This is a genomic window from Telluria sp. ZB4P34 (genome assembly GCF_059686055.1).
This window is the reverse complement of the sequence record NZ_JCASIF010000002.1, coordinates 455314-509171: the sequence shown is the minus strand read 5'-3', so window position 1 is coordinate 509171 and position 53858 is coordinate 455314. Positions and strand designations below refer to the sequence as shown.

Sequence of the window (53858 nt, the reverse complement as noted above, 5' to 3'; positions counted from 1 at the left end):
AGCAGGTAGCCGACCGTGCCGGTCATGCCGAGCATGATGCCGAAGAAGAAGTTACCCATCAGGCCGCCCAGGTTGTCCTCGACGTAGTCGGCGAAGCGCCCCAGGCGCCGTTCGCCCAGCAGCCGGCGCAAGCCCCTCAGCTGGCGCACGCGCTGGCCCATGCGGGTGTACAGCGCCTTGTTGTCGTAGTAGCCCGAGACCAGCCCCGCGAGGAACAGCCAGACGCCGGCCACGGCCGCATAGAACAGGGCGGGGCTGTGGACCGGGTCGATGTCGGCGAGCAGGTGGTGGGCCTTGGCCGGATCGACGATGTGGTGGCCGCTGATGGTCTTGTAGCCCACCGCGACGGCCCAGGCCACCGGAAAGGCCAGCACCACGTTGCCGAGGACGGCGACGATCTGGGTACGGAATACCTTGTTGACCAGCACCGCCAGGCTGTCCGCGTCCAGGCTGCGTCCGTTGTCGGCCCGCTGCAGCGAGGCGGCGATGTGCTGGGCGGTCATGGCGGGCTGCTTGGTGGCGACCGTGAAGTGCAACACGTAGATGAGGATGAAGCCCAGCGAATAGTTCATGCTGAACAGGAAGGCCTCGACCAGCGGCGCCGTCCTCAGGTAGCCGAGCATGATCTTGAACATCGCCATGAAGCCGACGACGAAGCCGGCGCCAGCAGCGGCCGTGAACATGTGGCGCAGCTCGCGCCGGGTTTCCGCGATGTAGTGTTCTCCGGTGCGGCTGGCATTCTCGGTGACGTTGCGCGCCAGCAGGTCGACGTTATTGCGCAGCAGGCCGCGGATCCGGTACTTGTTGTTGTGGGCCTCGATCAGTTCCTCGGCCAGCGCCACGGCGGCCAGGCGCCGGTCGCTGTCCAGGGGCCGGTCCGGGGCGGCGGTGCGGCTGGCGACGGCTTCCAGGTCCACCGACGGCGCGCTCGGCAGTTCTCCGCTGAGGTCGACCAGGTAGAGCAGCTTGTGCAGGCGGTCGATGCTCTGCTGGAGGGCCACCAGCAGGTAGGTCAGGGCCACGCTGGTGCCGGTGGAGAGGGCGCCGCGGCGGATCTTGAGCACCACTTCCTCGCACTGGTCGAGCATCACCAGCAGGTGGCGCGCCGGCTCCGGTTCCTCGATCCTGCCGTCCAGGTAGCGGGCGTACTCGTCGAGGTAGCGGTTGACCTCGATGTTCTGCATCAGGAAGGGCGAATCGAAGTCCTCGATCTCGCTGTAGCTGTGCACCAGGCGCGGCTCCAGGCCCAGCGCACAGATGCGGCAGGACAGGGTGCGGATCGCGGCCAGCAGTCCCGTCAGGGTATGGTAGCGGGCCCGGTCGGGCCTTGCCGGTCGGCCGTCGCGGTCCAATGGAGGGGGCGCGTTGGCGATGACGTCGAACAGCTCCATCCACTCGGTGGTCGGCACCGCGCGGATCCAGGCGTGGTCTTCCTCATCGTACAGGACCTGGTCGAGCGCGTCGGACAGGTACAGGTCGTTCAGCGCCGGCGGCAGGAAGCGGTAGCTCAGGCGCCGTTTGAGCTCGGTGACGAAGCCGTCGTTCGAGAGGATGCCGATGTCGCTGTACAGGCTGGTATGGCGGCGGCTCTCGAGCAGGGTCGTGAGGTAGCGCCGCAGCGCCCGGGCCTGGGCCGGATTACCCTTGAGCAGCTGGGTCAGGGTGCGCACGCTGTGCACCGGGTCGTCGGCCTGCTGCCATGCCCAGCGATGACGCGGGCGCAGGCAATCGACCAGCTCGACCAGCAGGTCGATCCGGTCGCTGTCCGGATTGATCCGTTCGAGAATGGCGAGCATGGAATGTGTTGGCCTCCTAAAAGCGTAGTGTACGCGAGGCATCGTCAATGGCATGGTTCGCCACCGAACAATGAGGCGGCCGAAACCGGTACACTGGCGAGCTGGTTCAACCACGATGAGGGATGCATGTACCTGACTTATTTCAACGGACAGTGGGCTGAAGGGAACGTGCCACTGTATGGGGCGATGGACCACAGCCTGTGGCTGGGCTCCTCGGTGTTCGACGGCGCGCGCGCCATGCGCGGCAAGCTGCCGGACCTGCGTCCGCACCTGGAACGCGTGATCGCCTCGAGCGAGAAGCTGGGCCTGCGCTGCCCGCTGGGCGTGGACGAGATGGAAGCGCTGGTGCGCGAAGGCGTGGCCAGGTTCCCGGCGGACGCCGAGCTGTATATCCGCCCGCTGGTGTTCGGCACCGAGGGTTTCCTGATCCCGGTCGCCGAGGCCAGCCAGTTCGCGCTCACCCTGTTCGACGCGCCGCTGCCGCCGTTCGTGGGCTTTTCGGCTTGCCTGTCGACGCTGCGCCGGCCGCAGCCGAGCATGGCGCCGACCGACGCCAAGGCGTCGGCCCTGTACGCCAACTCGACCCGCGCCATGCGTGAGGCCAAGGCGCGCGGCTTCGACCAGGCCATCGTGCTCGACGCCGACGGCAACGTGGCCGAGTTCGCATCGTCCAACCTGTTCATCGTGGCCGCCGACGGCGCGGTGGTGACCCCTAGACTGAATGGCACTTTCCTGGCCGGGATCACCCGGGCGCGCGTGATCGCGCTGCTCGCGTCCGAAGGCGTGCACGTGGAGGAACGCAGCGTGGCGCCGGAAGAACTGCTGGCGGCGCGCGAGATCTTCAGTACCGGCAACTACGGCAAGGTGACGCCGTGCACGCGCTATGAAGACCGCACGCTCGAGGCCGGCCCGGTGGCGCGCCGTGCTCGCGAGCTGTACCTGGCCTTCACCGACGCCGCGTAATCCGTAGGGGTGGTCCAGTCCAGTGGACTGGGCCACGCTCTGCCGACCGCGCGTTCAACTCCGGCCTATTCCGCCACAGCGCATCCGATGGTTGAGCGCGCGTTCGGCGTAGCAGAACACCCTACGACCCCTGCTGGGATCACCGTCCTGGCATCGCCCAAGAAAAAGGCCGGCAAAGCCGGCCCCGGACGAGCAGGATGGGCGTCCCGTATCAGCCTTGTCCACGTTCCGCGACGTAGATCTCGACGCGGCGGTTGCGTGCGCGGCTCGAGGCGTCGCTGTTCGAGGCGATCGGCTCGCGCGAGCCGCGGCCTTCGATCGTGACGCGGCCCGGGTTCACGCCGCGGTTCGCGAGGTAATCGCGGGTCCGTGCGGCGCGGTCCACCGACAGCGGCTGGTTGATCGCATCGGTGCCGGTGTTGTCAGTGTGGCCGATGATCACCACGCTGGTGCCCGGATTTTCCTGCAGCGTGCTGGCGAAGCGGTCCAGCACCGGCTGGAAATTCGACTTGATGTCGGAACGGCCGGTGTCGAACGAGACGTCGCTCGGGATGTCGAGCTTCAGGCGGTTGTCGGCGGTCTGGCTGACCTGCACGCCGGTGCCCTGGGTCGCCTGCTCCATCGCCTGCTTCTGCGCTTCCATGCGCTTCGACCAGATGTTGCCGATCACGGCGCCGGCAGCGGCGCCGATCGCCGCGCCGCCGGCCGTGCGCTTGCCGCCGCCGCCGCTGGTGCTGGCGCCGAGGATGCCGCCCAGGGCCGCGCCGATGCCGGCGCCCTGCGCGGTGCCGCGCTGGGTCTGGCTCATGTCGGCGCAGCCGGTTGCGGTAAAGGCCACGAGGGAAGCAGCAATCACGGATTTGGTCAGTTTGGTGTACATGGTGGGATCTCCTTTTTTAAAAACAAAAATCCGCTTCGCGGTCATGCCCGCGCAGCAATACTGCAGGCATGGCCGACAAGCGGATTGGTCTTACAGCAACATTGTAACAACTATATGCCCCGTCCGCTGATCAGGCGCACCAGGATCATGATCACGGCAACGACCAGCAGGATATGGATGAAGCCACCGATGGTGTACGAAGTCACCAGTCCCAGCAGCCACAGGACGATCAGGATGACGGCAATTGTATATAGCATGATGAAGCTCCTTCACTGGAATCACGCGCTTCGGCGTCTTGATTCCAGTGTGCCGCCCTCCACTGCTGGCCTCTGTACGATGGCGTACTTACCGGCAAAAAATCAGGCGTGGCTCTTGTAGTTACGCATCCCCGGGATCCAGCCCATGAAGCCGAGCAGGCCGGTCACGCCGATCAGACAGGTGACGAGTCCGCCCGCGACGAGGAACAACACGTCCTGCGGCTGCAGGCCGCTTGCCGTCGTTGCGCCCGGCGGGTGCGCCGACAGCAGTCCGAAAGCTGCCACGATCACTCCCCAGATGATAATGCCGATCCATGCCATGCTGTTCATGATGCCTTCCCCTTCGAAGTGGTTGTCGACCGCACCGCACGCAGTGCTAGCGTGGGGCCATTGTCGGGTTAGCTCATCCATTGGTCCGTGCGCTGCCGCACATTGCATTTAAGAAAATTATCCGGACGAAATAAAAGCCGGGTTCCTTGCGGAAACCCGGCTTGTATTTCTTCAAGAAACGATCAAGCGACCGAGCGCAGGCGGCCCTTCACGATGCGCACGCGATCGCCGCTGCGCCAGGCCGGCGGGCTGTTCTGACGGAAAGTGCGCAGGGTGCCGTCGTCGAGGCGCACCCGGATTTCGTAGCTGGTGGTGGCCTTCATGTTGCCTTCGACCTGGTTGCCGACCACGGCGCCGCCGATGGCGCCGGCCGCGGTGGCGATGGTGCGGCCGGTACCGCCGCCGATCTGGTTGCCGAGCAGGCCGCCGATCACGGCGCCGCCCGCCGCGCCCAGTCCGCTTCCTTCCGCGCGGTGCTTGATGGTGCGCACCGATTCGACATTGCCGCAGTTCGAGCACCAGTTACGGCCGGTATCGGCAGCCGCGACCTGGACCGGTTTCCTGGCCGGACGGCTGACCGGTTCCTCGACCTCGCGCACGGCGGCGCTTGCGGCGGCTGCAGGCGCCGGCACGTAGTTGGACGCGGGCGCATGGGCCGGGGCCGGCGCGGCGGGCAGGGGCTGGACCGGCTGCACGGGATACGCGGCAAGCGGCGCAGCCCCGTCCGGCGCCTGGACGTAGCCCGGCGCCAACTGCTGGCCGGGCGCGACGCCGACGACGCCCGCGGCCGGCTGGGCTGGGCCCGGCGGCAGGGTCGAGGCCAGCGCCAGGCGCTCCGCTTCGCTCAGCTGGCGCTCCTTGTTCCCGCCGACCGAGTTCGGGATCCAGCCCAGGATCGCCGCCGTGCCCACGAGGCAGAACAACAGGACCGCCAGTGCGGCCAGGATCATCAAGGGATGCAGGCGTCCGCGTGCATTGGATGCGGGTGAGGTGTTCATGGTGCTTCCTTTCGGGATGTCTTGTCGAGCTCGGCCGGGTTCCATGTGGAGCGCGGCGAGCAGCCTGTTCATTGACGGATTGTCCTCAGGAACTACAAGCGCTTCCGTGCGTCACCGTACATACCCGCCCGGAGGGGCGCGGTTACGCTGGCCTAAATTGTTTGCAAATGTATCCGACAGACGGTTGCGCCATGCAGTCCCCCAGTGAGAATCCCATGAACTTTGCCGCACTGCCGCCGCTTGCCGAACACAATAGCAACCTGCTGCTGGCCGCCTTGCCGCCGCAGGAGCTGGCGCACATCCTGCCGCTGCTCGACCCCGTCACCGTCCAGGTCGGCGAGGTGCTGTGCGAGGCCGGCGACCCGCTGCGCACCATCTACTTTCCGCACGACTGCCTGATTTCCCTGATGGGCGTGGCCGAAGGCCGCATGACCCTCGAGGTCGGGCTGGTGGGGCGCGAGGGCATGATCGGCGCCACGGTAGCGCTGGGACACGACACGGCCCAGGTTCGCGCCATCGTGCAACGCGCCGGCAGCGCCAGCCGCATGGACGGCGAACGCTTCCGCACCGAGGTGGCGCGCAACCCTTCGCTGCAGCGCGTGCTGTACCGCTACACCGACACGCTGCTGGCGCAGGCGATCCAGATCGCCGTGTGCAGCCGCTTCCACGTACTGGAAGCGCGCCTGGCCCGCTCGCTGCTGGTCACGCGCGACCGCCTGCAGTCGGACAAATTCCACCTCACCCACGAATTCCTGGCCCATGCGCTCGGCGTGCGCCGGGTCGGCGTCACCAAGGCCGCCAGCGCCCTGCAGCAGCAGGGGCTGATCATCTACAGCCGCGGAAACATCGAGATCCTCGACCCGGAAGGGCTGGCGGCGGCTTCCTGCACCTGCTACGAGATCGTCAGGGAGGCAGGGACCCAGCCTGTCCGCGAAGTCATGTAGCAAGATCATGTAGCAAGATCAGGTAGCGAGAAGCACGCGCCGTCGTTCCTGCATGCGGTCGCCCATGGGCGGGCGACGAGCCCGGCAGTTCAGGGTCCACACGTCATGGCGACGGCGCCCACAAAAAAGCCTGGCGTCGCCAGGCTTCCTTGTGTCGCTGCAAAAAAACTGCTTAGTTGGTCTTGCCGACCTGGTTGCCGACGACGCCGCCGACGGCTGCGCCGCCGACGGTGCCGACTGGGCTGCCACCCGTCAGGGCGCCACCGATCACGGCGCCGGCGCCGGCGCCGATGGCGGTTGCCTTGTCCTGCTGCGACATGCCGGCGCAGCCGGTCAGGCCGAGGGCAGCGGTAGCCAGGCTTGCGGTCACGACCAGTTGTTTGATGGTTTTCATGTTGATCTCCTTTATGGTGGGTTATTTCAGGCGCAGGTCATTCCTGACCGATTTGACGCCCTTGACGGTCCTGGCAACGGATGCCGCGGCCGCCACACTGTCTGCCGAGCCGACAAATCCGCTCAGCTGCACAATTCCTCTTTCGGTCTCGACGTCGATCTCGGACACGTCCAGCACCGGATCGCGCACGAGGGCCGCCTTGACGCCGGCGGTGATGGTGGCGTCGTCGACGACCTGCGCCACCGGTCCTCCACCACCCGACATCGCACATCCTGCGACCTGGCCCAGGGCCAGCAGCGCCACCAGGGCAGTAGTGATGCAGAATTGCTTCCCGAGTTGCTTCCTAAGCTGCTTCCTCAGTTGCATCATCCTGCGGCGCTGTTCGTCGAGTCCATGTGCACAGAATAGGGTTCCCGCTTGAACTGATCTGTTCGACAACTCACAGTGCCGCGAAGATTTCTTTTTCAAGGCCTTGCGCGCTTGCCCGGCGGCGGGGCCGCCGGCTTCTCGCGTGTGTCGGCCAGCAGCGCGGCGCAATTGCTGTCCTTGCCGGGACCGGTATTGATCAAGGGGATCAGCGCCGCGAGCGGCGAGACTGCCGCCAGCGCGATGGCGCTGCCGGCCTTCATGGCCAGCACACCCTTGTCCACCGAGACGTCCGGCTTGCTGAACGGCCCGCGCACATAGAAGGGCGAACGCAGCGAGAACAGGCGCAGCCCCTTGGTCTTCGGGTCGATGCGCAGGTCGACCTGTTCGTTGGCCAGGTTGACGGTGCCGGCGATGTTGATGAGGGCTTCGCGTGTGTCGACCACGAAATAGCGGGTCTGCGCAATGCCGTTGGTGACGGCGAAGTCGCTGGCCAGGCAGTTGAGCTGCACCTGCTTGTCGCCGAACAGCTTGGTGATCACGACGTTGGCCACGTTCAGGCCCATCATTTCCAGCAGCATCTTGCTGACCTGGCCCTGGCTGATCAGGGTCTTCAGTTCGCCGTTCGAGCCTGCCAGCAGGCTGGCCACGGAATTGCCCTGGGCAGTCAGGTTGGCGTCGGCGCCGATGCTGCCGACCGTGGCCTGCAGCTGCTCGATCTTCGGGAACAGCTTCTTGATCTCGATGTTGCGCGCGGTCGTCTTGACCTGGGCCTTGATTGCCTTCGCTCCCTGGCGCCCGCGCCCGTCGAGGCGGATGTTGGAACGCACCGTGCCGCCCGCCATCGCGAACTCGAGCGGTTCCAGCGTGAGCACCGCGTTGTTCATCTTGAGGTGGGTCGACAGCTTGCTGATCGGGAAGGCCGTGTCGCGCACGATGCGGTCGGCGGAGTAGCGCACGTCGGCGTCCAGCCTGTTCCAGCGTTCGGTCTTGAATTCCTCGACCGGCAGCACCTTGCCGCTCGGCTGCACCACGCCGGCGTTGCGCTTCTTCTTGGCCTCCGCCGAGTCGGCGCCAATCAGCGGCGCCAGGTCGGCGAACACCAGTTGGCGCGAGCGGACGCTGCCCGACAGCTTGGGCCGCGGCTCGCCGCTGACGAATTCCAGCCGCCCGCCGATGTCGGACGAGCCTACCTTGCCCTTGAAGCCGTCGTACACCCAGCGGCTCTTGTCCTCGCCGAGGGTGCCGGTGAGGCGCCCCGAGGTCGAGTATGGGCCCGTGGTCGGCAGCAGGATGCCGGTGAAGTTGAAGAGTTCGCCCATGCTGTTGCCGGCCAGCTCGAGCTTCAGGTCGAGCGCCGCCACCTTGGAGGGCCGGGTCACCGTGCCCTCGACCGCGATGCGCGATCCGCCCGAGCGCAGGTCGGCCTGCACGGGATAGGGCGTGCTGTGCTGCTTGAGCGACAGCACCGCGCCCAGCTTGCCGCCGCCCTCGACCGGCGAGCCGTTGTAGCTGCCGTCGAGCGTGAAGCCGACCCCGTATTTCGGGTCTTTGCCGAGCGTGCGCACGCGGGCCGTGACATCGGCCTTCGTGACCGCATCCTTGATGTGGACCACGCCGTCGGTCAGCACGACCCGCTCGAGGTCGAGGTTCCAGCGCGACTTTTCCTGGTTGCGCTTGAACGTCCAGTTGTTGCGCTTGTCGTCCAGGCGCAGCAGGTCCACGCGCGGGCTGTCGAAGCGCAGCAGCGGGATGCCGATGGTGCGCTGAAGCAGGCCGAACGGGTTCAGCGAGAACGAAAACTGGCGCACGCTCGCCATGTCGCGCGCCGGCAGGCTGGCGGGGTTGCCGACGTGGACGTCGTTGGCGATCAGGTGTGGCCAGGGAATGTGGTCGCGCCAGCTGCGTTCTGCCGGCGCCATGTTCCTGGCCGGGCGCTCCCACTCGACGTCGAGGTCGCCGCGGATGGCGAAGGGACGGTCGATGGCGTCGCTCACCTTGGCGTTGATCCAGGGGCGGGCGCGGTTCCAGTCGAAGGTGAGGATGAGCACGATCGCGATCACCGGCAGCGCGACCAGGATGCCCAGGATGCTCAGAATGATTGTCTTGCGGCGCGACGGATGGCGGCCCTGCGCCGCCGGCGTGGTGGTCTCGGCCATGGCGGACTTTCGTAGATAGCGTTGGGATGCGGTGTGGTCCAGCTTAGCGCAAAGCCTTCCCCCGCCTTTGTGCGCTGCCTAACGCTCTGCCGTTGAGCGGATCGTTGTTGGACGGGCAATGTGCGGCAGCGAACCGAAGGCCAGCCGTAACAGGTTTATAACGTTACTAAGGACATTTCCTCATCAACAGGAGAACGAGCGATGGAACAACAAGACCCGATGAGCCGTCTGCTGAAACCGCTTGGCATGGCCGCCCTTGCCGGCGTCATGGTGCTGACCGGCTGCACCAGCCCGCAGAAAGCCCCAGCCACCGCCGATGTCGCGGTGTCGCGTAATGCCGTCGAGAACGCCGTGTCGGCAGGCGCCGCCGAACTGGCGCCGGTGGAGATCACGGCCGCCCGCGACAAGATGGTTCGCGCCAACCAGGCGCTTGCCGCCCGGGACTACAAGCTGGCGCGCGAACTGGCGATCCAGGCCCAGGCCGACGCCAAGCTGGCACAGAGCAAGGCCAACTCGGCCAAGTCGACTGCCGCTGCCGCCGCCCTCGATGCCGACCTGCGCGTGCTGCGCGAGGAAGTCGAGCGCGCCAACAGCGCACCCCCGGCGGCCACCCCGGCCACGACGCAGTAACAGGCAGCCTGCAACAAGAAGAAGTTCCCTTCATTGACCGCCGCAGCTTGCGGCGCCCAGGAAAAAAGGACAAGACATGAAAACCCGTTCCACGATGTCGCTGCTGGCTGCCGCCGTGCTGGCCACGGCCTGCGCCACTGCCCCGATGAGCACGCCGACGCTGGACCAGGCGCGCGCCGATTTCGTCAGCGCCAACAACAACCCGCAAGTGTCGCAGTACGCGCCGCTCGAATTCAAGCAGGCCAGCGAGGCGCTCAACCAGGCCAATGCCGCAGCCGCGCGCCGCGAAGCCCTGTCCGACGTCGACCGCCTGGCCTACGTGGCCAAGCAGCGCATTGCTACGGCCGTCGAAGTGGCAAAGGGGAAGGCGGCGGAAGCCGACATTGCGAATGCGGGACGCGAGCGCGACCAGGTGCGGCTTGAAGCACGCACTGCCGAGGCCGAGCGCGCCAGGCGCGAGGCCGAGGCCGCCCAGGCCCAGGCTGCCCAGTCGCAGGCCCAGGCCCAGGCCGCCCAGCAGCAGGCCCAGGCCGCCCAGCAGCAGGCGGCTGCGGCCCAGCAACAGAATGCCGCGCTGGTCCAGCGCGCCGCCGTGCTGGAAGCGCTGCTGGTCGAGTTGCAAGCTGTCAAGACCGAACGCGGCTATGTGGTGACGATCGGCGACGTGCTGTTCGCTACCAACCAGGCCACCCTGACACCGAACGGCATGTCGACCTTGCGCAAACTCGCGGACGTGATGGCGCAGAACCCGAACCGTACCGTGCTGGTCGAAGGGTTTACGGATAGTACCGGCAGCTCGTCGTACAACCAGGAATTGTCGCAGCGCCGCGCCGAAGCCGTCGCCTCGGCGCTGGGCGGCATGGGCGTGCCGCGCGACCGCATTGCCATGAAAGCCTATGGCGAGGCATTCCCGGTCGCCGCGAACGATACGCCCTCGAACCGCCAGCTCAACCGCCGCGTCGAGATCGTGCTATCCAACGAGAACGCGCAGATTCCGCCGCGGACGGCGGGGCGCTGAGCCGGCACAGGCAGGACCGACACACGAGGGCCCGACATGGAAGACACGAAACACCTGGCGCATGGCTTCGACGTCGCGGCGATCCGCCGCGCGGCGGCCAACCTCGACGACGGCGCCGTCACCGAGGGCTACCAGGCCGACCGCGAAGCGGTCATCGCCATGCTCAACGATGCGCTTGCCACCGAGCTGCTGTGCGTGCTGCGCTACAAGCGCCACTACTACACGGTGAGCGGGCCGAACACCGGCCACGTCAAGGCCGAGTTCCTCGAGCATGCCCAGCAGGAACAGGACCATGCCGACCGCATCGCCGAGCGCATCGTGCAGCTCAACGGATCGCCGAACTTCAACCCGGCCACGCTGACGGCGCGCAGCCATGCCGAATACGACGATTCCGACGACGTTCAGGCGATGATCCGTGCCGACCTGATCGCCGAGCGCGTCGCCATCGAGTCCTACCGCCAGATGATCCTCGCGATCGGCGACAAGGACCCGACCACGCGCGCGCTGCTCGTCGACATCATGGCCGTCGAAGAGGAGCACGCCGACGACATGCGCGACCTGCTGGCCTGAATCTGGGTACCAGAACCAGTCAGCATCCACAACCACAACACAACCGGAGTAGACCATGCTAGACACCACCCGCAGCAACTTCACATCCCAGGCCCACGGCTACGAGTTCGACAGCAAGGCATCCGACGCGTCGTCGGACGTCAGGGCGCTGGTGCGCGATGCCCAGTCGATGCTGACCGCCGCCGCCGCGCTCACCGGCGACAAGGCCGAGGAGCTGCGCAGCCGCGGCATGGAGATGCTCGACCGTGCACTCGGCCGCGCCAGCCACTACCAGGGCCAGGCCATGGAACGGGGCAGGGAACTGGCCCACGAGGCCGATGTCTACGTCAAGGACAATCCCTACCGTACCCTGGCGCTCGCCGCCGGCGTGGGCGTGCTGCTCGGCGTGCTCCTGAGCCGTCAGCAGCAATGAGCGGCGCCGGGGACTGCCATGAATAAAGACGATACTGTCGTGCATAACCCCGGCCTCATGGGCGGGATTTCCAGCCTCATGAAGAGCCTGTTCGGGCTGGTCGTGTCGCGTGTCGAACTGGCCGCGCTCGAGCTATCCGAAGTGCGCAACCACCTGATCGAGCTGGTGGCCCTGTTCGGCGCCGCCATCCTGGCCATCTGGTTCGCCATCGCCTATGGGACCGCGACGATCGTCGCCCTGGCCTGGGACGAAATGGGCTGGAAGATCCTGCTGATCATGTTCGTCGTCTTCCTGGTGATCACGGGCGTCCTGGTCGCGAAGGGCCTGGCGCTGCTGAAGCAGGGCAAGCTCTCCTTCCCGGCAACCATGAAGGAACTGAAGAACGACCGCGACATGCTGCTCTAAGCGGCGACACGAAGGAGGGGAAACATGCACAATCATGACGGCACGACCGGCTTGGCCGGTCACAAGCACAGCACCGATCCGGTGATCCGCAAACAGGAACTGCTGCGTGAAGGCGAATTCTTCCGCAGCGGCGTGGCGCACGCCAGGGCGCAGATCCGCCATGGGGCGCGCCCCGAGGTGATGCTGCACGGCGTGATCGACCAGGCCACCTGGGCACTGCGCGCACGCGCCGATGCCTTGCTGAAACCGACTGGCACCAGTGTCTCGGTGCTGATGCCTTACGGCCTGGCGCTGTTCAATTTCATCCGCCAGCGCAAGCTGGGTAAGCCGGTTGGCGCCGCCGCCATCCTGCTGGGTGTTGCGGGCTGGTATATGAACAAGCGCCGCGTGCAGCAGCAAGGGCTGGGCTGACACGGCAAGCAAGTAGAACCGAAAACCGAATATGGTGGGGCTTGAGCGGCGTTGCAATCATTGATTGCACGCCGTTTTTTTTGGCCTTGGAACCTATCCCACGGAGGTGGAGGAAGTTGATGACGACATGCGCGTAGGGATGCATGACAAGCGCAGGTAACGCAGCACCCGCTTGTCAGGCGCGTCGGCAACGACTCATTCCCTACTGGGATAGGTTCTTGGTGCCGAGTACCGACGCTTCCTGGCTTGCTGTGCCATCGTACCGTGCAGCTTGCAGCGTGCAGCGTGCGCTTGGCCGCACGACCGCCGCACGACCGCCGCATGACAGCCGCATGTACCGCCGATGGAAGGGCGTTTTACCGGGCATCCGGATCAAACAGGCGCAGGGCGGCATGCGATCGCAGTTTCGCGATCAAGACAGGGCGAGCGGCGAGGTAGGGAGGGCCGGGATCGCTGTCGTGCCGCCGGGGCACGCAGGGGGGCACATGGACCATACCGCGCGCGCCGCGCGTGGCTCCAGTGCAGTGCGGCCTATGTGTTCCTGCTCGCGCCGCGATGGACCCGCGACGGCGTGTCCAGGGCGAGCTTGACGCAGGAGGCGCTCAAGGTGTTTGTCCTTGCCCGTTCACTTGCGCCCTGGCCTGCGCCAGATCGCGCTGGTAGGTCGCGCGCGCCTCCGCCAGGCAGGCATTGCGCTCGGCTGCCGGGACCTTCTTGCAGGCGTTCTTCGCTTCCTGCAGTGCCGCGCCGATCTCCTTTTGCAGGGTGCGCAGCCGGGCCTGGCGGGTGCCGTCTTCGCGGTACCAGCGTGCCGGGTCGCCCTGGGCGATTTCGCGCGCCTGCTGTTTGGCAGCAAGGGGATCGACGACTCCGTCGCCGTTCGTCTGGGCATGGGCAAACAGGGGCGTGCAAAGGAGGCAGGCCCCGCTCAATATGGTGGACAGCTGTCGCATGATGAACTCCAGCGAATGGATGGCAGTGCCGCGGCCAGGCTGCCGCAGCGGAGGTCGGCGCAGGTGGCGTCGCCGCGCATGGCGGCCGGCCCGCAAGGCGCAGCTTGCGCATGCCGCGCCGGCGTGCCGCCGAGCTGGCATGGCTGCGCCCAGGCGGTCCCGCGCCCCGCGGGACTGGAAGCCGCACGCGCGGCTCCCGCCCGTCCCGGCATGGATCAATAGCGGTAGACGCGGCCGTCCACGATGCGCACGCGGTTGCCCACGCGCAGGTCGTAGACGCTGTCCTGGCTCACGGCGCGATATTCGCCGTTATCCATTCGCACATTGATCTGGTACATCTCCTCGCCGCCGGCATTGCGGTTGCGTTCGACGTTGTTGCCGATCGCCGCACCCGCCACGCCACCGGCGACGGTGGCCGCGGTACGGCCGCTGCCGCTGCCGACCTGGTTGCCGGCCAGGGCTCCGACCACGCCGCCGAGGATGGCGCCGGCGCCGCTGGTGCGGTTGCCGCCTTGTACCACCTGGATCGACTCGATCGTGCCGTAGCCCATCGACACATTGTTGTTGTAGCCGCTGTTGTAGCCGTTGTTGTACGGCTGCGAGCTGGTGCTCGCGCAGCCAGTGAGGAGGGCGGTGGACGCCAGCACAGCAACAGCAAGGGTACGGGTTGCTTTCATGTTGTTCTCCTGACAAAAGTATGGGTCCAGCTTAGTCACTGCCGCGTAGAGGGTCTGTGCGTTGCCTAACCGTCCTTGCCCAGTGTATTGATCGGTGTTTTGCGCCAGATGAAGCGCAACTGTCGTGCAAACGATGCTGTGTTCGGCACCGAACAGAAAGCGCGGCAGGGGACGTGTAAAACGTCATTAGCGTGTTGACAAATGGAGAACAAAAAATGAAAACATCCCATGCTTTCCTGCTCATCGGCGCCGCGCTCGCCTGGGCAGGTTCGGCACGTGCCCAGGCCGTGCCGGACCCCAAGACCGTCTTCGAACAAGCGAAGGCTGCGGCCGAGGCAAATTACAAGGCTGCGCGGGTGCGCTGCGACCAGATCGCCGGCAACCCGCACGACCTGTGCATGGCGGAAGCGCGCACGGCGCGGGTGCGCATCGAGCAGGAAGCCGAGGCCGCCTACAAGAACACGCTGTCGGCCTACACCGACGCGCGCATGCGCATCGCGTCGGCCAACTACGACCGCGACAAGGTGCGCTGCGCTGCGGTGACGGGCAACGACCGCGATGTCTGTCTGGTGCAGGCCAAGGCCACCCTGGTCGCGGCACAGGCCGACGCCAAGGCCGACCGCAAGAGCATCGAAGCGCGCCAGGACGCGCGCGAGGACAAGCTCGCCGCCGAATACCGCGTCGCGCTCGAGAAGTGCGACGCCTATGCCGGCGCCGTCAAGGACCAGTGCGTCAACACTGCCAAGACGGCGTTCGGAAAATGATTGCGGGCCGGCGTGCCGGTACCGCCCACACCGCCCGCATTGGGCTTGCCCTAGTAGTTTGACCATCCGCAGTTTTTAACAAGGAGCTATCATGAAAATCGCACAACGCCTCGTCACCGCCGCCTTCACCGCCGCCGTCGCCCTTACTGCAGTGGGTTGCTCGTCGAACCCGACCGCGAAGACCGCTGGCGAGTACGTCGACGACGCCGTCATCACCTCCAAGGTGAAGGCTGCCTTCGCCGCCGACCCGACCGTCAAGGCGACCGAAGTCAACGTCGAAACCTACAAGGGCGACGTGCAACTGTCGGGCTTCGTGGCCGAAGCCGGCGACGCCCAGCGCGCCGTGGAAATCGCACGCGGTGTGAAAGGTGTAAGCTCGGTGAAGAACGACATCCGCGTCAAGTAATCCCTCGCGCCGGGGCAGCCCGGCTCCCTTGTCAAGGCACGACCCATGCAGCTCGCACCACCCGAACCGGCACAACCTGCTGCTCAAGCTGCAAGCGCGCCCGACAATACTGCCCCGGCGGCGCCGGCCCAGAAGGGTTCCGGCGACGAGCCCGGCCCTGCAGGCGACGAGCTCACGATGCACGTGGGCGGCCTGCGGCTGCCGACCAACGTCAACGCACGCGGCCTCTCGCTCGGCATCCTCGCCACGATCGCCAGCCTGTTCGCGCTGCAGTGGGCGCAGAAGTTTTTCGTGCCGCTCCTACTCGGCATCTTCATCGCCTATACCCTGAACCCGGTCGTACGCTGGCTCGAACGCTGGCGCATCAGGCGCGTGGTCGGGGCCACCCTCGTCACCGTGCTGATCCTGGGCGCCATGGGCGGCACCCTGTACCGGTTGCAGGGGGAATTTTTCAACATCATCGACGCGCTGCCGACGCTCACCACCAAGGTCACCCGTATCCTGACCAGCAGCAGCGGGGAACGCTCGACCATCCAGCAGGTGCAGGCCGCGGCCGCCGAGATCGAGCGGGCCGCTTCCAACGCCACCGGTGGCGACCAGCGCCGCGCGATCCAGAAGCGCACCCAGAGCGTGCCGCCCGTGCCCGCCGCCGGCGGCAGCAGCATCCGCGTGATGGACTGGGTGCTGGCCGGCTCGGTGAGCCTGGCGACCTTCCTGTCGCAGGCCACCATGGTGGTATTCCTGGTCTTTTTCCTGCTGCTGGCGGGCGACACCTTCAAGCGCAAGCTGGTCAAGCTCACCGGCCCTTCTCTGACGCGCAAGAAGGTGACCGTGCACATCCTGGACGACATGAACAATGCGATCCAGAACTATATGTTCATGCTGCTGGTGACCAACGTGCTGCTGGCGCTGCTGACCTGGGCGGCGCTGCGGGCGATCGGCCTCGAGAACGCCGGTGCCTGGGCCGCCTTTGCCGGCGTGGCCCATATCATCCCGTATTTCGGACCGCTCCTGATCACGATCGCGACCGGGGCCGTGGCCTTCTTCCAGTTCGAGTCGCTGCGCATGGTGATCCTCGTGGCCGGCGCCTCACTCGGCATCGCGACCCTGGTCGGCATGGTCGTGACCACCTGGATGACCGGCAAGATCGCCAAGATGAACCCGGCGGCCGTGTTCGTCAGCCTGCTGTTCTGGGGCTGGCTGTGGGGCATGTGGGGACTGCTGCTCGGCGTGCCGGTGGTGGTGGTCCTGAAGGTGGTGGCCGAGCGGGTCGAAGGGATGGAAGTACTGGCCGAGCTGCTGGGCGAGTAAGGCGGGCCGTATCCCTCCCTGCGCTCGGGAAGTGCAGGCGAAGTGCAGGTGAGGTGCAGGTGTTCAGGCAGCGCAGCGGTGGATGAAGCTTCCGACCGCCACGCGCCTGAACGCTCCGCCGATCAACCGGCGCTGCCGTTTTTCCAGGTGACGCTCGGCTCCAGCGCCGCGTCCTTTTTCTTGTCTCCCGTCTCGTGCGCCGGCTTGTGCTTCAGGCTGCCCAGCTTCAAGGCATACTGGCGGGCGAACTCGGCGCCGAGGAAGAAGATCTGGGCCGAGTAGTACACCCACAGCAGCAGGGCAATGAGCGAACCGGCCGCGCCGAAGCTGTCGGTGGTGCCGCTGTTGCCGATGTACAGGCCGATGCCGAATTTACCGAGGGTGAACATTGCCGCAGTGCCGAGCGCGCCGATGGTGACGTCGTGCCAGGACAAGTGCACGCGCGGCAGCAGCTTGTAGATCACGCCGAACAGGGTGGCGATCACGAGGAAGCTCACCGCCCAGGCGACCCAGCCCATGATCACGGCCGCTTCCTTCCACATGCCGCCGATGTACTCTTCGACAACGGCCAGTGCGGCGCTGACGACCAGCGAGACCATCAGTAGGAAGCCCAGCACCAGGATCAGACCGAAGGAGAGCAGGCGGGTGCGCACGAGGTTCCAGAAGCCGGCGTTCTGCGGTGGCGGTACACCCCAGATCTCGTCGAGGCTGTCCTTCAGTTCGGCAAAGACCGTGGTGGCCCCGACCAGCAGCAGGAAGGTCGCAACGAGCGTCGCCCAGAAGCCGCTCTCCTTGTTCTGGGCTCCCGCCAGGATCGCCTGGATCGTTTCGGCGCCCTGTGGGCCCACCAGGCCGCGCAGCTGGTTCATCAGCTGGCCCTGGGCCGCTTCGGCGCCGTAGAAGAAGCCGGCGACGGCGATCACCAGCACCAGCACCGGCGCCAGCGAGAACAGGGTGTAGAAGGCCAGTGCGGCGCCCTTGCTGGAAGCGCGATGCTCGAGCCATTCCAATACGGCGCAACGCAGCACGCGCACCAGCTCGCGTGAATACGGTAGCCACTTTTTGACATCCATGCCGGAACCTCCAATTGGAAAGGGGGCCATGGCCCCCTTCGGTTACAAGATGGCGTTCATGCCGCGCCGCCCGGCCGCAGGGACGACAGGAGGCCGGGCACGGGCTGCTTATGCTTACTGAACGCGCTTCTCGATGGTGATCTGCTCGATTTCGACGCGGCGGTTCGGTTCGAGGCAGTCGATGAGGGTCTTGCGGTTGCGCTCGTTGCACTGGACCAGCGGGTTGGCCTCGCCCTTGCCGTAGGCCTTCAGGCGGTTGCCGTCGACGCCCTTGCTGACCAGGTAGTCGCGCACGGCGTTGGCGCGGCGCTCCGACAGCTTCAGGTTGTACTGTTCCGAGCCCAGGCGGTCGGTGTAGCCGGTGATGTCGACGTCGGTGATGCTCGGGTCGGCCTGCAGGGCTGCGGCGATTTCGTCCAGCTTCGGCGACGGCATGATGATGTCGGCCTTGTCGAACTCGAACAGCTTGGTGGCTTCCAGGGTGACCTTCTCGAAGCGGGCCGGTGCCGGCGGCGGAGCGACCGGCGCCGGTGCCGGAGCTGGAGCTTCCATGACAGGAACCGGGGCCGGTGCCGGCGCCGGCGGCGCCGGCGGTGGGTTGAACGCGTAGTTCAGGCCGATAGTCAGGTACTTGTTGTTGGCGCGGCGGAAGCCGAATTGCTCGTGGTCGCGCAGGAAGCCGCGCACGGCGCGCAGGTCGGCCTGCAGCGACCACTGCGGGGTCAGTGAAGCCTGGAAGCCGATGCCGCCGGTGAGGAAAGGCGAATTCTTGCCGACGTTACGCAGCGGGTTCTGTACCTTGTCGCGTTCGAGGCCCAGGCCGAGCAGCACGAACGGGCGGAAGCGGTCGCGCGAGAACATCAGCAGGGCGTCGGCGCCCAGCAGGGTCTGGCGGTAGCGCGCAGGACCGTCTTCGAAACGGACCTGGCTGCCACCAAACTGGATGTCCCACATGGGCGCCACGGCCTTGCCGAACTTCAGGCCGCCGCCCCAGTCACGGTCGTCGACGCCAAAGCGCGAATCCGGCTTGGCGACGATGACGTTCGGCTGAATGTACCACGATGGATTGATTTCCTGGGCCATGGTGGCGCCGGCCGAGCACATGATGGCCGCGGCCAGGGCGAGCTTCTTCGTATTATTCACAGGTAACTCCCATAAGGTGAAGGGTTGGTGACATCGCATGCCTTGACACAGATGTTGGATAAAGACTAACAGTGCAAGTTCCGCAATCTCGGTGCGCTAGCGCACCAGAGGGACGAAGCTGTGCAATTTTACAACAGTGGTAAAAAAGCCACGAAACGCGACGGCGCGCACTAATTTGGTGCGCTTTTTCCGCGAATAAACATGCAACATGGGTAAGGCCTTTCGGAATGCATTGTTAAAGATGCTTGTAGGAATGTTCTTGAATGTGGGATGGCGCACAGACCAGAGGAGGGTGACACAGGCAATCTTGAGCCCAGTTAAGCGGAACCGGAGGTGTTGTCAGGGTGTCAAACGGCACACAGCGACCCGGACCACACAGTCTCACTCTATAAACGGAGCTCACCACATGCATGCAACGACCCATCACAACGCGGTGCAAGGCGACATCGGCGCAGTGCACACTTCCAGCAATTCTGCGCTGATCGAACGCGTCCCGCCGCAACCAACCGAGCGCGCGCCAATCTCGCTGGCGCCGATCGAACGAGTCCGTTCGACCTCGGCCACGCAGCGCCGGATCGAAAACATGCAGAAACTGATCAACGAACTGTCGACCCACGAGATGCTGGCCGACGAAATCGCCTGGTTCCTGAAGTTCTCGCCGTCGGGCGCTCGCAAGTACATCCGCGACCTGCGCGAAGCCGGCGTCATCGAACTGGCCCGCTATATCGAAGGCACCGCCACCTACCTGGGCAAGGCCGTGTACCAGATCTGCCCTGACCAGGAGCGTGTCAAGGCCTTCCTGGCCGCGATCTGCCAGCCGAAGCGCGAAGGCGCCGCCCCACGCAAGGAGCGTCCGGGCCTGCGCGAGCAGAACATGGCCGGCAGCGGCCGCCACTTCCACATCCTGGCCGACGACACCCACTACGCCATCCGCGTGAACCGCAGCCCGGTCGCCCGCGATCCGCTGGTGGCAGCGCTGTTCGGCCCGGCACCGAGCCAGACCGCCAAGGATCGCGCCTGAAGGCGCGCCCCGGCACGGCCGCGGTAGAGACCCGCGGCGGCGCCGGCCCAGACGATCGCTGTCGTCATTCAACCGCGCCCCGTGCGCGGTTTTGTTTTTAAGCCGCTGCGGTTTTCCTGCTTAACAATTTTTTAGCCCGGCGCGTTGAAATCCCGTCAAGTGTCCTTACTTCCCTCCCAACGCGGCCGACGCTGCCGCCTCCAGGAAAGGAAGACCGATGTCAACCAAGGCTCCCCCAGTCATTTCATTGCCGAGCGCCGAGTCCCTGCAGGGCAGGCCGGTCCCGCGCGTGTGCTTCAAGTGCCGCCCCGACGACAATTGGCGCGACCTCACGACGGACGAGCTGTTCAAGGGCAAGACCGTGGTCGTGTTCGCGCTGCCCGGCGCCTTCACCCCCACCTGTTCCTCCACCCACCTGCCGCGCTATAACGAGCTGGCGCCCGTGCTGCGCGAGAACGGCGTCGACGACATCGTCTGCATCGCGGTGAACGACGCCTTCGTCATGAACCAGTGGAAGACGGGGCAGGATGCGGCCAACATCACGCTGGTTCCCGACGGGAATGGCGACTTCACCGAGGGCATGGGCATGCTGGTCGACAAGCGCGACCTCGGCTTCGGCAAGCGCTCGTGGCGCTACTCGATGCTGGTCAAGGACGGCGTGATCGACAAAATCTTCATCGAACCGCAGCGCGAAGGCGACCCGTTCGAGGTTTCCGACGCCGATACGATGCTGAGCTATATCAACCCGAATGCAAAGATTCCCGAGCCGGTCGTCATGTTCTCGCGGCCCGGCTGCCCCCATTGTGCGCGCGCCAAGGCCGCACTGGGCGAGAATGGCATCGTGTTCACCGATATTTCGGAAGACCAGAAGATCACGACCAGCGTGCTGCGCGGCCTGACCGGCCGCCTGACCTGGCCGCAGGTCTTCGTGGGCGGCGCCCTGGTCGGCGGCGCCGACGAGGTGCTGGCCTGGATCGCCTCGCGACAGGAAGCCTGACATGGAAGGACTCATCGCCGGCCTGCTCGCTGCCGGATTGCTGGCGGCATGGCTGCTGCCGAAGCTGCGCCTGCGCCGGGCCCTGGCCCGTCCGCTGGCGCCGCCGCTGCTCGCCATCCTCGAACGCAACGTCGCCCAGTATGCCGGCATGAGCACGCAGGAACGCCAGCGCCTGCAGCGCCTGGTCCAGCAGTTCCTGCACGAGAAAAGCTTCGTCGGCTGTGCCGGGCTCGAGGTGACCGACGAGATGCGCATCACCATCGCTGGCCAGGCCTGCCTGCTGGTGCTGGGACGCGCGGGCGAGGCCGTTCCGGCCAGGCTGTATCCCTCGCTGCATGCGGTGCTGGTCTACCCGGGCGCCTTCCTGGCGCCGCGCAAGGAGGTCGACGAGGCCGGCGTCGTCACCGAACAGCGCCAGGACCTGCTGGGCGAATCCTGGGGCGACGGCCGGGTGATCCTGTCATGGGACCATGTGCGCCGCGCCGGGATGGACGAATCCCCGGATCATAACGTCGTCCTGCACGAGTTCGCCCACCAGCTCGACAGCGAGTCGGGCAGCACCAACGGCGCACCCTACCTGGGCAGCACCGAACGCTACCGCAGCTGGTCCGAGGTCCTGTCGCGCAACTTTACCGCGCTGAGACGCGACGCGATGTGGGGGCACCGGGGTGTGCTCGACCCCTACGGGGCCAGCAATCCGGCCGAGTTCTTTGCCGTCGCCACCGAAAGCTTTTTCGAGCAGCCCTGGGACCTGGCGGCGCGCCACCCGGACCTGTTCGACGAGTTCCAGAAGTACTTCAGGACCGATCCGCGCAACTGGGCCCCCGAACCGAAGCCCTTCCTGGAAGAACCCGCCGGCGGGCAGGTGGTCTACGGTCAGTGGCGCTGAGCCCGGCGTACTGGCCTGCGTGCGCCCCCGTACAGAGCAGGACGCGCGTCGCGGGCATAGTTGAGCACACCACGATCCAGGAGAATATGTCATGTCCATCATTATCGCAGGGCGTTTCCAGCTTCAGGATGACGTCGACCGCGCACGCGCCGCGCTGTCCGACGCAGGCTTCGACGTCGGCCGGATCAGCGGGTTTTACCTGAGCCAGCCGGGCCAGCACGACCAGACGCCGATCGGCGGCGACCATTTGCAATCCCCCGGCGCCAAGGAGACACCGGAAGGCGTGGTCAAGGGCGTGGCCACGGGCGGCGCGGTCGGCGCGGCCATCGGTGCGGCGACTTCCCCCGTTACTGGACCGCTGGGTCCGATCGTTGGCGGCCTGGTGGGCGGCCACGTCGGCTCGCTGTTCAGCTTTTCCAAGATGAAGGAACGCGGCGAGTCGGAGGAGGGCAGCACCGAGAACCGCGTGCCGCCGCGCGCAGCGGGCATGCTGGTGGCGGTGGCGTTCGATGACGCCGGCCAGGCCGACCGTGCGGTCGACGTGCTGCGCCGGCTCGGAGCCCACCACATCGAACGCGCCGAAGGCAATATCGTCGACGGCGACTGGGCCGACTTCGACCCTTCCAGCCGCCCCGAACTGGTCGCCTGACGGGCCGTACCCGGGCCGGCTTTGGCCTTCAGCCTGCTTTCGCGGGCGGCTTCGGCTTGAGCGCGTCGAGCGCCTTGCCGTGCTTTTCGATTTTCTCGATGGCGGCCAGGACCGGCAGCGGCTGGCCCGTTGCCGCGGCGCCCGCCAGGCTCAACAGCCCGCCGACGAGGCCCGTGACTTCGCCGATGCGGCCGATCTTGCGGATCTTCTCGGCCGCATCTGCTGTGAGTTTCACCAGGTTTGCCTGCGGCTTGCCCAGGCCCTTGACGATGAAGGTGGCGGCGTCGGCATACAGGCCGTTGGCGCGCTGGCGCAGCAGCACTTCGTCGTCGAACAGGGCGCGTGCGCTGGCCTGCACCTCTTCGGGCACCGGCCTGCCTCCGTAGCCGCGGATTTCCTTCATCACACGCTCGTGCAGCTGGTCGGCGCAGGCCGACAGCTGGTCTGCCAGCTCGACGATCTTGTCTGCGCTGGACAGGCCGGCGGCGGCCGGCGCTGCCGTGGCGGGCGCGGGGACGACGGCGGCGGCGCCGTCCGCCGCATCGGCGGATGGACCGGCGTCCGGGGCAGGGCTGCTGCGGGTGGGGGTGATAGCCATGTGCTCTCCTGTCAGTCGCCGGACAGGCCGTCGCGGATGGTGCGCAGGTCGCGTCCGTAGTTGGCCAGCAGGCGCCGGATTTCAGCATCCGACAGCTTGCCGAGGTTCTCGCGCATCTTCTGGTGCCCCAGGGCGACCTTGGTCAGCCCCTGCAGGGCCAGCTCGTAGCGGCGGTCGACCAGCTTGTATTCGGTGGCCTTGTTCAGGTAATGCACTTTGGCGAGGGTCACCAGCATGCGGTCGGAATTACGCGTGGAAAACGGGATCTCGACATCGAAGATGCCGAGGATCGTCTTCTTTTCATTCTCGTTGGTCTTGTAGTAGAGGCGGGTGAGCGAGATCATGGCGTCGAGCAGCGCCTGTACGTCGGCGTCGCCGTCGCGCACCATCGTCTCCACGCTGCGGCCCTGGTAGCCCGACGCGATGACCCGCGTCAGGAGCCGGGTCATGCCGGTATAGGCGGTGATGTGGCGCTGGGTCAGGCCGGACTCGGTATTTGCCTTCAGCCCATTGCCCAGGTCGTCGATGCGGTCAGACAGGTCGTACCTGGCGTCGCCGGCCAGCAGGCTCAGCGTCTGCATGTAGAGCACCAGGGTCTTCTGGATGGCGATGAAGTCCTCGTGCACGGCGCGCCGCTTGGCGTCGTTTTCGCGGGCCAGCCTGTCGGATGCGGGAGACAGGTAGGGCTGTTCGCGCTGGTAGGTGTCGCGGTAGCGGCGCGCCAGCTCGGCATATCCCCCCAGGCGCGCCGAGGCATCGGCGAACTCGCGCACTTCCTGCAGGCTGACCGGGCCGCCGCCGGTGGTGGCGCAGCCGCCCAGCAGCAGGGCGCACAGGAGGAGGGACTGCAGGCGGATCGAGATATGTCGCAGCATATGGGTCCTTTCTGGCCGCAAGGGGCAGCCCGAAAGGTCCCATTGTTTCAAACTCCGTGGTCAGGAGTTTTGCTAATAGTCAATTTCCTAGTGCAAGTACGATGTTGCTGCCTTACTCGACCTTGGCGCGGTTGAAGTGCGGATTCCGGATCACGCCGAACAGGTTGCCGAAAGGGTCGCGCACGGTGGCCACGCGGATCCCTCCGCCGACGTCTTCGACCGGCGACTCGACTTGCGCGCCCAGTGCGCTCAGGCGCGCCACTTCCTCGTCGATGTCTTGCGTGCCCCAGTAGGCGACGGCGCCGGCCGTGCCGGGCTGGCCGTCGGGAACCAGGCCCAGCTCGAAGCCGCCGACCTCGAAGCCCACGTAGAAGGCTTCCTTGAAATAGGGCGCCCGTCCGAGGACCTGTTCATACCAGGCCGTCGCCCCGGCCAGTTCCGTGACTGGGTAGATTACCGTCCGCAATCCCTGGATCATCGCCGCTCCTCGCTGTTTAAACGCCCATGTTGCCCGAACGATCAACGGCTGTCCAGCCGGGAGGCGGCGCGCTTGCGCTCCTCCCCGAGCCAGCCCAGCGAGGCCAGCGTGTCGCCCTGCGGCAGGTATTCGCAGCCGACCCAGCCGTCATAGCCGAGCTCGTCCAGCAGGTGGAACAGGAAGGGAAAATGGATCTCGCCGGTGCCTGGCTGGTGACGGCCAGGCACGTCGGCCAGCTGGATGTGCTTGATGAGCGGCAGGTGGCGGCGGATGGTCTCGGCCAGCTCGCCCTCCATGCGCTGCATGTGGTAGATGTCGTACTGCAGCGCGAGCCCCTCGGCGCCGGCTTCCTCGATGACGGCGCGGGCCTGGCGCGTGCCGGTCAGGAAGTAGCCGGGGATGTCGCGGTCGTTGATCGGCTCGATCAGGAGCGCGATCCCGTGCGTGCTGCATTGCGTGGCGGCGTGGCGCAGGTTGGCGACATAGGCCGCGTGCGCCCGTTCATGGCTGACCTTGGGCGGCAGGCGTCCGGCCAGGCAGTGCAGGCGGCGCACGCCCAGCTCGCGGGCATATTCGATTGCCAGGCCGACCCCGTCCTGGAACTCTCCGGTCCGGCGCGGGTCGCAGGCCAGGCCGCGCTCGCCCGCGGCCCAGTCACCGGCCGGCAGGTTGTGCAGTACGGCTTCCAGCCGGTAGCGCTGCAGGCGGGCCGCGATCTGCTCTGGTTCGAAGGCATACGGAAACAGGAACTCGACCGCATCGAAGCCGGCCGCGCGGGCGGCGGCGAAGCGGTCGAGAAAGGGTACCTCGTTGAACATCAGGCTCAGGTTGGCGGCGAACTGTGGCATGCGTTTGGCGGGATGCTGGCAATCCCGCCATTCTACGTCGCTCCAGCGTCTGCCCGGTGCTTCGCTTGGCCATGCGGCGCCGGCGGCGCCGCGTCGGCGAGCGTGGCCATCGGCGTGAACAGCCAGGCCAGCACCGCTGCCCCCGCCAGGAACAGGCCGGCCCCGGCGAACAGGGCGTCCAGGCTGAGCCGGGTGGCGAGCCAGCCGGCGCCGGCCGCGGCCAGCGGCGCCAGGCCCATGAAGACGAACATGAAGATGCCCATCATCCGGCCCAGCATGGCCTGCGGCACGCGCTGCTGGATCCAGGTGAACACGGCGACCTGCACGAAGCCGCCGAGCACGCCGATCGGGGCCAGCAGCAGCATGCCCTGCCAGCCCTGGGTGACCAGGCCCATCGGCGCCACCAGGAGGCCGACCAGGCCATCCACCAGCAGCAGGGTGACGCCAAGATTGACGACGCGGCGCCGGCCGGGCATGCCGGACAGCGCCATGCCGGCCAGTGCGCCGGCGCCATGGGCGCCCATCAGCAGGGCCAGGGCCGAGGCGCCGTGCAGGCGCTCGCTGGCCAGCAGCGGCAGGGCCACCTGCATCAGGCCGCCGACCACGCAGGCGCACAAGCCCCAGTACAGGAAGGCGGTGCGCAGCTGCGGATCGCGCCAGACCGTGGCCAGGCCGGCGCCCACCGCGCGCAGCACCGGTTGGTGAGCCTTGTCCGGCGCGGCCGAGACCAGCGGCCTGACTTTCGACAGGGTCCAGGCCGAGAGCACGAAGCTCAGGCAGTCGGCCGCAAAGGCGAGGCCCAGGCCGCGGGCATCGTGCATGCCGGCGCTGCCGTCGCCGGCCAGCACGAACAGCAGGCCGGCCAGCAGCGGCCCCGCCAGCATGCTGAGCTGGCGCACCCCCATCAATGCGGCATTCGCGGCCGCCAGCTGCGGGGGCGGCACGGCATGCGGCAGGATCGAGGTGCCGGCCGGGATACTGAAGGCGGAGGCGAGGCTGAGGCCGACCGCCAGCAGGGCCACCAGCGGCAGCGTGGCCTTCCCGAGCAGCACCAGCGCGGCAAGGATGGCCAGCAGCAGCGCGTTGGCGTGCTTGGTCAGCATCAGCATGCGCTTGGGCGAATATCGGTCGACCAGGGCGCCGCCGAACAGGATCAGGATGGCGCGGGGAAGACCCATCGCCGCCACCGTCAGGCCGAGCGCCAGCGGATCCCCGGTGAGCTGCAGCACCAGCCAGGGCAGGGCGATCATGGTGAACTGGTCGCCGAGGGCGGAGACGACGGCGCCGCTCATCAGCCAGGTGAAATTGGGATTGCGCCGCAGCGCTGCTTTGTCGTTCATGTCGATTCCACAGGAGGAAGCCGCCCGCGTCGCAGGCGAGCGCAGCCCTTGCCGGCCATACGCTTGCACGGCCGGGCGGGGCTCGGATCGGAAGGAGGACCGCTTGCCGGCCCAGTTGGTGCGTCGCTACTGGCTGCCGCCCAGCTGGGCCAGCAGGGTCGAGGTCGCGTCGAGCTGCGTGCGCGAGGGCGCGCCCAGCAGCATGCGGCTGACGTTGTGCACGACCACGCCGGCATTCGTGACCAGCTCGCTGCCCGTGGGCGTGATGATGGCGTAGCCGACCCGTGCGTCGCGCGGATCGCTCTGGCGGCCGACCAGGCCGATTTTTTCGAGCGGCAGCAGCGAGCGGGTGACGCCGGAGGCGGTCAGGCCGAGCTTTTCCGCCAGGTCGACCCGGCGCAGCCGCCCACCCGGCGCCCGCTGCAGGCTCAGCAGCAACTGGTAATCGGCAAAGCTGATCCCGTGCAGGCTGCCCAGGGAACTGTCGAGCCGCCGCGACAGCGCCGCCCAGGCGCGCGCCATGCGCAGGCAGAACTCGCTGGTGGGACTGTCGAGCGGGGCGCCGGTGTCGGGGGTGGAGTCGGTCATGATGTGGTCTTTCGTTGAGCAATAGTTGATTGCGCAAATATATACCCCCTCCCGACTATTTGCAAGTACTTGAGTCATCAAATATCTCGGCAGCCCAAAAACAAATAGGGTCAGAGTCCAATTATCGGGAAAGATTGTTAAATTTCCCGATAATTGAACTCTGACCCCACGGTTTGCTACGGTTGAAGCTGGCAAAAACAATGAGGGTCAGAGTCGAATTATTCGGAAACTTTTCAATGTTTCCCGATAATTCGACTCTGACCCTCATGGCCAGGCGAGGGCCGGCGACGCGGCCCTGCAGAGATTAGCGGTCGCGGCCGCCCTGGCGCGGGGCGCCGGAGCGTGGGCCGCGGCTGGCGCTGGCGCCGTTGCGGGGGGCACCGCCACCGCCACCGGCGGGACGGCCGCCGTTACCGCCGGCGTTGACGCTGCGTGGCTGGCCCTGGCCGCCGCGGTTGCCGCCCGGACGGCCGCCGCCGCGGTTGTTGTGGCCCGGTGCGCCGCTGCGCAGCTGGATCGGTTGCGCCTTGGCGTTCAAGTCGGGCTCGAAGCCCGGGATCACCTGACGCGGCAGGGTCTGCTTGATGAGCTTTTCGATGTCTTTCAGCATCTGGTGCTCGTCCACGCACACCAGCGACACGGCTTCACCGGTCGCGCCGGCACGGCCGGTACGGCCGATGCGGTGCACATAGTCTTCCGGCACGTTCGGCAGGTCGTAGTTCACCACGTGCGGCAGCTGGTCGATGTCGATGCCGCGCGCCGCAATGTCGGTCGCCACCAGCACCTGCAGGCTGCCGTCCTTGAACTCGGCCAGCGCCTTGGTGCGCGCCGTCTGGCTCTTGTTGCCGTGGATCGCCATCGCGCCGATACCGTCACGGCCCAGCTGTTCCACCAGCTTGTTGGCGCCGTGCTTGGTGCGGGTGAACACCAGCACTTGGTGCCAGTCGTTTTCCTTGATCAGGTGCGACAGCATCGGGTGCTTCTTGTCGCGGTCCACCGGGTGAATCTTTTGCGCGATCACTTCCACGGTCGAATTGCGGCGCGCCACTTCGATCGAATGCGGGTTGTTCAGCAGCTTGTCGGCCAGGGCCTTGATCTCGTCCGAGAAGGTAGCCGAGAACAGCAGGTTCTGGCGCTTCGGCGGCAGCAGGGCCAGCACTTTCTTGATGTCGTGGATAAAGCCCATGTCGAGCATGCGGTCGGCTTCGTCCAGGATCAGGATCTCGATCTTGGACAGGTCGACGGTGCGCTGGCCCGCGTGGTCGAGCAGGCGGCCAGGGGTGGCGACCAGCACGTCGACGCCGTGCTTGAGCAGCTTGATCTGGGGGTTGATGCCGACGCCGCCGAAGATCACGGCCGAATTCAGGTTGGTGTACTTGCCGTACACGCGCACGCTTTCCTCGACCTGGGCCGCGAGCTCGCGGGTCGGGGTCAGCACCAGAGCACGGATGGCGCGCGGGGCGACCTTGCTCTTGAGCGCGCTGCCGACCGCATCGGTCGACAGGCGTTGCAGGATCGGCAGGGTGAAGCCGGCGGTCTTGCCGGTGCCGGTCTGGGCGCCGGCCAGCAGGTCGCCGCCGTTCAGGACGGCGGGGATGGCTTGCGCCTGGATCGGGGTCGGACTGGTGTAGCCTTGTTCAGTTACCGCGCGAACGATCGCGTCGGACAAACCGAGAGTAGAAAATGACATAGATTCTTTATAAAAGATGGCCCGTCGCCAAAGGCGGCGCCAGTCCGGGAAAATCGGATTAGTCATTGCAGGCGGGCGCAGTGGTAACCGCGGTAACGCCGGACGCTGCCACCCCTCGGGTGACAGCCGGGATTATAGAGGAATTGTTTCTCTATGGAAAGTTTCTGACCGGGACTTTCCGTCCGGTGAACGGGGCAAGATGATCAAGCCCCGGAAGCACAACGGGTATTCTACGCGAAAGGAGACAGGAGCGGGATCATGGCGCCAAAAACCTTCGGACCGGCCGCGATCACGTCGCCCTTGTGCAGGTAGTCCGACTCGCCGCTGAACTCGCCGACGATGCCGCCCGCTTCGGTCACGAGCAAGGCGCCGGCGGCGATGTCCCACACCTTCAGGCCCTTTTCGAAGAAGCCGTCGATGCGGCCGGCAGCCACGTTGGCCAGTTCCAGCGCGGCCGAGCCGCCGCTGCGCACGCCGTGGCAGCGCGAGGCGACGACTTCGTACATGCGCAGGTATTCGGCCAGCGCGCGCGGGTCCGGACCGTGGCCCGAGGACAGCAGGGCCTTGCCGATGCGGTCGTGGTTGCGCACGCGGATGCGCTTGTCGTTCAGGTAGGCGCCGGCGCCCTTGGTGGCCGTGAACAGGTCGTTGCGCACCGGGTCATAGACCAGGGCGTTGGTGATCACGCCTTTCTGTTTCAGGGCGATCGAGATGCAGTAGTTGGGGTAGCCGTGCAGGAAGTTGGTGGTGCCGTCGATCGGGTCGATGATCCACACGTTTTCGCTCTCGTCATTCAGGTTCTTCGAGGCGCCGCTTTCCTCCGCCAGGATGGCATGGTCGGGGTAGGCCTTCAGCAGCGTTTCCACGATCGCCTGTTCCGACGCCTGGTCGATGTCGGTCACGAAATCGTTGTGATTTTTTTCAGAAATGGTGATGCGATCGAGATCGAAGGACGCGCGGTTGATGACGGTGGCGGCGCGGCGGGCGGCCTTGATGGCCGTGTTGAGCATTGGGTGCATGGGCTTTCCGTGGAAAAAACGCGAACGCCCACCACGCATCGATGCGCCGTGAACGGTCTGCTGAATAGGGAATGACAAAGAGCAAAGCGGTGCCGAACCCGTTAAAATCCCGGACTGACTTGTCCAGGAAATCAGGCGCTCGCACCGCGCGTTGCCGCTATTTTAAATGAACCCGACCGAAATCAACACATCTCTATTCAAAAGGCTCCGATTCGTACTGGTCGAGACCAGCCGCGCCGGCAATGTCGGCTCGGTGGCGCGCGCCATGAAAACGATGGGTTTCAGCGACCTGGTGCTGGTGGCGCCCCGTTGCGAGAACCCCCTGGGCGACGCCGAGGCGGTGGCCTTCGCCAGCGGCGCCGGCGACGTGCTGCAGGGCGCGCGCATCGTCGCGTCCATCGGCGAGGCGCTGGAAGGCTGCAATTTCGCCGCCGCCGTGTCGGCGCGCCTGCGCGAGTTCTCGCCGCCCATCTGGACCCCGCGGGCCTTCGCCGAGCACGCGGCGGGACAGGGCCACAGCCCGCCGCATGGCCACAGCCCGCCGCAGGGAGACAGCCCGCCGCAGGGCGACAGGCCGCCGCAGGGCGGGCTGTGGCCCGCCCTGCTCCTCGGTAACGAACGGGTTGGCCTGCCGAACGAGATCGTCGAGGGATGCAACGTCCTGATCAACATACCGGCCAACCCGGACTACTCCTCGCTCAACCTGTCGCAGGCGGCGCAGGTGCTGGCCTACGAATGCCGGATGGCCGCCACCGGCGACAGCGTGGACACGCGCGGCGTCGGCTTCCACGGCGATGCCGCCAGCCTGGCCCAGGTCGAGGGCATGTACGCGCACCTGGAAGAAGCGCTGGTGGCGCTCGGTTTCCTCAACGCGAACAACCCGAAGAAGCTGATGCCGCGCCTGAAGCGCCTGTTCGCGCGCACGCAGCTGGAAACCGAGGAAGTCAACATCCTGCGCGGGATCGCCCGCGAGATCATCCAGCACGCGCCGAAAAAATAAAGCATCGAATATTTGCCTCCAGGGCACTGGATGCACATATCCTTTGCCTGCGATGGCCAACAGGAGAACGCGATCATGAAGGAAGTGCTGCGCTTGCGCGACATGCCGGGCCTCGGCCCGCGCACCGAAGCCTGGCTGGTGCAGGCCGGCATCCACACGCCGGAGGCGCTGCGCGCCGCCGACCCCTTCGACGTCTACGCCCGCCTGCGCCGGCAGGTCCCCGGCTTCAACCTGAACGGCCTGTATGCGCTGATCGGCGCCGTCGAGGGCCGCAGCTGGATCGAGGTCAAGCGTGAACGGCGCACCGAGATCCTGCTGCGGCTCGAGGCGATGGGCCTGGCGCCGCGCTGAAGAGCCGCCTGGAGCGCCTCCTCAAGTGCCGGCCGCCGACGGCGTTTTCCTTTGTCGTACACTAGGCAAAACACACAAGGCAATGCCTGGGATGGGGACATGGGAACATCACGACGGACTTTCCTGAAAGCCGGCGGCCTGGCCGCGCTTGCGCTGGCGGCCGGCGGCGCGCTGTATCGCGCCGCGCATAGCGGGGCACCGCATCGTTTTGCCCTCGACGGCGAAGCGCGCGCGGCCCTGCATGCGATCGCGCCCGCGATCCTGGCCGGCGCCCTGCCTGGCGGGGCAGGGCGGGAAGCGGCCCTCGGGTCCACCATCGACGGGGTGCACGCGGCCATCCTCGGCCTGCCGCCCGCCATCCAGAAGGAAGTGCAGGACCTGTTCGGCCTGCTCGCGCTGGCCCCGGCGCGGCGCCTGCTCACCGGCGTCTCCGGCGGCTGGGAAGCGGCGCACGTCGAGGAGGTGAGCGCCTTCCTGCAGGACTGGCGCCTGCACCGCATCGGCCTGCTGCGCAGCGCCTACCATGCGCTGCATGACCTGGTGCTCGGCGCATGGTATGCGCAACCCGCCAGCTGGGCCGCCACCGGCTATCCCGGACCGATGAAGGAGCTCGCGGGAGCGCTGCCATGAAGCCCGCCGCGCCTGCGCCCCTGATTCCCGACCCGATCGCGGCGGGCGTCGCCAGAGGCTGGAAGATCGTCGACGCCGCCGCGCTCACGGAGGACCGCACGCTGGAGGCCGACGTCGTCATTGTCGGCAGCGGCGCCGGCGGCGCCGTGACGGCCGAGATCCTGGCGCGCTCGGGACTGTCCGTCATCATCGTGGAAGAGGGCGCGCTGAAGTCTTCGCAGGACTTCAGGATGCGCGAGGCCGAGGCCTATCCGATGCTGTACCAGGAATCGGCCGCGCGCAAGACCGCGGACAAGGGCATCAACATCCTGCAGGGCCGCACCGTGGGTGGCTCCACCACCGTCAACTGGACCTCGAGCTTCCGCACCCCGCCCGCCACGCTCGACTGGTGGCGCCGCCACTACGCGCTGCCTGAGGCGACCCAGGATGTAATGGCGCCCTGGTTCGCCATGATGGAAGCGCGCCTGCACATCGGCGACTGGCCCGGCGCGCCGAACGAGAACAACGACATCCTGCGCCGCGGCGCCCGGCAACTCGGCATCGGCACCGGCCTGATCCGCCGCAATGTCAAGGGCTGCTGGAACCTCGGCTACTGCGGCATGGGCTGCCCGACCAATGCAAAGCAATCGATGCTGGTGACCTGCATCCCCGCCGCGCTGGAGCAGGGCGCGACCCTGGTCACGCGCGCGCAGGGCGAGCGCTTCGTGTTCGCCGGCGAGCGCGCCAGCGCGCTGCTGTGCCGCGCGCTCGACCCGGCCGGCATCCTGCCCACCGGACGGATGCTGCGCCTGCGTGCGCGCCATTTCGTGGTCGCCGGCGGCGCGATCAATTCGCCGGCCCTGCTGCTGCGCTCGGGCGCACCCGATCCCAGCGGGCTGCTGGGCCGGCGCACCTTCCTGCATCCCACCGTCATCTCGGCCGCCTTCTTTCCGCAGCGGGTCGAGGCCTGGGCCGGCGCACCGCAGACCGTGTATTCCGACCACTTCCTGGCCGGCGCGCCGGACGGCCCGATCGGCTACAAGCTGGAAGCGCCGCCGCTGCATCCGCTGCTGCTGGCCACTACCATGAACGGTTTCGGCGAAAGCCACGCCGCCATGATGCGCGACTTTCCGCACCTGCACGGCATGCTGGCGCTGCTGCGCGACGGCTTCCACGATGAGGCGACCGGCGGCGCGGTGCGCCTGCGCGCCGACGGCAGCCCGGAACTCGATTATCCGCTCACCGACTACCTGCGGGACGGCGCCCGCCGCGCACTGCTTTCCATGGCCGAGATCCAGTTCGCGGCCGGCGCCGGCGCGGTGCAGCCTGCGCACGAGATGGCGCGCCGCTACACGTCGTGGCGCGAAGCGAAGGCCGCGATCGCGGCGCTGCCGCAGGGCCTGCAGCTCACGCGCGTGGCCTCGGCCCACGTGATGGGCGGCTGCGCGATGTCGGGCGACGAGCGCCTCGGCGTCACGACGCCCGATGGCCGCTACCGCGGCCTTGCCAACCTGTCCGTGCACGACGGTTCGCTGTTCCCGACTTCGCTCGGCGCCAATCCCCAACTGACGATCTACGGACTCGCCGCGAAGCTGGCGAGCGGCCTGGCGACGGCGCTGACCGGCAGGCCAGCCGCGCGGCTGGCGCCGGACGCAACATGATGAGCGCGCGCCGCCTGCTCCAGCTGCTGCTGATCGTCCAGGCGCTCGCCGCCCTGGGCATCGGCCTGGCCGCGGTGCAGATCTTCGGCGCCGGCCGCTGGCAGGCACTGGGCCTGGGCCTGGGCAGCGTGCTGCTGGTGCGCCTCGCGATCAACGCCAACAACTTCTTCATGAGCGCGCGTTTCGCCAGCCCGACGCCCGAGGAATACCGGGTGCGGGGCGCCGGCGCGCGCCTGCGCATGTTCCTCGAGGAGTTCGCTGCGAGCATGCTGCAGTCGTCCTGGACCATGCCGCGCGCCAGCGCCCGCACCCGCGTGCATCCCGGCTCGACGGCGCCCCCGGTCCTGCTGCTGCACGGTTACGGTTGCAACAGCGGCTACTGGGCGCACCTGGCCCCGCGCCTGGACGCCGCCCGCATCAGCCACGCCACGGTCGATCTCGAGCCCCTGATGGGCGACATCGACGGCTACGCGCCGCTGGTCGAGCGCGCGGTCGAGGCGCTGTGCGCGGCCACCGGCGCGGACCGGGTCGTGATCGTGGCGCACAGCATGGGCGGGCTGGTGGCGCGGGCCTGGATGCGCGCCTGCGGCGCCGCGCGGGTGGCGCGCCTGATCACGCTCGGCACGCCGCACCACGGCACCTGCCTGGCCGCCTTCGGCCTCGGCCTGAACGCGGCCCAGATGCGCCGGCTGGCGGCGGGCGAGCCACCCGAATGCGCCTGGCTGCGCGAGCTGGCGCAAGGCGAGGACGCGGCGGCACGCGCCTTGGTCACCTCGATCTGGTCGCACCACGACAACATCATCGCGCCGCAAACCTCGAGCGAACTGCCGGGTGCGCGCAACCTGGCGTTCGGCGGCGTCGGCCATGTGGCGCTGGGCCGCAACCCGCGCGTGCTGGACACGCTCATGCGCGAAATCCTGGGGGGGCAGCGGCAGCGGAACGGCGCGGTTTGAAGGCGCATCGGGCCGGTAGCTGTATTGACGGGTCGCGTGTTAGGATAAACGCAACGCCGCCACCGGAGCGCCGACTTGGCCCGCATCCTGATCATCGAAGACAATCCCGCTAACGTCGAGCTGATGGCGTTCCTGCTCACCGCCTACGGCCATACCACGGCCAGTGCGCCGGACGGGCCGCAGGGCCTGTCCGCCGCCCGCGCCGAGCTGCCCGACCTGGTAGCCTGCGATGTCAACCTGCCCGGCATGAGCGGCTACGACGTCGTGGCCGCGTTCAAGCGCGATCCCCGGCTGGCCCCGGTGCCGGTGCTGGCCGTGACCGCGCTGGCGATGGCGGGCGACCGCGAACGGGTGCTGAGCGCCGGCTTCGACGGCTACATCAGCAAACCGATCGAGCCCGATAGTTTCGTGGCGGAGCTCGAAGCCTTCCTGCCGCCGGTGCCGGTCTCCACGGCGCCGCCCGTGGAGGCGCTGCCGACCATCCTGCTGGTCGATGACGATCCCTTCATGCTGGCCGTGCTGGCCGACATGCTCGAGGGCGAACCGCTGCGTGTGCTGGGCGCGGCCTCCGGTCCCGAGGCGCTGGCGTTGCTCGGGCGCGAACCGGTCGACCTGATCCTGTGCGACCAGGCCATGCCCGGCATGAACGGCACCGAGCTGCTGGCGCAGGTGGCGGCGCGCTACCCGCGCACACTGCGCCTGATGCTGACCGGCCAGCACGACCTGGCCGAGATCGAGGATGCGCTGCGCGCCGGCCTGGCCGATGCCCACTATGCCAAGCCGGTGTCGGCGGCCAGCTTGCGCGAGCATATCCGGCAGGCGCTGGCCCTGGGACGCAGCCGCCCCGCGCCTTGAGGAGCGCTTGATACAGCCTTTAAAGCCAGCCATGGAGGTGCTGTCGCGCGCCTCCCTTTAGAACCCCGGTTCTAGCGTGCCCGCCTAGAATGGCAGGCACGAGGTTCACGAGGATCGGTCATGAGCAAGAAACTTCCGGCGACGGACGAGGACGAGGCGCTCGCGCGCGCGGTGCGCGCATCGGCCCAGCAGATCTGGCAGGCAGGCCTGGGCGCCTTTGCCCAGGCCCAGGAAGCAGGCGAGGGCGGCCGCTCGTTCACGCGCCTGGTGCGCGACGGCAGCGTGCTGGCGCGGCGCGCACGCGAAGTGGAGGAAGCCACCGGCACGGTGGCGCGGGCCGCCGAGCGCGCCGCCCGCAGGAGCGGCCGCGGCGGCGGCTCCTGGGGCAAGCTGGAACAGGTGTTCGAAGAGCGCGTGGCGCGCGCGCTGGCGACCATCGGCGTGCCTGCCGCCAGCGAGGTCGAGGCATTGCGCCGCCGCGTCGACGAGCTCGAACGCATGCTGGCGGAACTGTCCGCACGCCAGCCCGCGGCCACGGCCGCGACGGCCGCCGCAGTGCACCCGCGCCGGGCCGCCAGGCCGGCACCGGCCGAGCCCGACGGCGAGGGCGCCTGATCCACCGCCCCTGCTGTCTCATTGACAGCATTTGGTGTTATCCTCCGGGCTGGAATCCACTACTGCGCCCTTCATGCAACAAAAAGCTCCGCGCCGGACCCGCGAACGCATCCTCGAGCTCTCGCTCAGGCTGTTCAACGAGTTCGGCGAGCCGAACATCACGACGACGGTCATTGCCGAGGAGATGAATATCTCGCCCGGCAACCTGTACTACCACTTCCGGAACAAGGACGACATCGTCAACTCGATCTTCAACCAGTTCGAGGCGGAAATCGGACGCATCCTCACCGTGCCGGCCGGGCGCCGTTCGAACATGGAAGACGTGTGGCTCTACCTGCACCTGATGTTCGAGCTGATCTGGCGCTACCGTTTCTTCTACCGCGACCTGAACGACCTGCTGTCGCGCAACCGCAAGCTCGAGCTGCATTTCAAGGCGATCCTGGCGCACAAGATCAAGGTGGCGCGCCAGCTATGCGAAGACCTGCGCAGCGAAGGCTCGCTCGACGCGTCCGACCAGCAGATCGGCGCGATGGCCACCAACATGGTGGTGGTGGCGACCTACTGGCTGTCCTACGAATACGTGCGCAATCCGCGCAAGTACAGCGAGCAGCAGGCGATCGCCGATGCGCTGGCGCGCGGCTGCTACCAGGTGCTGTCGATGGTCGGTCCCTACCTGCGCGGCGACACCCGCCTGCTGTTCGAAAAACTGTCCGAGGAATACCTCAAGAAGCTGTCCGCCGAGGCCAGGCCCGGCGCCGATTTCCTGTAACACGCACAACGATCCATGAAAACCTTTGCCGTCTACTGCGGCGCCTCGCACGGCGTCAACCCGATCTACACCGAAGCCGCCCGCGCCCTTGCCAGGGCGCTGGTGGAACACAACATCGGCCTCGTCTACGGCGGCGGCAAGGTGGGCCTGATGGGCGAGATCGCCGACGAAGTGCTGCGCCTGGGCGGCGAGGCCACCGGCGTGATCCCCAAGGCGCTGCTCGAGCGCGAGGTCGGCCATGCCGGCCTGACGCGGCAGTTCGTGGTCAAGGACATGCACGAACGCAAGGCCATGATGGCCGAGCTGTCCGAAGGCTTCATCGCCATGCCCGGCGGGATGGGCACGCTGGAAGAACTGTTCGAGATGCTGACCTGGTCCCAGCTGGGCATCCACGCCAAGCCGGTCGGCCTGCTCAACCCCAACGGCTTCTGGGACGGCCTGGTCGACTTCGTGCGCCACCAGTGCACGGAAGGCTTCGTGCGCAGCCAGCACCTCGAGCTGCTGCAGGTGGAGGCCGATCCGGATGCGCTGATCCGGCGCCTGCGCAGCCGCCAGGGTCTGTCTGCCTGAACGGCTCAAGGGCCAGTAGGGTGGTCGGCTCCGCCGACCGCGCGTCCAGCCACTACCCGCATGGAAGCGCAATCGGGCCAAGTGGCACTGTTTGGACGCGCGGTCGGCAAGCCGACCACCCTACGTGATGTCTGCAGCGCGGTAGCGCGCCAGCTCGTCCAGTCCCAGGCTGCGTTCGGCCGTGCCATGGAAGCGGCAGGCAAACGCGCCGCCGATCGCCCCGGTGCGCATGCAGGCCTCCAGCGGCGCACCCCCGAACCAGGCGTGCAGGAAGGCGGACGAGAAGGCGTCGCCGGCGCCGTTGCTGTCGACCACCGGCCCGTCGGGCAGCGCGCAGGCGGTGTGCCGGATCGTGTCGTCCCCGCGCGCCAGGGCATGGCTGCCGGCGGCGCCGGCGGTCGCCACCACGACCCGCGCCCGCCCGTTGCGCAGGATCGCGCGCATCGCCTCGAACACGCCCTCGCCCAGCGCGGCGGCGCTCAGGAACACCAGGTCGGCGCGCCAGGCGAACGGGTGGTAGTAGGGATTGTCGCCGTCCCAGTCGTGCAGGTCGGTCGATACCGGCAGGCCGAGCGCCGCCGCGTCGTCGAACAGCTCCGCCGCCCACGGCATGATGCTCAGGTGGACGTGCTCGGCCTCCTGCATGCGCGGCAGGTAGAAGCTGCGCGGCATGCGCAGTTCGTCCGGATGGCGGCCGTCGTACAGCGACAACCGGCGGCCATCCGGGGCCACCAGGTTGACGCTGCGCCGGGTGCCGCTCTCGTGCACCAGGTAATCGAAATCGAGCCCGCGCTCGCGGTAGCGGGCGTGGACCAGCTCCGCCTGCGGGTCGGCGCCGATGAAGTCGACCAGCAGCGGCCGGTGGCCCAGCGCCAGCAGTCCGAGTGCGACGCCATTGCCGGTATGGGCCACGTAGTCGTGCACGGGCGGCACATGGATCGAGTCGGCCATCGACAGCGGCAGGGCCGGCACGCGCACGATGGTGTCGATGCCGACGCCCCCGGCCACCAGCACGCGCCGGCCGGCCGCGTTCCCGGCCTGCCTCACCATGCCAGCACCCTCGAGGTCATGGCCGGCAGCGCCAGCGGCGCGCCCAGGTCGACCGCCGCGCCGGTGAGCACGTCCGTGGCGCGGCGCGCGCCCTTGATCATGCCGGCGAAGCGCGCCAGGTCGAGGCTGCTGTCTTTGGCGTTCTTGTTGAGTACCACCATCACGGTCTGCTTGCCGTCGTGGCGGAAGTAGACGTAGCTGCCGTCGCGCGGCAGGTAGTGGGTCAGCTTGCCGGCGGTGATGGCGGAACTGGTCTTGCGCCAGTTGAACAGGGTGCGCACGAAGGCCTGCATGTCGCGCTGGGCGGGAGACAGCCCGGCGCCGGTGAAGGCGCTGGCCCGGTCGCCCGGCCAGCCGCCCGGCATGTCGGCGCGCAGCACGCCGTCGTCGCGCTGTTTCGGGCTCGAGATCAAGACCTCGGTGCCGTAGAACACCTGCGGGATGCCGCGCGTGGTCGCCATCAGGATCAGGTTGGTTTTGGCCAGATCCGGCTTGTCGTCGACCTGGGCCAGGATGCGCGGCCGATCGTGGTTGTCCGGGAAGACCATCAGCCGCATCGGGTCGGCGTACAGGTAGTCGGCCGCGATGATCTCGTAGATCCGGATCAGGCCCTTGTTATGCGACTCCGGCTCGGCCAGCGCCTCGGCGGCGGTGTCGGACAGCGGGAAGTCCATCACGGTGGGCAGTTGGGAAGCATAGCCGTCGCGGTTGACGACGCCCTTCTGCCAGTAGGCCACCATGTGCGGCCGTGCGTCCATCTCTTCGCCCACCACGTTCATGCGCGGGTACTCCGCGGCCACGGCGCGGTTCCAGTCGTTGAGAAAGGCCGGATCGGAATACGAATAGGTGTCTTCGCGGATGCCGGACAGGTTCGCATACTCGATCCACCACAGTGTATTCTGGATCAGGTAGCGCGCCACCAGCGGATTGCGCTGGTTCATGTCCGGCATGGTCTCGACGAACCAGCCGTCGAAGAAGCGCGCCTTTTCTTCCGGCGCCACGTGGATGTCCTGGGCCACCGTGTGCTGGTTGTTGGTGGGCCTGAAGGTGGTGCCGTGGTTGATCCAGTCGCGCGCCGGTAGGTCGCGCATCCACCAGTGGCCGGTGCCGATGTGGTTGAGCACGATGTCGTGGATGACGCCGGTGCCGCGCGCGTTGGCGGCGGCCACGTAGTCGCGGAATTCTTCGTTGCTGCCGAAGCGCGGGTCGATCTTGTAGTAATCGGTCAGCGAATAGCCGTGGTAGGAATAGCTCGGCTGGTTGTTCTCGAGCAGGGGCGTCGGCCAGACCATGGTGAAGCCGAGGTCGCGGATGTAGTCCAGGCCGGCGCGCATGCCGGCCAGGTCGCCGCCATGGCGCTTGACCGGGTTGGCGCGCTCCGCGCCTTCGAGCATGCCGGCCTGGTCGTTGGCGGCGCTGGCGCTGGCGAAGCGGTCCGGCATGAGCAGGTAGATCGCGTCGGCCGGGCCGAAACTGCCGCGCCGTGCCGAGCCGGGCCGGCGCGCCTCGAGGCGGTAACGGTGGGTGGCGAGGGTCTCCTTCCCGCGCCGGAACTGCAGCGCGAGTTCGCCGGGGCGGGCCTGCTTGCCGATGTCCAGGTTCACGAACAGGTAGTTCGGGTTGTCGGTGCGTTCCACGCCGGTGATGCGCACGCCCGGGTAGGCAAGGGCGGGCGTCAGCTCGGAGATCCGCTCGCCGTGCACCATCAGCTGCAGGCCGGGACGCTGCATGCCGGCCCACCAGTTGGGCGGCTCGACGTGCTGGATCTGGTAGGGGGCGGCATGGCCCCAGGCAGCGGGCAGCCAGGCTGCGATGACAAGAAGGGACTTCAGCACCACACCACCTCCGATTGGAATGTTGATGTAGTAAAGTAACAAAAGAAAGCGCGCTGATCAACACCTTCTTTCTCTTGGCCTGTAGTTTTCTTTCTTGTGAGGGGGCTTACACGGCCACGATGCGGTTGCGCCCGGCCTGCTTGGCCCGGTACAGCGCCTTGTCGGCGCGGTGGATGGCGTCGGCGAAGGGTTCGCCGTCGCTGCGCATGGCGAGTCCGGCCGAGAAGCTGATGCGGCGGCCCTGCACGCCCGGCACCGCCATGGCGTGGACCCGCTCGGCCATCCGTTCCAGCACCAGGCGTGCGTCATCGGGCGCGACCTCCGGCAGCAGCAGCAGGAATTCCTCGCCGCCCCAGCGCGCCAGCACGTCCTTGCCGCGCAGCGCGGAGCGCGCCACCGTCGAAAAGCTGCGCAGCACCGCGTCGCCGGCGGCGTGGCCGTACTGGTCGTTGACCTGCTTGAAGAAATCGATGTCGAGCAGGGCGACGCAACTGCCGACGCCGGTGCGCGGGCCATCCGCCTGGCGCCTTTCCTCGGCCTCGAGGACTTCGTGCATGCGGCGCCGGTTCACCAGCGAGGTCAGCTCGTCCACCGTGGCCAGCACGCGGATGGTCTCCAGCGCTTCCCCCAGCTCGCGGCGCTGGCGCTTCAGGCGCGAGCGCAGCTTGTGCATCTCGCCGCTCAGCACCGCGGCGGCCAGCAGGGCGCCGGCCAGGTAGCCGAAGGTGAGCGCTTCGGTCAGCGGCGGAAAGCGCACCGGGTCGTGCGCCGACAGCCACCACATGGTCGCGCCCATGGTCCCGATCGACGCGAGCGACAGCATCATCGTCTGGCGCGGGCGCGCGGCGAACATGCAGAACACGATGATCACCACCGTCATGAGCAGCACGCCCGCGCGCAGGGGACCGGACAGCCCGTAGGCGATCGCGGTGCAGGCGAGCGAGAACACGGCCTGCGACACGGCCAGCTGGTCCGGGGCCAGCCCGAGCCGGGGGCTGAAGCGGATCAGGAAGTAGAAGCCGAGTGTGGCGCAGCCGCCGTAGCCGATCAGCTTGTACGCTGCCGCGGCCTCGGTCATGCCGTGACCGACCTGCACCAGCATCAGGCCGCCGCAGACGCTGTACAGCAGGCAGGTGCCGACCCAGTAGCTCAGCGTGCGGCGCAGGCCGCGGTCGGCGCTCCACAGCAGGACGGCGATGCGGCCGAACAGGGTCATGTCCGCTCCTCGGCAAGCGGAACAATGGCGGCTTGCGCTGCCAGCAGCTCGGCGATTCGCTCGGACGGCACCGGCCGGCTGAACAGGTAGCCCTGCATTTCGTCGCAGTCGTTTGCGCGCAGGAACTCGCGCTGCTGCTCGGTCTCGACGCCTTCGGCGATGACGCGCAGGTCCAGCTTGTGGCCGAGCGAGATCACGGCCATGGCGATGGCCTGGTCGTCCGCGCTGTCGGCCAGGTCGCGCACGAAACTCTTGTCGATCTTCAGGCGGCTGATCGGGAAGGACTTGAGGGCCGAGAGGCTGGAGTAGCCGGTGCCGAAGTCGTCGATCGACAGCGATATTCCCATCTGCTCGAGTTCGCGCATCTTCTCCACCGAGCGCCCCAGGTCGCGCATGATCGAGCTTTCGGTGACCTCGACTTCCAGCGCGGAAGGCGGCAGCCCGGTATCGCGCAAGGCCTCGGCGATGCGCTCGACCAGGCGTTTTTCCTCGAACTGGCGGGCCGACACGTTGACCGAGATGCTCAAGGGCGGCAGGCCAGCGGCGCGCCAGGCCTGGCCCTGGGCGCAGGCGGTGCGCACCACCCATTCGCCCAGCGGCACGATCAGGCCGCTCTCCTCGGCCAGGCCGATGAAGCGCAGCGGCGAGATCAGGCCGTGTTCGGGATGGTGCCAACGGATCAGGGCCTCGACGCCGAACAGGCGGCCGGTGCGCAGGTCGACCTTCGGCTGGTACAGCAGCTGGAACTGGCAGGCGTCGGCATCGACGCCGGGCGCCGTGCAGGTCTCGAGCGCGCTGCGCATCCCTTCCAGCAGGATCAGTTTTTCTTCCACGCTGGCGTTCATTTCGCTGGCGTAGAACTGGAAGCTGTCCTTGTTTTCCTTGGCGCGGTACATGGCCGCGTCGGCGTTCATCATCAGGGTATTGGCGTCGTCGCCGTCACGCGGGTAGAGCACCACGCCCATGCTGCAGCTGACCTGCACTTCCTGCCCCTCGACCTCGACCGGCTCGGTGACGGCCTCGCGCACCTTTTCCAGCAGCGGCGTGATCGCCATCGGGTCGCCCGACAGGTCCGGCAGCAGGATTACGAACTCGTCGCCGCCGAAGCGCGCCAGCGTGTCGTTGCGGCGCAGGCAGCGGCCCATGCGTTCGCCCACCACTTTCAGCAGCTCGTCGCCGGCATTGTGCCCGAGGCCGTCGTTGACCAGCTTGAAGCCGTCCAGGTCGATGAAGGCCAGGCCGACCGAGTTGCCCTTGCGCTCCGCGTCGCGGATGGCCTGGCCGAGGCGGTCGCGCAGCAGGCTGCGGTTGGGCAGGCCGGTGAGGTCGTCGTGGTGGGCCAGGTGGCGGATCCGCTGTTCGGCCAGCTTGCGCTCGGTGATGTCGCGCACGATCGCCACCACGCCGCCCTCGACCGGCACTACCTGCCGGTGCAGCCAGCGGCTCTCCTTGGTCCGCATCGGCGCCAGCCACTCGGCTTCGCGCGCCACGCTGTCGGTGGCGACCGCCGACAGGTCCGCGAAGATGCCGGCGCCGAGGTGGGACGGCAGCAGCACCGCCATCGGCTTGCCTTCCATGTGCGCCTTGGGCAGGCCGGTGAGCTGTTCGGCGCGGCTATTCGTGGTCTCGACCAGGAAGTCGTGCACGGCGCCGTCGCCGTCGCGGATGGTGCGCAGCACGAAAAAGGCGTCCAGGCTGGCCTCGGAGGCGGCGGCATAGGTTTCCTGCGCCAGCCGTTCGCGCCGGCGCGCCTTGGCCAGCTGCCAGGACCAGGCGCTGACCAGCATGACGACGGCCACCAGCAGCGCGGTACCGGCGCTGGCGCCCAGCAGCCAGGCGCGGCGTTCGGCGCGGTGTTCGGCCATCTGCTCGGGTTCGGACAGGCCGACCACGGCCACCAGCGGGACTCCGCCCAGCGGACGCGTGCTGGTGTAGCGCAGCTCGCCGTCGATGGGGCTGGTGCGCAGCAACACGCTGTCGGGCTTGCCCATGTCCAGGCGCTGGCCCCAGGACACCGCTTCGCCGATCCGCAGCGCGCGCACCACGCCGTCGCTGCCGGCCACGCCCAGCAGGCCGCGGCCGCCCTGGCGCGAGCCGTCATACGAACTGGTGAAGTAGGCCGGGTCGACCGCCACGGTGGCGACGCCTGCGAAGCGGCCCCCGGCATCGTTGATGCGGCGCGAGAACACGACGTGCGGTTCGTTTCGGCCGATGGTTTCGCTCACGAACGGGATGTCGCCGGTGCGCTCGCGGTGCCACGCGAACCACGGCGCGCGCGAGACGTCGCCGCCGGCGCGCGCACGCGGATTGCTGGCCAGCACGCGGCCGGACTCGCTGATGATCGCCACCTGGAACACCAGGCCCGGCGGCAGCAGGCCGCGCGCGCTCATCGCATCCAGGGCTGCGCCCGGACCGTTGGTCTCGGCCGCGTACTGGAGCACGCGCAGGGTCTGGTCGATGGCGCTCAGGCTGCGCGCCATCTGGGCTTCGTAGGTGTCGAGCAGCTCGAGGGTGGCGCTGCGCGCGGCGGCGTGGGCGGCCTGTTCCTCGGCCTGCACCATGGGCCAGGCGGCGGTCCAGAGCAGCACCACCAGCAGCGCAGCGAACACCGGCAGCGCGACGTGGGTTTCCAGGCCGTGTCCGAGCCAGTGCACCATCGCCGTGAGGCGGCGCCGGAACGGACGGCGCAGGGCCGCCTGGGCGATCGCGGGCCTGGCCACGGTGTCCATGGCGCTAGCGCAGCACCAGCACCGGGCGCACGCTGGCGTCCAGCGCGGCACGGTCGATGTAGCCGATCATCGCCGGATTCTCCGCCACCATGCGGCGCACGGCGGCATTGTCGGGGGCTTCGCGCGGCGGCTGGCCGCGCCCGGTGAAGACCATCTTCGACCAGTGGGCCTTCAGCAGGGCTGGCGTCTTGCCGGTGACCTGGGCATAGAACTTGTTGCGCTCGCTGGTGCCGAGGCGCTGGTCGAGCGCCACGGCTTCGGCGCCGTCCGGGAAGCGCCCGGCCTGTCCGAGGAAGAGTGCGGCGACCTGGTCGCTGGACATTGCCGGCAACGGATTGCGGGCCGAGACGATGACGACCAGTTCGGCCGATGCGTTGGCCGAGGCCGCCAGCGTCAGCGCAGCGGCAGCCAGGTAATGACGGATGCGTGTAGCCATGGTCCGCCTCAGAACACGAAATCGAGCGCGACGCTGGCGACGTGCACGGTCTGGCCGGAGCGGAAGCTGGCCTGCTGGTTGATGAGGGAGCCGCGCGAGCCGTCCGTCGGGCGGACACGATCGTACTGGACCTTGAGCGCGGCGTCGGTCACCAGGTCCCAGCGCAGGCCGGCGCTCATGGTCGACTGGATGGGGATCGTCGACAGGTAGGTATTCAGCCCTGCATTGAGGAAGGCGGCGGTCGCCTGCAGCCGCGGCGGCAATCCGGACAGGGGCAGGCCGGGGTCGCGCGTAGCGCCGTGGGCGCGCACGTTGGCATAGCCGGCATAGGGCGTCAGGTTGTTGTAGCGGTAGCCGGCGCCCGCGTACATCGTCGTGGTGCGGCCGAGCAGCGAGTGGGTGTGCGAGCGTCCGACTTCGGCGCTGACGAACCACTGCCCCGGATCGTAGCTGAAGCCCGCGCTGGCTACCGAAACGCGCTTGTCCACGATCTCGTAGCGCCGCGCCAACGCGGCGCCCTGGGGACCGAAGGCGCGGTAGGCGGTGAACAGTTCTTCGCCGATCGGGGTGTTCAGGCGGGCCGTCAGGACCGACAGGCGTGCGCTCAGCGCACCACGCTCGATACTGTGCGACAGCCCGGCGATGCCGTGCGCCTTCAGGCGGCGGTCTTCATACAGCCGGGTGTCGGTGCGGCCGTAAAAAGCCTGGGTTGCGTGGCGTGTATCGCCCGAACTCCAGCGCCAGGTGGCATCCACGCCATCGCTGCTGGAGAGCGGCAGCGCGCCATAGACTTCGACCGGAGGGCGCACCCAGGGCATGGTGTATCCGACCTTGCGGTAGTCGGCCGCAAGGAATACGGGCAGTGCGATCCGTCCGGCGCGCAGCGCCAGGTCGGGCGTCACCTGGTACTTGATATTGGCCCATTCGATGCGTGGGCGGTAGCTGCCTTCGAGGTTCTGCTCGCTGACCACCTGCACCACGCCTGACCAGTGCCCGTGCGATACGTCGAGCTGGGCGCCCAGGCGGCTGTCGACATCCGGGCTCCAGCGTTCGCTGTAGCCGGCGCCGGTGGCGCGCAGGACCGACGACGTGAAGTCGGCGCTGCGATCGCTCGCATGGACCGTGCCGAGGGTACCGAAGCCGGATAATTTCCAGGCCAGGGTGTCAGCGGACGACGGGTCGGCCGCAGCAGCATTGCCGCCAAGCGTGGCGGCCAGCAGGCCGCAAGCAAATGCACTGCCGCGCAGGGCAGCCGGCACTTGTGTGCCGGAGAAACAAAACTGGTAGGTCATGAAATCGAATTGCGGCGTGGACGGCTTGGGGAGCGTGGATGCACGCCAGCTGGCGTGCAATTGTGAAACTTTACCTAAGGCAACTATGAAAGTCGAGATGTTCAATCGTGCAGAGGAATCAATCTGACAATTGTTGTTGTTCGATGGCAACGGTGGAGTCGGTGGCAGCCCACAGGCGGCGTCCCCCGAGGTCGAGCCAGGTGAGATAGAGCCGCAGATCGAACTCGAGCTGGTGATAATGCGGTTCCATCCAGCAGCACAGCTTGTAGAAGGCCTTGTCGTGCTCCTTCTCCTTCAGGTGCGCCAGTTCGTGCACCGCGATCATGCGCAGGAAGGGCAGGGGAGTATCGCGGAACACGCTGGCGATGCGGATCTCGTGCTTGGCCTTCAGGCGGCTGCCCTGCACGCGCGAGATCGCGGTGTGCAGTCCGAGCGCGTGCTGCACGACGTGGATCTTGCTGTCGAAGGCGACCCGCGACACCGGCGCCGCCTGGCGCAGGTAGTCGTCCTTCAGGTCCTGCACGAAGGCGTACAGCGCCTTGTCGGTGCGAATGCCGTGGGCCTCCGGGTAGCGCTGCAGGAGCACCTCGCCGAGCTGGCCGGCATCGATCAGGCCGCCCACCTGGGCGCGCAGCGTGTCGGGATAGGCGGTGAGGTAGGGTAAGCGGTGCATGGGGCCGCAATGTAACACGGCGCCGGGGCGTTCGGGAGCCCCGTGGCCACGGCGCCGCTGCGCCGTGGTATGAAAACATCGTCGGGATGGCCGGCCGTCAGCGCGCTGCCTGCCGTGCCGGGAATGCGCTCAAGCTTCCTTGTCGCCCTGGCGGTTGCCGGCGTTCTTGGCGGCAGCGGCGGCGCGCTGGGCCGACTGCCGGCTTTCTCCTCCTTTGCGCCCGATGTCGGCCATGTGGGCGCGGTTGCGGCTCACCGCTTCGCCGCCTTTCTGGCCGGCGCGGCGTGCTTCCTCGGAGTCAAACTCGTGTGCGGTGCCTTTCTGGTGCGCCGCCTGTCCGCCCTTGCTGGCGATTTCGCGTTGCTGGTTCTGGTCCATTGCTGCGAAACCGCGCTTGGCCGGCGCCTGGCCGCCCCCGGCGCCGCTCTTCTGCGCACTGCCCTTGCCGTTCTCTTTGCTTGTCGCCATGTCGCTCTCCTTGTGTGCCCTGAGGTGGAAGTCCGAAACGGAATGCCGTAAAGCTCATGCAGAATCGCGAGCGCGTATGGATGCGCTCGTGCCGTTTAGAGGGGAGGCTGGAGCGTTAGTTCCTTCGCCGGGGCCGGCAGGTCGCCGTGCTGCCCACGCCGGCGCTAGCGCGGCCGCGAACGCCGCTCGCGCAGTCGCCCCGTGGCCCCGTGCAGCAGGCCGCGCGCTGCGCTGCCGTCGATGGCCGGCGGCACGGCCAGGAGATCGGACTCGAGCGCGGCGCGGCGCGCGCGCAGCCGCAGGCCCAGCTCCACGTCCAGCTGGCCGGCGCCGGCGCGCGCAAAGCCCGGGAACAGGAGGTTCTCCTCGAAGGCGACGTGGCGTTCGACTTCCTCGGCCAGCACCGCGACGCTCACCTCGAACAAGCCGTCTCCGGCGAACAGGGAGCCGAGCTGCTCGACGAGTTCGGCGATGCTGTCGTGTTCCAGCGCCGCATCCTCGAGCAGGTCGTCGTCGACCGCGCCGCGCAGCGCCGGGTAGAGCAGTTCGTGCTCGAGCAGGGCATGCAGCGCCAGCGCGTCGCACAGCTCGTCGACCACCCGTTCGCGCTCGGCTTTGTCGTCACGCTCGAGCATGGCGAAGGCGTGGAACAGGGCGCGCACGTGGGCGTGGTCGGCGCGCAGCTGGGCCAGCAGGCCGCCGGGCGGCTCGGAGGCGTGGAGGGGATGCATGCCGCTACCCCCGGCCGGCGGAGCAGCCGGCCGGTCGTGGACACCGTAGTGGAAACTGAACCATGTTCACCTCGCAACGGTATGGCGTATCAACCTGCATAGACGCGCCACGGGGAACAAAGTTCATTATAGGGGGCGGATCGGACGGTGCAAGGCCGCCCGCCGGCGCCGCGTCAGGCGTCCGCCACCTTGAGCACCAGCTTGCCGAGGTTCTTGCCTTCGAAGAGCATCAGGAGCGCTTCGGGGAAGCGCTCGAAGCCTTCGGTCACGTGCTCGATGCTCTTGACGCTGCCTTCGCGCATCCAGCCGGCCAGGGTAGCCACGCCTTCCGCATAGCGCGGGGCATAATCGAACACGACCATCCCCTCCATGCGCGCGCGATTCACCAGCAGCGACAGGTAGTTGGCCGGTCCCTTGACCTGGCTGGTGGCGTTGTACTGCGAGATTGCGCCGCAGATGACGATGCGCGCCTTCATGTTGATGCGGGTGAGCACCGCGTCCAGGATGTCGCCGCCGACGTTGTCGAAATACACGTCCACGCCCTGCGGGCAGTGTTCCTTCAGGCCCGCGTGGACGGAACCGGCCTTGTAGTCGATGCAGGCGTCGAAGCCGAGCTGCTCGACCACGAAGCGGCACTTGTCCTGGCCGCCGGCGATGCCCACCACGCGGCAGCCCATCTTCTTCGCCACCTGGCCGACCGTCATGCCGACCGCGCCGGCCGCGCCCGACACCACCACGGTCTCGCCGGCCTTGGGCTGGCCGACTTCGCGCAGGCCGAAGAAGGCGGTCATGCCGGGCATGCCGAGCGTGTTCAGCCAGGCCGTCGGCGGCGCGAGCTGCGGGTCGACCCTGGTGAACGCGGCGGTGCGGTCGTCCGCCGGCCCGGACCAGTAGCGCTGCACGCCGGTGCCCCCGGCCACGTAGTCGCCCACCGCGAAGCGCGCCGAGCGCGAGTCGACCACGATGCCGAGCCCGCCGGCGCGCATGGTTTCGCCGATCGCGACGGGGCGGATGTAGGACTTGCCCTCGTTCATCCAGCCGCGCATGGCCGGGTCGAGCGACAGGTACAGCACCTTGACGACGATGCCGCCGTCCTCGGCCTCGGCCACGGCCTCTTCGTGGAACTGCCAGTCTTCGCTGCGCGGCAGGCCGAGCGGGCGGGCGGCGAGGCGGAACTGCTGGTTCGGGGGAAAAGCATTGGTCATGGGGGTCTCCGGATCGATGGTATTGGCAAGATGACTGGACCGCCCACTATACCGCCACTTTCCCGGCCGGGTGCGGCGCGTGCGACAATAGCGGGCTGTCCCCACCATTAGCTACGCTTCCCGATCACCCATGGCTCTCAAAGCAACCATCTACAAGGCCGACCTGTCGATCGCCGACATGGACCGCAACTACTACGGCGACCACGCCCTGACCATCGCCCGCCATCCGTCCGAGACCGACGAGCGCGTGATGATCCGGGTGCTGGCCTTCGCCCTGCACGCGGACCCGGCGCTCGCCTTTACCAAGGACCTGTTCGACGTCGAGGAGCCCGCCCTGTGGCACAAGGACCTGACCGGCGCCATCCAGACCTGGATCGAGGTCGGCCAGCCGGACGAGAAGCGCCTGCTGAAGGCCGCCGGCCGTTCCGAACGGGTGCTCGTGTACAGCTACAGCGCCACCAGCGATATCTGGTTCAAGGGAATCGCCAACAAGATCGAGCGCGCCAGGAACGTCGCGGTGGTGAACATCCCGAACGAAGCCAGCGTCCAGCTCGAGAAGATGGCCAAGCGCAACATGCAGCTGCAGTGCACGATCCAGGACGGCCAGGTGTGGCTGACCGACGGCGTCGATACGGTGCTGGTCGAGCGCGCCTACCTGCGCGGCGGGCCGTGACGCTATAATTTCAGTTCCACCTACTTACCGGTCTCCCGCCATGACACGTCAGCTTCTTGCCATCCTCGCCGGCGCCGTATTCTCCGCCTCCGCCCTTGCCCAGGTGAGTGTCACGGACCCGTGGATCCGCGCCACCGTGCGGGCCCAGAAGGTGACCGGCGCCTTCATGCGCGTGCAGTCGAGCGCCCCCGCGCGCCTGGTCGGCGTGCAGTCCGATGTGGCCGGCCGCGCCGAGCTGCACGAGATGGCCATGGATGGGCAGATGATGCGCATGCGCCGCGTCGAGGCGATCGAACTGCCGGCCGGCAAGCCGGTGAACCTGGCCAGCGGCGGCTACCACATCATGCTGATGGACCTGAAGCGCCAGGTGAAGGAAGGCGAGAGCGTCGGCCTGACCCTGCAGGTTCAGGACGCGGCCGGGAAGCGCCAGGACGTGAAGCTGAATGTGCCGGTGCGGCCGCTGACCTACAGCGCCCATTCCGGACATTGATTTCCGTAGGCGTGATCTGGTCCAGTGGACCAGATCACGCTTGGCCGACCGCGCGTTCACATTACGTCAGAGCTGCCTGCTCGTCTGTGCCAGGACTGGTTGAACGCGCGTACGGCAGAGCCGTACACCCTACGGATATCGTGATGCAGCAGGCGCCAATCAACGCGGCGCCGCCGCGATCCGGCGTGCATCTCCGGAGCCCACGATCGACTTGCTGATGCGCGGGTCGCCGTAGTAATTGACGTCGCCCGAGCCGGCGATGGTCATGCTCAGCTCATTGCGGGCCCACACGGTCGCTTCGCCGGAGCCGGCCACGGTGATGCTGGCGCTGTCCGACTGCACCCGCCCCATGTCCACGGTGCCCGAGCCGCCGATCGACACCGACAGCTTGCGGGCATTGCCGCCGGCCGCCTTGAAGTCGCCGCTGCCGCCCAGGGTCACGGCCACCGACTCGCTGTCGAGCTTGCGCACATTGATCTCGCCCGAGCCGCCCAAGTCGATGTTCAGGCGCGGCGCGCTCAGGCTGTCCGCCTCCACCGAGCCCGAACCGCCCAGCGCCAGGCGCTCGATCTGGCGTGCATTCACGACGATCCGGAGGTTTTTCGTGCGCAGGTTCAGGTTGCGCTTGGCCGGACGAATCTTGAGGGTGCCGTTTTCCACCACGGTTTCCACCAGCGGAAGCACGTTGTCGTCGGTCTCGATGGTGACGCCTTCGCTGTCGCCCATGCGCAGCTCCAGCTTGCCCGGCACTTCGAGGGCGAGGCCGGTGAAGTTCGCCACCTGGCGGGCCTGGCGCTTGATGGTGCCGCTGCCTTCCACCCGTTCGCCGCCGAAGGACCAGCTGCCCGCCATGGACGGGGTGCTGGCGCAGGCGAGGGCGGCGGCCAGGGCGGTGCAAAGCGCTGCGCTGCGCAGCAGTGCGGTCTTGTTCATGGTGGTCTCCTTGTGTATTCGATTGAAGTTGTCGATGGCGCCATCCTAGGAAAATGCCGAGCCCGGCGCATGCCGAATGCGACGAAGCGCACGGTCCACGGACTGGAATGCACGCTGGCGTGACAGGCTGCTCGCATGTCATGCGGTCTGCATGGCTATCCGGAACGCCCGGTTTGCACTAGAATCGTGCGCTTTTTCCCCCGGCATGCAGCCGGTTTAGGATGCAATGAACCTGATTCTCTTATTGATGGCCTTTTGCGTCGGCATGGCCATGTCGGTCCAGGCCGCAGTGAATACCCAGCTGGCCGCCTCGATCGGCGCCAATTCCGTGGTCGCCGCCCTGGTCTCCTTCGGCTGCGGCACCGTCGTGCTGGCCGGCGTGGCGCTGTCGCGCGGCGGCCTGGGGCCGACCTTCGCGGCGCTCGCCGGCCAGCCGGCCTGGAAGTTCGCCGGCGGCTTCCTGGGCGCGGCCTTCGTGTTCGGCACCGTGTTCCTGGCGCCGCGTATCGGCCTGCTGAGCCTGATCGTGCTGGTGATCGCAGGCCAGCTGCTCACCTCGATGGCGATCGACCACTTCGGCCTGGTCAACATGGCGGTGCGCAAGGTGTCGAACGTGCGCATGCTGGGCGCCTGCGTGGTGGCGCTGGGCGTGGCGATTACCCTGTTCGGCGACCGCATCATCGCCGGTTTCCGGCACTGAGCGCTTGCCGAGGCCCTCAGGGCTCGGTTGCCGCGACGCGCCCTGACGGCCTTGTCAAGTGCGCAAGGCGCGCTGTGGTTGGCGCGACAATTTTATTTCATTCATGCAATTTTTGGCGAGGCGTGGTTTTATAATAACCGGCACCTGTAACCCTTTTGACGTGTCGGCCAGATGGAACACCACCAGTCCTCGCAGATCCCCACCCTGTCGTACATCGAGAACGAAGACCACCCGGTCTTCGGCACCCTGGTCGAGCAGATCCTGCACCTGCTGAATTCGCGCCTGGTGTTCTCGGACATCATCATCCACCAGAACAGCCCGCTGATGCTGCGCCAGCCCAAGGGCCTGGTGGCGGTGACGGATTCGCCGATCACCAAGGAAGAGCTGGAAGAATTCTTCGACGTCATCGAGCCGAACTGGGCCGAGCGCATCGCGGTGCGCGCCTTCGACCGCTCGATCGACCTGCACACGGCGCGTATCCGCGCCAACTGCTTCAGCTTCCAGGGCAAGAAGCGCCTGGGCTGCGTGATCCGGCGCTTCCCGAAGGAGCCGCTGGCGCTGTCCGAACTGGGCCTGTGGCAGGACGAGCAGGAGTTCGCGCGCCTGACCAGCGGCCTGGTCCTGATCATCGGGGATACGTGTCAAGGCAAGTCGACCACGATCGCCTCGATGATCGACGAGATCAACAAGCAGCGTTCGGGCCACATCATCACCATCGAAGACCCGGTCGAGACCCTGATCCCGCAGCGCAGGTGCATCATCACCCAGCGCGAAGTGGGCGAGGACGCCGACGTCGCGAGCTATTACCTGGGCGCGCTGGACGCGCTGCGCGAGCGCCCGGACGTGATCGTGATCGGCGAGATCCGTGACGCCGAGACGGCCCAGGAAGCGCTGGCCCTGGCCGAATCCGGCCCGCTGGTGCTGGCCACGCTGCATGCGCGCTCCACCGAGCTGGGCCTGCAGAAGATGCTGCGCCTGCTGGGCAATTCCGACGCCCAGGCCCAGGCGCTGGCGCACGCCCTGCGCGGCGTGCTGTGCCAGGCGCTGCTGCCATCGAGGGAGGGCAACCGCTACCACCTCGCCACCGAATGCCTGAGCCCCGGCAGCGCCGTGGTGCGCATGCTGGAAACGGGCGACGTCGGCGCCATCCGCGCCCACATGAACGCGGGGCGCGATCCGGGCTGCCACACCATGAACGCCTCGCTGGAGCAGCTGCTGGCCGCGCACAAGGTGCGGCTCGAGGATGCGCGCAACGCGACCACCGACCGGGTGGGCTTCGCCGACATGGTCTGAGGGCCGCCGGGCCATCACGATTCCTGAGGGGCGCCGGCCAAAGGTGATTGGACCGGCTGGCCCTTGTCGCCCTACAGTGCCGACTCGTTCTTGCATGGAGGAGTCATGGCACATACCGTCAACATCGTCAACGCGTTCGTGGATGCAGGAGAGGGCGGCAATCCCGCCGGCGTCGTGCTGGACGCCGACGCCCTGTCGAGCGAGGAGAAACTGCGCATCGCGCGCCTGGTCGGCCTGTCCGAAACGGCCTTCGTCTCGCGTTCGCAGGTGGCCGGCGTCAAGCTGGACTTCTTCACGCCCAGCCGCCAGATCGCCCACTGCGGCCACGCGACCATCGCCACCTTCTCGCTGCTGGCGCAGCGCAGTCTGGTCAGCGGGACCGAGTCCTCGAAGGAGACCATCGACGGCACCCGCCGCATCCTGCTGCGCGGGCAGGAAGCCTTCATGGAGCAGCTGGCGCCGGAATACATCGACGAGGCGGATTTTGCGCCGGGCGTGAGCGCGGCGCGCATCCTGGCCAGCCTGGGCCTCGCGCCGGACGATGTGGCCGCGCCGCCCTGCGTGGTCGGCACCGGCAACCGCTTCGTGCTGGTCCATGTACGTGACGACGCGATGCTGGCGGCGCTGGCGCCACGGCAGGACGAGATCGCGGCGGTGAGCAGCGCGATGGCCGCGATCGGCTACTACGTGTTCGCCGTCACGGACGGAGCGTTCGCCGCCACCACCCGCATGTTCGCGCCGCACTACGGCATCGAGGAAGAAGCCGCGACCGGCATGGCGGCCGGGCCGCTGGCCTGCTACTTGTACGAGCGCGCGGGCGTGAAGCGGCCTACGCTGCTGATCCGGCAGGGCGCGTACATGACGCCGCCGTCCCCCTCGCGCATCACGGTCGAGCTGCA

At 67.5% G+C, this 53858-nt stretch carries 61 protein-coding genes (2 of these 61 only partly in view); 30 read left to right on the top strand and 31 right to left on the bottom strand.

The features are described from left to right. A protein-coding gene (locus AC56KL_RS06850) for a site-specific recombinase (RefSeq protein ID WP_497179397.1) crosses the window boundary here: on the bottom strand, window positions 1–1796 show its 5' portion. The gene continues 343 nt to the left of window position 1, outside the view; the window shows 1796 of its 2139 coding nt (coding positions 1–1796); the start codon lies at window positions 1794–1796; its stop codon lies off the left edge, out of view. A 126-nt stretch (window positions 1797–1922) separates the two neighbouring features. On the opposite strand from AC56KL_RS06850, the gene AC56KL_RS06845 reads away from it, so the two are divergent. After that, window positions 1923–2759, top strand: coding sequence for a branched-chain amino acid aminotransferase (locus AC56KL_RS06845; RefSeq protein WP_497179396.1), 837 nt, complete (start codon window positions 1923–1925; stop codon window positions 2757–2759). A 211-nt stretch (window positions 2760–2970) separates the two neighbouring features. Here AC56KL_RS06845 and AC56KL_RS06840 read toward each other — a convergent pair whose 3' ends face one another. The 4 genes from AC56KL_RS06840 to AC56KL_RS06825 form a co-directional block, all read right to left on the bottom strand. Beyond that, window positions 2971–3639: a YiaD family glycine zipper/OmpA-like lipoprotein gene (locus AC56KL_RS06840; protein ID WP_497179395.1), complete on the bottom strand. Its 669-nt coding sequence runs from the start codon at window positions 3637–3639 to the stop codon at window positions 2971–2973. Between the two features lie 110 nt (window positions 3640–3749). After that, on the bottom strand, window positions 3750–3896 hold the full coding sequence (locus AC56KL_RS06835; protein ID WP_020652694.1) for a lmo0937 family membrane protein: 147 nt from the start codon (window positions 3894–3896) through the stop codon (window positions 3750–3752). A gap of 102 nt (window positions 3897–3998) precedes the next feature. Next, window positions 3999–4226 (bottom strand): hypothetical protein, encoded by a 228-nt coding sequence (locus AC56KL_RS06830; protein WP_497179394.1) that lies wholly within the window; start codon window positions 4224–4226, stop codon window positions 3999–4001. 182 nt (window positions 4227–4408) lie between these two features. Further along, a complete protein-coding gene (locus AC56KL_RS06825; protein WP_497179393.1) occupies window positions 4409–5224 on the bottom strand; it encodes a glycine zipper 2TM domain-containing protein in 816 nt (271 codons plus the stop codon). A 215-nt stretch (window positions 5225–5439) separates the two neighbouring features. Here AC56KL_RS06825 and AC56KL_RS06820 point away from each other — a divergent pair, with 215 nt between their 5' ends. Further along, window positions 5440–6168 (top strand): Crp/Fnr family transcriptional regulator, encoded by a 729-nt coding sequence (locus AC56KL_RS06820; protein WP_497179392.1) that lies wholly within the window; start codon window positions 5440–5442, stop codon window positions 6166–6168. A gap of 172 nt (window positions 6169–6340) precedes the next feature. On the opposite strand, the gene AC56KL_RS06815 is transcribed toward AC56KL_RS06820, so the two are convergent. The 3 genes from AC56KL_RS06815 to AC56KL_RS06805 all read right to left on the bottom strand — a co-directional run bounded on the left by AC56KL_RS06815 (window position 6341) and on the right by AC56KL_RS06805 (window position 9087). Then, the gene (locus AC56KL_RS06815) at window positions 6341–6562 is read right to left on the bottom strand and encodes a YMGG-like glycine zipper-containing protein (RefSeq protein ID WP_497179391.1); all 222 of its coding nucleotides are present in this window, start codon (window positions 6560–6562) and stop codon (window positions 6341–6343) included. A gap of 21 nt (window positions 6563–6583) precedes the next feature. Beyond that, window positions 6584–6931 carry a BON domain-containing protein gene (locus tag AC56KL_RS06810; RefSeq protein WP_497179390.1) on the bottom strand — a complete coding sequence of 116 codons (348 nt, stop codon included), beginning with the start codon at window positions 6929–6931 and terminating at the stop codon, window positions 6584–6586. A gap of 95 nt (window positions 6932–7026) precedes the next feature. Next, window positions 7027–9087, bottom strand: coding sequence for an AsmA family protein (locus AC56KL_RS06805; RefSeq protein WP_497179389.1), 2061 nt, complete (start codon window positions 9085–9087; stop codon window positions 7027–7029). 246 nt (window positions 9088–9333) lie between these two features. Between AC56KL_RS06805 and AC56KL_RS06800 the strand changes: the two genes are divergently transcribed. From AC56KL_RS06800 to AC56KL_RS06775, 6 genes are all read left to right on the top strand, one after another. Next, complete coding sequence (locus tag AC56KL_RS06800; protein ID WP_497179430.1) at window positions 9334–9717, top strand: DUF4398 domain-containing protein; 384 nt, start codon at window positions 9334–9336, stop codon at window positions 9715–9717. A gap of 76 nt (window positions 9718–9793) precedes the next feature. Next, window positions 9794–10735, top strand: a complete 942-nt coding sequence (locus AC56KL_RS06795) for an OmpA family protein (protein WP_497179388.1) — start codon at window positions 9794–9796, stop codon at window positions 10733–10735. Window positions 10736–10771: 36 nt separating this feature from the next. Continuing rightward, complete coding sequence (locus AC56KL_RS06790; RefSeq protein WP_497179387.1) at window positions 10772–11305, top strand: ferritin-like domain-containing protein; 534 nt, start codon at window positions 10772–10774, stop codon at window positions 11303–11305. A gap of 55 nt (window positions 11306–11360) precedes the next feature. Continuing rightward, complete coding sequence (locus AC56KL_RS06785) at window positions 11361–11717, top strand: ElaB/YgaM/YqjD family protein (RefSeq protein ID WP_497179386.1); 357 nt, start codon at window positions 11361–11363, stop codon at window positions 11715–11717. 18 nt (window positions 11718–11735) lie between these two features. Next, the gene (locus AC56KL_RS06780; protein ID WP_497179385.1) at window positions 11736–12122 is read left to right on the top strand and encodes a phage holin family protein; all 387 of its coding nucleotides are present in this window, start codon (window positions 11736–11738) and stop codon (window positions 12120–12122) included. Between the two features lie 24 nt (window positions 12123–12146). Further along, window positions 12147–12533 carry a hypothetical protein gene (locus AC56KL_RS06775; protein ID WP_497179384.1) on the top strand — a complete coding sequence of 129 codons (387 nt, stop codon included), beginning with the start codon at window positions 12147–12149 and terminating at the stop codon, window positions 12531–12533. 602 nt (window positions 12534–13135) lie between these two features. Here AC56KL_RS06775 and AC56KL_RS06770 read toward each other — a convergent pair. Then, a complete protein-coding gene (locus AC56KL_RS06770) occupies window positions 13136–13486 on the bottom strand; it encodes a hypothetical protein (protein ID WP_497179383.1) in 351 nt (116 codons plus the stop codon). A 15-nt stretch (window positions 13487–13501) separates the two neighbouring features. Here AC56KL_RS06770 and AC56KL_RS06765 point away from each other — a divergent pair, with 15 nt between their 5' ends. After that, the gene (locus AC56KL_RS06765) at window positions 13502–13708 is read left to right on the top strand and encodes a hypothetical protein (protein ID WP_497179382.1); all 207 of its coding nucleotides are present in this window, start codon (window positions 13502–13504) and stop codon (window positions 13706–13708) included. On the opposite strand, the gene AC56KL_RS06760 is transcribed toward AC56KL_RS06765, so the two are convergent. Further along, window positions 13702–14163: an outer membrane lipoprotein gene (locus AC56KL_RS06760; RefSeq protein WP_497179381.1), complete on the bottom strand. Its 462-nt coding sequence runs from the start codon at window positions 14161–14163 to the stop codon at window positions 13702–13704. The genes AC56KL_RS06765 and AC56KL_RS06760 overlap by 7 nt on opposite strands. Before the next feature lie 215 nt (window positions 14164–14378). Between AC56KL_RS06760 and AC56KL_RS06755 the strand changes: the two genes are divergently transcribed. The 3 genes from AC56KL_RS06755 (at window position 14379) to AC56KL_RS06745 (ending at window position 16644) form a co-directional block, all read left to right on the top strand. Beyond that, window positions 14379–14927 carry a hypothetical protein gene (locus tag AC56KL_RS06755; RefSeq protein WP_497179380.1) on the top strand — a complete coding sequence of 183 codons (549 nt, stop codon included), beginning with the start codon at window positions 14379–14381 and terminating at the stop codon, window positions 14925–14927. A 91-nt stretch (window positions 14928–15018) separates the two neighbouring features. Then, window positions 15019–15333, top strand: a complete 315-nt coding sequence (locus tag AC56KL_RS06750) for a BON domain-containing protein (protein ID WP_497179379.1) — start codon at window positions 15019–15021, stop codon at window positions 15331–15333. Window positions 15334–15378: 45 nt separating this feature from the next. Next, window positions 15379–16644, top strand: coding sequence for an AI-2E family transporter (locus tag AC56KL_RS06745; RefSeq protein ID WP_497179378.1), 1266 nt, complete (start codon window positions 15379–15381; stop codon window positions 16642–16644). Window positions 16645–16766: 122 nt separating this feature from the next. Here the strand turns inward: AC56KL_RS06745 and AC56KL_RS06740 are convergent, their stop codons facing one another. Both AC56KL_RS06740 and AC56KL_RS06735 read right to left on the bottom strand, forming a co-directional pair. After that, on the bottom strand, window positions 16767–17717 hold the full coding sequence (locus AC56KL_RS06740) for a YihY/virulence factor BrkB family protein (protein ID WP_497179377.1): 951 nt from the start codon (window positions 17715–17717) through the stop codon (window positions 16767–16769). Window positions 17718–17831: 114 nt separating this feature from the next. Next, entirely contained in the window at window positions 17832–18860 is a 1029-nt protein-coding gene (locus tag AC56KL_RS06735) for an OmpA family protein (RefSeq protein ID WP_497179376.1), read from the bottom strand. 406 nt (window positions 18861–19266) lie between these two features. On the opposite strand from AC56KL_RS06735, the gene AC56KL_RS06730 reads away from it, so the two are divergent. The 4 genes from AC56KL_RS06730 to AC56KL_RS06715 all read left to right on the top strand — a co-directional run bounded on the left by AC56KL_RS06730 (window position 19267) and on the right by AC56KL_RS06715 (window position 22416). Continuing rightward, a complete protein-coding gene (locus tag AC56KL_RS06730) occupies window positions 19267–19881 on the top strand; it encodes a winged helix-turn-helix domain-containing protein (RefSeq protein ID WP_497179375.1) in 615 nt (204 codons plus the stop codon). A 217-nt stretch (window positions 19882–20098) separates the two neighbouring features. Beyond that, window positions 20099–20878, top strand: coding sequence for a glutathione peroxidase (locus tag AC56KL_RS06725; RefSeq protein ID WP_497179374.1), 780 nt, complete (start codon window positions 20099–20101; stop codon window positions 20876–20878). 1 nt (window position 20879) lies between these two features. Beyond that, window positions 20880–21767, top strand: coding sequence for a M90 family metallopeptidase (locus AC56KL_RS06720; RefSeq protein WP_497179373.1), 888 nt, complete (start codon window positions 20880–20882; stop codon window positions 21765–21767). A gap of 91 nt (window positions 21768–21858) precedes the next feature. Further along, window positions 21859–22416, top strand: coding sequence for a hypothetical protein (locus tag AC56KL_RS06715; RefSeq protein WP_497179372.1), 558 nt, complete (start codon window positions 21859–21861; stop codon window positions 22414–22416). A gap of 28 nt (window positions 22417–22444) precedes the next feature. Here AC56KL_RS06715 and AC56KL_RS06710 read toward each other — a convergent pair whose 3' ends face one another. The 8 genes from AC56KL_RS06710 to AC56KL_RS06675 all read right to left on the bottom strand — a co-directional run bounded on the left by AC56KL_RS06710 (window position 22445) and on the right by AC56KL_RS06675 (window position 29843). Then, a complete protein-coding gene (locus AC56KL_RS06710) occupies window positions 22445–23014 on the bottom strand; it encodes a hypothetical protein (protein ID WP_497179371.1) in 570 nt (189 codons plus the stop codon). Window positions 23015–23025: 11 nt separating this feature from the next. After that, window positions 23026–23889 (bottom strand): hypothetical protein, encoded by an 864-nt coding sequence (locus AC56KL_RS06705; protein ID WP_497179370.1) that lies wholly within the window; start codon window positions 23887–23889, stop codon window positions 23026–23028. Window positions 23890–24001: 112 nt separating this feature from the next. Beyond that, window positions 24002–24367 carry a VOC family protein gene (locus tag AC56KL_RS06700; RefSeq protein ID WP_497179369.1) on the bottom strand — a complete coding sequence of 122 codons (366 nt, stop codon included), beginning with the start codon at window positions 24365–24367 and terminating at the stop codon, window positions 24002–24004. Between the two features lie 41 nt (window positions 24368–24408). Next, a complete protein-coding gene (gene hyi / locus AC56KL_RS06695; RefSeq protein ID WP_497179368.1) occupies window positions 24409–25215 on the bottom strand; it encodes a hydroxypyruvate isomerase in 807 nt (268 codons plus the stop codon). Between the two features lie 32 nt (window positions 25216–25247). Further along, window positions 25248–26555, bottom strand: coding sequence for an MFS transporter (locus tag AC56KL_RS06690; RefSeq protein WP_497179367.1), 1308 nt, complete (start codon window positions 26553–26555; stop codon window positions 25248–25250). Window positions 26556–26681: 126 nt separating this feature from the next. Further along, a complete protein-coding gene (locus tag AC56KL_RS06685) occupies window positions 26682–27143 on the bottom strand; it encodes a MarR family winged helix-turn-helix transcriptional regulator (protein WP_497179366.1) in 462 nt (153 codons plus the stop codon). A 304-nt stretch (window positions 27144–27447) separates the two neighbouring features. Beyond that, a complete protein-coding gene (locus tag AC56KL_RS06680) occupies window positions 27448–28833 on the bottom strand; it encodes a DEAD/DEAH box helicase (protein WP_497179365.1) in 1386 nt (461 codons plus the stop codon). A gap of 230 nt (window positions 28834–29063) precedes the next feature. Beyond that, entirely contained in the window at window positions 29064–29843 is a 780-nt protein-coding gene (locus tag AC56KL_RS06675) for an inositol monophosphatase family protein (RefSeq protein ID WP_497179429.1), read from the bottom strand. 175 nt (window positions 29844–30018) lie between these two features. On the opposite strand from AC56KL_RS06675, the gene AC56KL_RS06670 reads away from it, so the two are divergent. From AC56KL_RS06670 to AC56KL_RS06630, 9 genes are all read left to right on the top strand, one after another. Then, window positions 30019–30852, top strand: coding sequence for an RNA methyltransferase (locus tag AC56KL_RS06670; RefSeq protein ID WP_497179364.1), 834 nt, complete (start codon window positions 30019–30021; stop codon window positions 30850–30852). Window positions 30853–30882: 30 nt separating this feature from the next. Continuing rightward, on the top strand, window positions 30883–31203 hold the full coding sequence (locus tag AC56KL_RS06665; RefSeq protein WP_497179363.1) for a TfoX/Sxy family DNA transformation protein: 321 nt from the start codon (window positions 30883–30885) through the stop codon (window positions 31201–31203). 99 nt (window positions 31204–31302) lie between these two features. Next, window positions 31303–31833: a twin-arginine translocation signal domain-containing protein gene (locus AC56KL_RS06660; RefSeq protein ID WP_497179362.1), complete on the top strand. Its 531-nt coding sequence runs from the start codon at window positions 31303–31305 to the stop codon at window positions 31831–31833. Further along, window positions 31830–33473, top strand: a complete 1644-nt coding sequence (locus tag AC56KL_RS06655; RefSeq protein ID WP_497179361.1) for a GMC family oxidoreductase N-terminal domain-containing protein — start codon at window positions 31830–31832, stop codon at window positions 33471–33473. The genes AC56KL_RS06660 and AC56KL_RS06655 overlap by 4 nt, the downstream gene beginning before the upstream one ends. After that, a complete protein-coding gene (locus AC56KL_RS06650) occupies window positions 33470–34426 on the top strand; it encodes an esterase/lipase family protein (protein WP_497179360.1) in 957 nt (318 codons plus the stop codon). Before AC56KL_RS06655 ends, AC56KL_RS06650 begins: the two co-directional genes overlap by 4 nt. Window positions 34427–34501: 75 nt before the next feature. Next, window positions 34502–35281, top strand: coding sequence for a response regulator (locus AC56KL_RS06645; RefSeq protein WP_497179359.1), 780 nt, complete (start codon window positions 34502–34504; stop codon window positions 35279–35281). 120 nt (window positions 35282–35401) lie between these two features. Continuing rightward, the gene (locus AC56KL_RS06640; RefSeq protein ID WP_497179358.1) at window positions 35402–35896 is read left to right on the top strand and encodes a phasin family protein; all 495 of its coding nucleotides are present in this window, start codon (window positions 35402–35404) and stop codon (window positions 35894–35896) included. Between the two features lie 73 nt (window positions 35897–35969). After that, the gene (locus tag AC56KL_RS06635; RefSeq protein WP_497179357.1) at window positions 35970–36665 is read left to right on the top strand and encodes a TetR/AcrR family transcriptional regulator; all 696 of its coding nucleotides are present in this window, start codon (window positions 35970–35972) and stop codon (window positions 36663–36665) included. 15 nt (window positions 36666–36680) lie between these two features. After that, the gene (locus AC56KL_RS06630) at window positions 36681–37235 is read left to right on the top strand and encodes an LOG family protein (RefSeq protein WP_497179356.1); all 555 of its coding nucleotides are present in this window, start codon (window positions 36681–36683) and stop codon (window positions 37233–37235) included. Window positions 37236–37355: 120 nt separating this feature from the next. On the opposite strand, the gene AC56KL_RS06625 is transcribed toward AC56KL_RS06630, so the two are convergent. The 10 genes from AC56KL_RS06625 to AC56KL_RS06580 form a co-directional block, all read right to left on the bottom strand. Continuing rightward, complete coding sequence (locus AC56KL_RS06625) at window positions 37356–38285, bottom strand: carbohydrate kinase family protein (protein WP_497179355.1); 930 nt, start codon at window positions 38283–38285, stop codon at window positions 37356–37358. Further along, window positions 38279–40120 (bottom strand): glycoside hydrolase family 13 protein, encoded by a 1842-nt coding sequence (locus AC56KL_RS06620; RefSeq protein WP_497179354.1) that lies wholly within the window; start codon window positions 40118–40120, stop codon window positions 38279–38281. Before AC56KL_RS06620 ends, AC56KL_RS06625 begins: the two co-directional genes overlap by 7 nt. A 106-nt stretch (window positions 40121–40226) precedes the next feature. Then, window positions 40227–41336, bottom strand: coding sequence for a GGDEF domain-containing protein (locus AC56KL_RS06615; protein WP_497179353.1), 1110 nt, complete (start codon window positions 41334–41336; stop codon window positions 40227–40229). Continuing rightward, complete coding sequence (locus AC56KL_RS06610; RefSeq protein WP_497179352.1) at window positions 41333–44065, bottom strand: bifunctional diguanylate cyclase/phosphodiesterase; 2733 nt, start codon at window positions 44063–44065, stop codon at window positions 41333–41335. The genes AC56KL_RS06615 and AC56KL_RS06610 overlap by 4 nt, the downstream gene beginning before the upstream one ends. A 4-nt stretch (window positions 44066–44069) precedes the next feature. Next, window positions 44070–44501, bottom strand: coding sequence for a phosphate ABC transporter substrate-binding protein (locus AC56KL_RS06605; protein ID WP_497179351.1), 432 nt, complete (start codon window positions 44499–44501; stop codon window positions 44070–44072). An 8-nt stretch (window positions 44502–44509) separates the two neighbouring features. Beyond that, window positions 44510–45793: a hypothetical protein gene (locus AC56KL_RS06600; protein ID WP_497179350.1), complete on the bottom strand. Its 1284-nt coding sequence runs from the start codon at window positions 45791–45793 to the stop codon at window positions 44510–44512. A gap of 118 nt (window positions 45794–45911) precedes the next feature. Next, window positions 45912–46466: a YgjP-like metallopeptidase domain-containing protein gene (locus tag AC56KL_RS06595; RefSeq protein WP_497179349.1), complete on the bottom strand. Its 555-nt coding sequence runs from the start codon at window positions 46464–46466 to the stop codon at window positions 45912–45914. A 129-nt stretch (window positions 46467–46595) separates the two neighbouring features. Continuing rightward, window positions 46596–46934 (bottom strand): KGG domain-containing protein, encoded by a 339-nt coding sequence (locus AC56KL_RS06590; protein WP_497179348.1) that lies wholly within the window; start codon window positions 46932–46934, stop codon window positions 46596–46598. A gap of 164 nt (window positions 46935–47098) precedes the next feature. Beyond that, a complete protein-coding gene (locus AC56KL_RS06585; protein ID WP_497179347.1) occupies window positions 47099–47665 on the bottom strand; it encodes a hemerythrin domain-containing protein in 567 nt (188 codons plus the stop codon). A gap of 173 nt (window positions 47666–47838) precedes the next feature. Next, entirely contained in the window at window positions 47839–48870 is a 1032-nt protein-coding gene (locus AC56KL_RS06580) for an NADP-dependent oxidoreductase (protein WP_497179346.1), read from the bottom strand. A 130-nt stretch (window positions 48871–49000) separates the two neighbouring features. On the opposite strand from AC56KL_RS06580, the gene AC56KL_RS06575 reads away from it, so the two are divergent. After that, on the top strand, window positions 49001–49543 hold the full coding sequence (locus AC56KL_RS06575) for a YaeQ family protein (RefSeq protein WP_497179345.1): 543 nt from the start codon (window positions 49001–49003) through the stop codon (window positions 49541–49543). A gap of 40 nt (window positions 49544–49583) precedes the next feature. Next, window positions 49584–50033, top strand: a complete 450-nt coding sequence (locus AC56KL_RS06570; protein WP_497179344.1) for a copper chaperone PCu(A)C — start codon at window positions 49584–49586, stop codon at window positions 50031–50033. A 159-nt stretch (window positions 50034–50192) separates the two neighbouring features. Here the strand turns inward: AC56KL_RS06570 and AC56KL_RS06565 are convergent, their stop codons facing one another. Next, entirely contained in the window at window positions 50193–50966 is a 774-nt protein-coding gene (locus AC56KL_RS06565) for a head GIN domain-containing protein (protein ID WP_497179343.1), read from the bottom strand. A 226-nt stretch (window positions 50967–51192) separates the two neighbouring features. On the opposite strand from AC56KL_RS06565, the gene AC56KL_RS06560 reads away from it, so the two are divergent. The 3 genes from AC56KL_RS06560 to AC56KL_RS06550 form a co-directional block, all read left to right on the top strand. After that, a complete protein-coding gene (locus AC56KL_RS06560) occupies window positions 51193–51666 on the top strand; it encodes a DMT family transporter (RefSeq protein ID WP_497179342.1) in 474 nt (157 codons plus the stop codon). A 171-nt stretch (window positions 51667–51837) separates the two neighbouring features. Continuing rightward, window positions 51838–52959: a type IV pilus twitching motility protein PilT gene (locus tag AC56KL_RS06555; protein ID WP_497179341.1), complete on the top strand. Its 1122-nt coding sequence runs from the start codon at window positions 51838–51840 to the stop codon at window positions 52957–52959. A 105-nt stretch (window positions 52960–53064) separates the two neighbouring features. Beyond that, window positions 53065–53858: the 5' portion of a PhzF family phenazine biosynthesis protein gene (locus AC56KL_RS06550; protein WP_497179340.1), read on the top strand. The gene runs 76 nt beyond the window's last position; 794 of the gene's 870 nt are visible here — the first part of the coding sequence; its start codon is at window positions 53065–53067; the stop codon falls past the right edge of the window.

Coding starts and splice junctions, on each gene's coding strand:
- AC56KL_RS06640 (WP_497179358.1), top strand. CDS start 35,402: ATGAGCAAGAAACTTCCGGCGACGGACGAGGACGAGGCGCTCGCGCGC.
- AC56KL_RS06815 (WP_497179391.1), bottom strand. CDS start 6,562: ATGAAAACCATCAAACAACTGGTCGTGACCGCAAGCCTGGCTACCGCT.
- AC56KL_RS06745 (WP_497179378.1), top strand. CDS start 15,379: ATGCAGCTCGCACCACCCGAACCGGCACAACCTGCTGCTCAAGCTGCA.
- AC56KL_RS06580 (WP_497179346.1), bottom strand. CDS start 48,870: ATGACCAATGCTTTTCCCCCGAACCAGCAGTTCCGCCTCGCCGCCCGC.
- AC56KL_RS06670 (WP_497179364.1), top strand. CDS start 30,019: ATGAACCCGACCGAAATCAACACATCTCTATTCAAAAGGCTCCGATTC.
- AC56KL_RS06590 (WP_497179348.1), bottom strand. CDS start 46,934: ATGGCGACAAGCAAAGAGAACGGCAAGGGCAGTGCGCAGAAGAGCGGC.
- AC56KL_RS06685 (WP_497179366.1), bottom strand. CDS start 27,143: ATGACCGACTCCACCCCCGACACCGGCGCCCCGCTCGACAGTCCCACC.
- AC56KL_RS06800 (WP_497179430.1), top strand. CDS start 9,334: ATGGCCGCCCTTGCCGGCGTCATGGTGCTGACCGGCTGCACCAGCCCG.
- AC56KL_RS06720 (WP_497179373.1), top strand. CDS start 20,880: ATGGAAGGACTCATCGCCGGCCTGCTCGCTGCCGGATTGCTGGCGGCA.
- AC56KL_RS06725 (WP_497179374.1), top strand. CDS start 20,099: ATGTCAACCAAGGCTCCCCCAGTCATTTCATTGCCGAGCGCCGAGTCC.
- AC56KL_RS06755 (WP_497179380.1), top strand. CDS start 14,379: ATGAAAACATCCCATGCTTTCCTGCTCATCGGCGCCGCGCTCGCCTGG.
- AC56KL_RS06600 (WP_497179350.1), bottom strand. CDS start 45,793: ATGACCTACCAGTTTTGTTTCTCCGGCACACAAGTGCCGGCTGCCCTG.
- AC56KL_RS06660 (WP_497179362.1), top strand. CDS start 31,303: ATGGGAACATCACGACGGACTTTCCTGAAAGCCGGCGGCCTGGCCGCG.
- AC56KL_RS06650 (WP_497179360.1), top strand. CDS start 33,470: ATGATGAGCGCGCGCCGCCTGCTCCAGCTGCTGCTGATCGTCCAGGCG.
- AC56KL_RS06775 (WP_497179384.1), top strand. CDS start 12,147: ATGCACAATCATGACGGCACGACCGGCTTGGCCGGTCACAAGCACAGC.
- AC56KL_RS06770 (WP_497179383.1), bottom strand. CDS start 13,486: ATGCGACAGCTGTCCACCATATTGAGCGGGGCCTGCCTCCTTTGCACG.
- AC56KL_RS06615 (WP_497179353.1), bottom strand. CDS start 41,336: ATGACCCTGTTCGGCCGCATCGCCGTCCTGCTGTGGAGCGCCGACCGC.
- AC56KL_RS06820 (WP_497179392.1), top strand. CDS start 5,440: ATGAACTTTGCCGCACTGCCGCCGCTTGCCGAACACAATAGCAACCTG.
- AC56KL_RS06830 (WP_497179394.1), bottom strand. CDS start 4,226: ATGAACAGCATGGCATGGATCGGCATTATCATCTGGGGAGTGATCGTG.
- AC56KL_RS06575 (WP_497179345.1), top strand. CDS start 49,001: ATGGCTCTCAAAGCAACCATCTACAAGGCCGACCTGTCGATCGCCGAC.
- AC56KL_RS06665 (WP_497179363.1), top strand. CDS start 30,883: ATGCACATATCCTTTGCCTGCGATGGCCAACAGGAGAACGCGATCATG.
- AC56KL_RS06845 (WP_497179396.1), top strand. CDS start 1,923: ATGTACCTGACTTATTTCAACGGACAGTGGGCTGAAGGGAACGTGCCA.
- AC56KL_RS06730 (WP_497179375.1), top strand. CDS start 19,267: ATGCATGCAACGACCCATCACAACGCGGTGCAAGGCGACATCGGCGCA.
- AC56KL_RS06630 (WP_497179356.1), top strand. CDS start 36,681: ATGAAAACCTTTGCCGTCTACTGCGGCGCCTCGCACGGCGTCAACCCG.
- AC56KL_RS06765 (WP_497179382.1), top strand. CDS start 13,502: ATGGATGGCAGTGCCGCGGCCAGGCTGCCGCAGCGGAGGTCGGCGCAG.
- AC56KL_RS06835 (WP_020652694.1), bottom strand. CDS start 3,896: ATGCTATATACAATTGCCGTCATCCTGATCGTCCTGTGGCTGCTGGGA.
- AC56KL_RS06715 (WP_497179372.1), top strand. CDS start 21,859: ATGTCCATCATTATCGCAGGGCGTTTCCAGCTTCAGGATGACGTCGAC.
- AC56KL_RS06805 (WP_497179389.1), bottom strand. CDS start 9,087: ATGGCCGAGACCACCACGCCGGCGGCGCAGGGCCGCCATCCGTCGCGC.
- AC56KL_RS06560 (WP_497179342.1), top strand. CDS start 51,193: ATGAACCTGATTCTCTTATTGATGGCCTTTTGCGTCGGCATGGCCATG.
- AC56KL_RS06625 (WP_497179355.1), bottom strand. CDS start 38,285: ATGGTGAGGCAGGCCGGGAACGCGGCCGGCCGGCGCGTGCTGGTGGCC.
- AC56KL_RS06750 (WP_497179379.1), top strand. CDS start 15,019: ATGAAAATCGCACAACGCCTCGTCACCGCCGCCTTCACCGCCGCCGTC.
- AC56KL_RS06795 (WP_497179388.1), top strand. CDS start 9,794: ATGAAAACCCGTTCCACGATGTCGCTGCTGGCTGCCGCCGTGCTGGCC.
- AC56KL_RS06710 (WP_497179371.1), bottom strand. CDS start 23,014: ATGGCTATCACCCCCACCCGCAGCAGCCCTGCCCCGGACGCCGGTCCA.
- AC56KL_RS06790 (WP_497179387.1), top strand. CDS start 10,772: ATGGAAGACACGAAACACCTGGCGCATGGCTTCGACGTCGCGGCGATC.
- AC56KL_RS06785 (WP_497179386.1), top strand. CDS start 11,361: ATGCTAGACACCACCCGCAGCAACTTCACATCCCAGGCCCACGGCTAC.
- hyi (WP_497179368.1), bottom strand. CDS start 25,215: ATGCCACAGTTCGCCGCCAACCTGAGCCTGATGTTCAACGAGGTACCC.
- AC56KL_RS06655 (WP_497179361.1), top strand. CDS start 31,830: ATGAAGCCCGCCGCGCCTGCGCCCCTGATTCCCGACCCGATCGCGGCG.
- AC56KL_RS06740 (WP_497179377.1), bottom strand. CDS start 17,717: ATGGATGTCAAAAAGTGGCTACCGTATTCACGCGAGCTGGTGCGCGTG.
- AC56KL_RS06675 (WP_497179429.1), bottom strand. CDS start 29,843: ATGCTCAACACGGCCATCAAGGCCGCCCGCCGCGCCGCCACCGTCATC.
- AC56KL_RS06635 (WP_497179357.1), top strand. CDS start 35,970: ATGCAACAAAAAGCTCCGCGCCGGACCCGCGAACGCATCCTCGAGCTC.
- AC56KL_RS06565 (WP_497179343.1), bottom strand. CDS start 50,966: ATGAACAAGACCGCACTGCTGCGCAGCGCAGCGCTTTGCACCGCCCTG.
- AC56KL_RS06595 (WP_497179349.1), bottom strand. CDS start 46,466: ATGCACCGCTTACCCTACCTCACCGCCTATCCCGACACGCTGCGCGCC.
- AC56KL_RS06585 (WP_497179347.1), bottom strand. CDS start 47,665: ATGCATCCCCTCCACGCCTCCGAGCCGCCCGGCGGCCTGCTGGCCCAG.
- AC56KL_RS06570 (WP_497179344.1), top strand. CDS start 49,584: ATGACACGTCAGCTTCTTGCCATCCTCGCCGGCGCCGTATTCTCCGCC.
- AC56KL_RS06555 (WP_497179341.1), top strand. CDS start 51,838: ATGGAACACCACCAGTCCTCGCAGATCCCCACCCTGTCGTACATCGAG.
- AC56KL_RS06810 (WP_497179390.1), bottom strand. CDS start 6,931: ATGATGCAACTGAGGAAGCAGCTTAGGAAGCAACTCGGGAAGCAATTC.
- AC56KL_RS06705 (WP_497179370.1), bottom strand. CDS start 23,889: ATGCTGCGACATATCTCGATCCGCCTGCAGTCCCTCCTCCTGTGCGCC.
- AC56KL_RS06610 (WP_497179352.1), bottom strand. CDS start 44,065: ATGGACACCGTGGCCAGGCCCGCGATCGCCCAGGCGGCCCTGCGCCGT.
- AC56KL_RS06605 (WP_497179351.1), bottom strand. CDS start 44,501: ATGGCTACACGCATCCGTCATTACCTGGCTGCCGCTGCGCTGACGCTG.
- AC56KL_RS06840 (WP_497179395.1), bottom strand. CDS start 3,639: ATGTACACCAAACTGACCAAATCCGTGATTGCTGCTTCCCTCGTGGCC.
- AC56KL_RS06700 (WP_497179369.1), bottom strand. CDS start 24,367: ATGATCCAGGGATTGCGGACGGTAATCTACCCAGTCACGGAACTGGCC.
- AC56KL_RS06760 (WP_497179381.1), bottom strand. CDS start 14,163: ATGAAAGCAACCCGTACCCTTGCTGTTGCTGTGCTGGCGTCCACCGCC.
- AC56KL_RS06780 (WP_497179385.1), top strand. CDS start 11,736: ATGAATAAAGACGATACTGTCGTGCATAACCCCGGCCTCATGGGCGGG.
- AC56KL_RS06680 (WP_497179365.1), bottom strand. CDS start 28,833: ATGTCATTTTCTACTCTCGGTTTGTCCGACGCGATCGTTCGCGCGGTA.
- AC56KL_RS06690 (WP_497179367.1), bottom strand. CDS start 26,555: ATGAACGACAAAGCAGCGCTGCGGCGCAATCCCAATTTCACCTGGCTG.
- AC56KL_RS06825 (WP_497179393.1), bottom strand. CDS start 5,224: ATGAACACCTCACCCGCATCCAATGCACGCGGACGCCTGCATCCCTTG.